The sequence below is a fragment of the Sphingomonas sp. BRN-1R genome, from assembly GCF_057748035.1.
This window is the reverse complement of the sequence record NZ_CM173236.1, coordinates 1797095-1853594: the sequence shown is the minus strand read 5'-3', so window position 1 is coordinate 1853594 and position 56500 is coordinate 1797095. Positions and strand designations below refer to the sequence as shown.

Below are 56500 nucleotides of genomic sequence, written 5' to 3'. Positions count from 1 at the left end.
TTCGTCGCCAACGCCACGCAGCGCAAGCAGATCCGCCGCAACGCCGATCTCGACGTCTCCGCCTGCCGGCCGTGGGCGACCGACGAGCAGTTCCAGCTGCTGCGCCGCTATCTGGGCGCGCGCCACCCCGGCGGCGGCATGGCCGAGATGGACGAGCAGGACTATGCCGACATGGTCGAGCATTCGCCGGTCAATAGCTTCGTCATCGAATATCGCGAGCCGGCGGTGAACGGCGCGCGCGGCAAGCTGATCGGCGCCTGCCTGACCGACCAGCAGGCCGACGGCCTGTCGATGATCTACAGCTTCTTCGACGCCGACGAGGGCGCGCGCCCCGGCTTCGGCAACATGATCATCATGGACCACATCATGCGGGCGCGGTCGATTGGGCTGCCCTATGTGTACCTCGGCTATTGGGTGAAGGGCTCGGCGCGCATGGCGTACAAGACGCGCTACCGCCCGATTGAGGTGCTCGGGCCCAAGGGCTGGACGCTGCTGACCGACGAGGATGCGACGTACCGGCCGCCGGCGCAGCATTATTCGATACTGGCGGATGAGATCGCCTGAGAGCGTGCTGCGGCAGAGCGTCAGGGTTTGGGGACGGCGGGCGGGGAGCCATCGATGTGGCCCAGCCAGAAGATACCGTCATAATCCGTATCCGCTTCGACCCCGGGGACCGGTTCCAAAGAGATGAAGGCCGGACGCTGTAGCGCGACCGTGCTGGGGCGGGGGTGGGTTCCGCACGTTACGGCGTCCGTGCTTATCGGCTTACCCTTCTCAGGCGTGAAACCCGGTTTGAGAATACAGTTCCAGGCGCTTCCATCGCCGGCGCGCATCAACAGCGAGACGATCTCGGACGACGAGGCAAGCTGCATCGCCATCGGTTTGAACACCACGCCCCCACGCTCCACCACGTTTTTACGCGCATGAAGGCTCCCGGTCAGCACGAGGACATTATCGTACCGATGCGCCGCCGCGGCATCGCGGATATTCTCCGCCTGCGCGGCCTCGTGCGGGCCCTGCCCCGGTAGCGCCTTGAAGCGATCGCGTTGCGCATCATCCCGCGCGCCATTGAAGGCGACGATGTTTATGACGCGCCCAGCCTCCTTCAACGCGTGAAGCTCGATCAGCAACCGCAGCATGGCTTCGCTGGCCACACCGTCCTCGCGGCCCGCCCAGCCCACTTTCACCAACGCGCCTTCGAACTGCGGTTGCTTCAGCAACCAGGCAGACTGGAACGCGGCATCGTTTACGGACGAATGCTCCACCGCGACGAGGATGCGCTGCCCCTTTGCAGCAAGCGCGCACGCTACCCTTCCCACGAACTCGGGGGCCTGCTTCGTTCCATGTTCCTCGCCGAAGATGACGAAGCGCGGTCGCCGTTCGACGACCTGCGACCAACCGTCCGGTAGCGAGCAAGCGCCCGGACGTCCCTCGTCCGACGCCACGCTTGAGCCAGTCGAGCCGGCTTTGCCTTGCGCTTGCACCGGTGAAGCGAACGTGACGACCAGCAGCGCCAGACAATGCGCGACGGACAGCATCTTGTTGCAGTGTGCCACGATCTTCCCTCCCCGGATAGATTGCATTGAACGGCAAACGGCAGAGCGCAGATGCCCCTCACCCGAACTTGAACTGTCCCGCGATCGCGAAGTGCAGTTCATCGTTCTCCGCCAGAAACCGTTCGAGATACTGGTGCAGCCCGCTGGCGATCACGTCCTTCGATCGCGTTTTGAGCATGTGGGCGTGCCGGTCGCGCGCCATCTGGTCGGCTTCGCCATGCATGCCGGTGCGTTTGGCCAGCAAAGTCAGGATCTCGACCGCTTCCTCCACCGACGCGGCGAGGCTGCGCGGCAGTTCGGCGCGTGAGATCAACAGGTCTATTACGTTCGCCGGCAACAGCCCGTCCGAGTAGAGCCAGCGATACGCCGTCACCGCCGACACGGTTTGCAGGATCGTCGTCCACTGGTCGCGGTCGACCACGCCGCCGACCGGCTCGCCTGCGGGCAGCAGGATGTGGTATTTCACGTCGAGCAGCCGCGCGGTGTTGTCGGCCCGCTCGACCGCCTGCCCGAGCCGGATGAACCAGGTCGTCTGGTTGCGCAGCATGCGGTGGATCGCGCCCTCGAACCCGCGCGTCGCCGCCTTGACCGATTCCGCCAGCGCCAGAGTCGCGGCGGCACCGCCGGGCGCGGCGCGGTTCTGGAACAGCAGCCACGCCTGGTTGATCCCGGTCCACGCCTCACGCGTGAGCGCGGTGCGCACCGCCCGCGCGTTGTTGCGCGCGAGATCGAGCGAGCGCACCAGCGATCCCGGATGGGTGGCGTCGAGCGTCAGGAAGCGCGCGACCGAGTCCTGCCCGATCTCCTCGCCGGTCCTGGAGAACGCGTCGACCGTGTCGGTGACGGCGAGCGCAGTCTCCCACGCGACCCGGCCCGCCGGGCGTGGCGACAGCGCGTCGAGCCGGATCGTCGCCTCGACCAGACGCGCGATGAAATCGGCACGCTCGACGTAGCGGCCGAGCCAGTAGAGCGACGAAGCGGTGCGCGACAGCATCAGTTGCCGCCCATCGTCTGCGACATCCTGCCCATCGACTGGCTCATCGCACCCGGTCCCTGCGCCTGTACCATCGCGCCGTCGTCCATCAGCACGAAACTGTCCTTGGTGCCCCCGCCCTGCGACGAGTTTACGACCAGCGACCCTTCCTTGAGCGCGACACGGGTAAGCCCCCCGGGCACGACCTGAACCCCGCACGATCCGGTCAGCACGAAGGGGCGGAAATCCACATGGCGTGGGGCGAGCCCGGCCTCGCTCAGGGTCGGCACCGTCGACAACGCGAGCGTCGGCTGCGCGATGTAGCGGTGCGGCTCTGCGATCAGCGCGGCGCGGAACGTCTCGATCTCCGCCTTGGACGCGGTTGGCCCGACCAGCATGCCGTAGCCGCCGGATCCGTCGACCAGCTTGACTACGACGTGTTCGAGATTGTCGAGCACGTAACGCAAGGCATCGGGCTCGCGGCAGCGCCACGTCTCGACATTGGGCAGCCGCGCCTCGCCGCCCGAATAATATTTCACGATCTCGGGCATGTAGCTGTAGATCGCCTTGTCATCGGCGATGCCGTTACCGGGTGCATTAATGAGCGCGACGTTGCCGGCCGCATAGGCACGGATCAGCCCCGGCACGCCGAGCATCGAATCGGGGCGGAACACTTCGGGGTCGAGGAAATCGTCGTCGATGCGGCGGTAGATCACGTCGATCTTTACCAGCCCGCCGATCGTGCGCATCCAGACGATATCGTCCTGCACGCACAGGTCAGCCGCCTCGACCAGTTCGATCCCCATCGAATCGGCGAGGAAACTGTGTTCGTAATAGGCCGAGTTATAATGGCCGGGTGTCAGCACCACGCACACCGGCGCGGCAACCGCGTGCGGCGCGACCGAGCGCATCGTTTCGAGCAGCCGATCGGGATAGCTGTCCACCGCCGCGACACGGAAATGGCCGAACAGTTCGGGGCACAGCCGCAGCATCGCCTCGCGGTTCTCGAGCATGTAACTGACGCCCGAGGGTGTGCGGGCATTGTCCTCCAGCACATAAAACTTATCCGGCCCGGTGCGGACGAGGTCGATCCCGCAGATATGCGCCCAAATGCCGTGCGGCGGACGCATGCCCGCGATCTCTCGGCGGAACTGCGGATTGCCGAGCACGAGATCGGCGGGCAGCACCCCGTCTTTCAGGATCTTCTGCGCGCCGTAAATGTCGTCGAGGAAGGCGTTGATCGCCTCGACCCGCTGCACCAGCCCTTCGGACAGCCGTGCCCATTCGCTGGCGAGAAAGATGCGCGGCACGATGTCGAACGGAATGATGCGCTCGCTCGCGTCGCTGTCGCCATAGACCGCGAAGGTGATGCCGAGCTGGCGGAAGGTAGCCTCGGCCGATTGCTGGCGACGGCGCAGTTCAGCGGCGGGCGTGCCGTCGATCCATGTCCCGAGCGCGGCGAGTTCGGTGCGGGGTGTCGTCGACCCGGCCTGACCCATGATCTCGTCGAACGCCTGTGGTATTCCCATCGAACCGGTAACGTCCCTCTTGATCCAGAGGTGCATGCTGCGACGGATTGTTGCGCCGCACAAGGCGGTTTCTTGAAGGGAAAATCGGCGTCGGGCTATTTGCCGAAGTCGCCCCGCGCCGCGCTGACGATCCGAGGAAGCTGCGTGCGGTCGATGAAGGCATTGGCATCACCCGCCTGCGCGCGTGCCTCGCGGCCGAGCACGTCGGCGAGTTCGGGGTGCATCGGCAGCACGATATCGGCGGGCATCGCCCCCATCCGCGCGAAGCTCCTCCGGTAATCGGCGACGATGCCGGGATATGCGCGATTGCCCTTCAGCACGTTGCCCGCGACCGTCAGGCTGCACGGGAACACCACGCGCAACATCCGCCCGCGCTCGGTGATTGGCATCGACCAGGTGGTGCAGCCCGGCGTATGCCCCGGCGTGAGCGTCGCGGTGATGACGATGCCGCCGAGACGCACCGCCTCGCCGTCACGCACGACGCGATCGACCGGTACGGCGGGGAAGCGGGTGTGGCCGTTTTCGTTATCCGCCTCGTGCCGCCCCGCGCGCAGCGCGGGCGCGTCGGCGGCGGAGGAGACGAGCTTCGCGCCCGTGTCGCGGCGGAGCTGTGCGAAGGCGGCGGCATGGTCGAAATGCGCGTGCGAGTTGAGCATCCACTTGAGCTGCCCCGGCCCCACGCCGATCGTGCGCAGGTTGCGTTCGATCTGCGACGCATCGGCGGCAAGCCCGCTGCTGACGAGGATCGTGCCCGCCTCGCCCTTGATCGCATAGACGCCGAGCCCCTTTGTCCCGACGTACCAGATCGGCCCGGCGATGTGGAACGGCCGCTGCGGTTGCGACCAGCTTGCCGGGCCGTCGGCGGCGGCTGGTGCGGCGATCAGCGCGGCGAGCGCAAGGAGCAGGCGTTTCATCATAGCGCGGCGAGTATCCCCGGAGTCAGCACCTGCGGCAAGACCTGCGGCTCGGCCGCGCCGGGTGCGTAATAGAGGTACAGCGGAACGCCAGCGCGATTATGCGCCTCGATGAAGCGGCCGAGCGCGGCATCGCCGTTGGTCCAGTCGCCGACCAGCACGGCGACGTTCTTCTTCGCGAAGGCGGCACGCGTTGCGTCGGTCTCGATCGCAGCCTTTTCGTTGACCTTGCAGGTTAGGCACCAATCTGCCGTGAAATAGGCGAACACCGGGCGGTTGGCGGCGCGCAACTGCGCGAGCTTGTCTTCGCTGAACGGCTCTTCGTCGGCCGAGGAGGCTACGGCGGCGGTCGGCTTGGGCAGGCGCGCGATCGAGCCACCCGCGAACGCCGCCACCGCAACGATGCCGACCAGCGCGACCACACCGAACGGCTTGCCGCGATGCTGGCGAAGGCCGCCCCACCACAGCAGCAGCGCGACCGCCAAAGCGGCCACCAGCGCGCCCGCGAGGCCATCAGTGCCGACCTGCCGCCCCAACACCCACGCCAAGGCGATCGCGGTCAACCACATCGGGATCGACAGGATGCGGCGGAACGTCTCCATCCAGCCTCCGGGTTTGGGGAGCAGTTTCCGCAAGGCGGGTACGAAGCCGAGCGCGAGGAACGGCAGCGCCAGCCCCAGCCCCAGCCCGGCGAACACCGCCAGCGCCGCATACCACGGCAACACCAGCGCCGCGCCGAGCGCCGCCCCCATGAACGGTCCGGTGCACGGCGTCGCGATGAACGCGGCGAGCGCACCGGTCGCGAACGCGCCGCCCGCGCCACCTGCACGGTTGACGAACTGTGGGGTCGGGATCTCGAACAGACCGCCGAGGTTGAGCGACAGCGCCACCGTCAACAGCAGCAACACGACGATCGCGCGTGGATCCTGCAACTGGAACGCCCAGCCGACCGCGCTGCCGCCCGCGCGTAAGCCGAGGATGATCGCGCCCAGCGCCACGCACACCGCGACCACGCCTGCGGTATAGGCGAGCGCCTCGTGACGCGCCGACCGCTCGTCGAGGTGCCCGCGCGCGAGGCTCAGCGCCTTGAGGCTGAGGATCGGGAACACGCACGGCATCACGTTGAGGATCAGCCCGCCCAGCATCGCCCCTGCGAGCGCGATCAGCGTCGCGGTGAGCGCGCCGTTCGCGGGTGCGCCGTTCGCCGCATCGTCGGGCGCGTCACCCGCCGCCGCGACCGCGCCCGGCTTCGCCTGCACGATGAGCCCCTTGCCGCCGCCGATCGCCAGCACGCCGCTGAGCGCGCCCGTGCCGCCCGCGCCTGGCTTGGTGGCGATCACCACGCGGTCGCCGTCGCGCGTGATGGTCTGCTTGGCGGCATAATCGACGATGCCGGTCGAAATCGGATAGAAATAGGCGTCAGTCAGCGGCGCGCTCGCTGGATAGGGTACGCCGATCCGCAACGCGCCGTTCGCCACCTCGAACGCTGCCGGACTGCCGAGCGGCTTGGGAATGGCCTGCCGCCACGCGTCGAAGCGAGCGCGATTCCCCGCCGTCACCGCGCCGTCGCCGATGGTCAGGTCGATGGTGAGATCGGCCGATTCGGGCACGCACACGCTCGTCGTGCAGACCAGATAGTCGGCGTGAAGCTTGACTGGCAGTTTGGTGCCCGTCGCAAGTCCCACCGGCACATGTAACGTCACCAGCGGCGCATAGGGCTTTTCGAACACATAGTTCATCAGCCCGGCAACCAGCAGCCGCTCGGGCACCGGATAGACCGGCGCATCGGCGCTCGCACCCTTGGGCAAGGTCCAGTCGAGTTTCTCGGGGAAGCCGGCGTCGCCCGGGTTCTGCCAGTAGCCGTGCCAGCCGGGTTCGGGCCGCGTATCGAGCGCGAGCGTGACCGTGCCGCCCGCCTGCGGCGTCATGCTCTCCGCCGCCAGCCGGATCGCGAGATGCGGGCCGTCGCCGAGCGCGCCGGGCGCATCCGCCCACGCAGCGCCGGCGGCAAACATCGCGAGGATCGTCACGAACAGGTAATGAAGCGCACGCATCGGCAATCCTTGTCGGCAAACCACGTCTCGGCCATAGCCGCGCGCGGGAGTGCTTCGTAACGCCGCGAAAGGAAAGTCATGAATCGTTTAACCTCCCTGCTCGCCCTTTCGCTGGCGCTGGTCGCCGCGCCGATCGGCGCGCAGACCGCGGCTCCCGCGCCGGCAGCGGCGTCGCCCGAGACACCGCCCAAGCTGCTCGTCGCGATCTCGGTCGATCAGTTCTCGGCCGATCTGTTCGCGGAATATCGCAACCACTTCACCGGGGGCTTCAAGCGGCTGCTGACCGGCGACGTCTTCCCCTCCGGCTACCAGAGCCACGCCGCGACCGAGACGTGCCCGGGCCACTCCACCATTCTCACCGGGTTCCGCCCGGCGAAGACCGGGATCATCGCCAACACCTGGTACAACCTCAAGTCGCCGCTCGCCGACAAGCAGATCTACTGCGCGGAGGACGAGAGCGTCGCCGGCAGCACGCACGAGGCGTACACCGTCACCGACACGCACCTGCTCGTCCCCACGCTGGGGGAGCGGATGAAGCGGGCGAACCCGCAAGTCCGCAACGTGTCGGTGTCGGGCAAGGATCGCTCGGCGGTGATGATGGGCGGCCACAAGGCCACGCTGGACGAGATCTGGTGGTGGGACGGCAAGGCGTTCGTCAGCCACGCCGGTCGCAAGACGCCCGAGATCGTCACGCGCGCCAACGCCGCGGTCGCCACGCGCATCGCCGAGGCGCAGCCGGGGTTCGAGGTGCCGGACTTCTGCCAGAGCCGCGATCGCGCCATCCCGCTCGGCGGGGGCAAGACGGTCGGCGCCGGCCATTTCGAGCGTGACGCGGGCAACCGCACCAAGTTCCGCGCCTCGCCCGAGTTCGACAACGCGATCCTCGCGCTCGCCGCCGGCATGGTACGCGACATGAAGCTCGGTCAGGGCAGCACCACCGACATCATCGACATCGGCGCGTCCGCCACCGATTACGTCGGCCACGCTTATGGCACCGAGGGTGCCGAGATGTGCATCAACCTCGCCAATCTCGACCACTCGCTCGGCGAGCTGTTCGACCAGCTCGACGCGACAGGCGTCGACTATCTCGTCGTCCTCACCGCCGACCATGGCGGGCACGACATCCCCGAACGCAACCGCGAACACGCCGCACCCATGGCGGTGCGCACCGACGCCACTTTCTCGACCAAGGCGATCAGCGACGCCGTGGCGGCGCGGCTCAGCCTCTCCGGCCAACTGCTGTTCGGGGATTCGACATCCGGCGATATCTGGATCGATCCGAAGCTCACGCCCGGACAGCATGCTGCCGTGCTGGCGGAGGCGCTCAAGGCCTATCGCGCCAACCCGTTCGTCGCCGCCGCCTTTTCCGGCGCGGAGATCGCCGCATCGCCGGCCCCGAGCGGTCCGCCCGAGACATGGCCGCTCATCATGCGCGCCAAGGCGTCGTACAATCCCAAGGTTTCGGGCGATATCGTCGTCGCGCTGAAACCGCGCGTCATGCCGATCCCCGATCCGACCAAGGGCTATGTCGCGACGCACGGCAGCTTCTGGGACTATGATCGCCGCGTGCCGATCCTGTTCTGGCGCAAGGGCATGACCGGGTTCGAACAGCCGCTGTCGGTCGAGACGGTCGATATCATGCCGACGCTCGCCGCCGCGATCCATCTGCCGATGACGGCGCCGCTGCCCGACGGCCGTTGCCTCGACCTCGACGCGGGCGCGGGCTCGACCTGCCCGTAAGGCATGCAGGGCGGGAGGCCGGACGCCACCCGCCCGCAGCCCGACTATGTACGCGACGGCGGTATAAACTCGTACAAAACCGCGGCAAACGGCCTTATTGCGCGCCACTATTGCTATTGCATCGCAAGAAGCGATAATGCGGCATTTCGCGATATCGCAACCCTTTGCGCATCGCGCGTACGGTTGCTAAGGCCACCCCCGACTCACGCTTTCGCCCTAGCCGGGGCGCGCTCGTGCGGCGCTTCGTCCGCCGCTTCCCGCCGCGCTTTTCGTCATGGGGCTTCATTTGGGAAGGACCCGCATGACCGCCATCGGCCAGGATACGCTCGGCACCCGCGCCACGCTCGACGTGAACGGCGTCGCTTACGACTATTACTCGCTGGCGGCAGCGGCGGAAAAGCTCGGCGATATCAGCCGCCTGCCCTTCTCGATGAAGGTGCTGCTCGAGAATCTGCTCCGCTTCGAGGACGGGGTGACCGTTACCGAAACCGATATCCAGGCGATCATCGACTGGCAGCAGAACCCCAACGCACCCGACCGCGAGATCCAGTATCGCCCCGCGCGCGTGCTGATGCAGGATTTCACCGGCGTGCCCTGCGTGGTCGATCTCGCCGCGATGCGCGACGCGATCACCAAGCTTGGCGGCGATGCGGCCAAGATCAACCCGCTCGTCCCCGTCCACCTCGTCATCGATCACTCGGTGATGGTCGACGAATTCGGCACGCCCAAGGCGTTCGAGGATAACGTCGAGCTGGAATACCAGCGCAACAACGAGCGTTACGAGTTCCTGAAGTGGGGTTCGAAGGCGCTCGACAACTTCAAGGTCGTGCCCCCCGGCACCGGCATCTGCCACCAGGTCAATCTCGAGAACATCGCGCAGGCGGTGTGGTCCTCGGTCGCGCCCGACGGCAAGAAGATCGCCTATCCCGACACCTGCGTCGGCACCGACAGCCACACCACGATGGTCAACGGCCTGTCCGTGCTCGGCTGGGGCGTGGGCGGCATCGAGGCGGAAGCGGCGATGCTCGGCCAGCCGGTGTCGATGCTGATCCCTGAAGTGGTCGGCTTCAAGCTGACCGGCACGCTGGCCGAGGGCATCACCGCCACCGACCTCGTGCTCACCGTCACGCAGATGCTGCGCGCCAAGGGCGTGGTCGGCCGCTTCGTGGAGTTCTACGGTCCCGGCCTCGACGTGCTGACCCTCGCCGACCGCGCCACCATCGCCAACATGGCGCCGGAATATGGCGCGACTTGCGGCTTCTTCCCGGTCGACGATGCTACGCTCGACTATATGCGCCTGACCGGCCGCGACGAGGACCAGATCGCGCTGACCGAAGCCTATGCCAAGGCGCAAGGGTTCTGGCGCGTGGCGGACGCAGCCGATCCGGTGTTCACCGACACGCTGTCGCTTGACATGTCGACCGTGGTGCCGTCGCTCGCCGGCCCCAAGCGCCCGCAGGACAAGGTGATCCTCACCGAGGTCGACGATATCTTCAACGCCGATCTCGCCAAGATCTATCACCACGGCAGCGCCAAGCGCGTGGCCGTCGATGATCGCGACCATGATATCGGCGACGGCGACGTTGTGATCGCCGCGATCACGAGTTGCACCAACACCTCGAACCCGTCGGTGCTGGTCGCCGCCGGTCTCGTCGCGCGCAAGGCGAACGCGCTCGGCCTGAAGCCCAAGCCCTGGGTCAAGACCTCGCTCGCACCAGGCTCGCAGGTGGTCACCGATTACCTCAACAAGTCGGGCCTGTCGGCGGACCTCGACGCGGTCGGCTTCAACCTGGTCGGCTATGGCTGCACCACCTGCATCGGCAACTCGGGTCCGCTCGCCGAGCCGATCTCCAAGGCGATCAACGGTAACGACATCGTCGCCGCCTCGGTGCTTTCGGGCAACCGCAACTTCGAGGGCCGAGTTTCGCCGGACGTGCGCGCCAACTTCCTCGCCTCGCCGCCGCTGGTCGTCGCCTATGCGCTGAAGGGCACCGTGGTGGAGGATTTCACCACGACGCCGATCGGCCAGTCGACCGATGGCACCGACGTATACCTCAAGGATATCTGGCCCTCGAACGCCGAAGTCCGCGAGCTGATGGACGCCAACATCGACCGCGCGATGTTCCAGTCGCGCTATGCGAGCGTGTTCTCGGGCGACGCGCGCTGGCAGGCGATCGACGTTACGGGCTCGGACACCTACACGTGGCGCGCCGGCTCGACCTACGTCGCCAACCCGCCCTATTTCGACGGCATGACGATGACGCCGGTGCCGACCGAGGACATCGTCGAGGCGCGCCCGCTCGCGATCTTCGCCGACTCGATCACTACCGACCACATCTCGCCGGCCGGTTCGATCAAGGCGGACAGCCCGGCGGGCAAGTTCCTGCTCGACCATCAGGTGACCAAGGCGGACTTCAACAGCTACGGCGCGCGTCGCGGCAACCATGAAGTGATGATGCGCGGCACCTTCGCCAACATCCGCATCAAGAACGAAATGACGCCCGGCATCGAAGGCGGCGTGACCAAGTACGTGCCGACCGGCGAAGTGATGCCGATCTACGACGCGGCGATGCGCTACAAGGCGGATCACACCCCGCTCGTGGTCATCGCGGGCAAGGAATATGGCACCGGCTCGTCGCGCGACTGGGCGGCGAAGGGCACCAACCTGCTCGGCGTGCGCGCGGTCATCACCGAGAGCTTCGAGCGTATCCATCGCTCGAACCTGGTCGGCATGGGCGTTCTGCCGCTCCAGTTCGCGGACGGCGTGACCCGCCAGACGCTCAAGCTCGACGGCACCGAGACCTTCACGATCCTGAAGGTCGCCGAAATCCGCCCGCGTCAGGACGTCGACGTGACGCTCACCCGCGCCGACGGCACGGTCGAGACGTTCAAGACGCGCTGCCGGATCGATACCGTCAACGAGCTGGAATATTTCCTCAACGGCGGCATCCTCCAGTACGTGCTGCGCAAGCTGGCGGCCTGATCCACATAGCCCGCGCTCCCGACGGGGGCGCGGGTCCGGTGATCGCGTGCAAGACCCGTTCGCGGCAAGCGAGCGGGTTTTGTGCGCCTGGGTACGATGGCGCCACGTTCGATGCGCCACTACCACGATGACGAAAGGATTGCCCGATGGAAGCCGAACGCCCACCGCTCCCGCCCTTCACCACGCCCGATAACGCCGCGCGGAAAGTGCGCATGGCCGAGGATGCATGGAACACGCGCGATCCCGAACGTGTCGCGCTCGCCTACACGCCCGACAGCCACTGGCGGAACCGCACCGAGTTCCTGCAAGGCCGCGAGGCGATCGTCGGCTTCCTCACGCGCAAATGGTCGCGCGAGCTGGATTATCGGCTCATCAAGGAGCTTTGGGACTTTCGCGACGACCGCATCGCGGTGCGCTTCGCCTACGAATGGCACGACACCGGCGGGAACTGGTTCCGCTCCTATGGCAACGAGCTATGGGAATTCGACGCGCGCGGGCTGATGCGCCGCCGCGTCGCCAGTATCAACGACGCGCCGATCGCGGAGCGCGAGCGGCTCTACCATTGGCCGCTCGGCCGCCGGCCAGACGATCACCCCGGTCTCAGCGCGCTCGGGCTCTAGCCCAGACCGGCGCGACGACGCGCCCGTTGCGGATCGCCACAGCGATCAGCGCCACGCCGAAGCCGGTACACACCACCACCGCCGGCACCGACGCTTCCGCCCCGAACGCGCCGCCAGTCAGCCAGTCCGGCCCTGAGATCCGCGCGCGCAGCAGCCCGGATTGCGCGAAGCCGGACACGCTGAAGCCATAGATGCCGCCTTGCGTGAAGTTCCACGCCGCGTGCAACCCGATCGCCGCCCACAGCCGCCGCGTCACCATGTACAAAGCGGCGAGCATCACCCCCGCCTCCAGCATGATCGCGGTGGCGGCGCGCAGAGACGCAGCGGGATTGCCGAGATGCAGCGCCCCGAACAGTGCCGCCGACAGCACCAGCGCGGTCCAGCTACCCAGCCAGCGCTCCACAATGCGGAAGAACAGCCCGCGCAGCGCGATCTCCTCGCTTACCGCCGCGACGATCGACAGCGCCGCCGCCGGATACAGCACGGCCGCGTCGTTGACGCCGACCACACGGTAGCCGCCGGCGAGCGCGATCACGCCGAGCACGATCGAGAACAGCAAGACGCCGCCGAGCAGCCCCACGCCCAATTCGCGCAACGCGCCGCGCCTTCCGAGTTCTGCGAGCGGCCGCCGCTCGATCCATCGGACGAACGCGGCATAGCCCGCCACGAACATCGCCACTACGATCAACGCCAGAGCCAGTTCGGCGGGTATCGAACGTACCTTGGGGAACGTCAGGCTCACCCACGTCGCGGCAGCGCCGGCGGCAAGATAGAAGACGATGCCGATCGCCAGCGTTACCGGCGGGAAGTGGATGATGCGCCAAGCGCGACTGTCTGGCGGCGTGTCGGGCTCGATCGGCGGCACGAAGATTCCTTGCATCTGGACGTGTCGCCGTATCCGCAAATCCCGGCGCGGTCGATCGTGGCGACCCGCCGCACGAAGTGCCATTGCGCTTGAGCGCCGTCCTCCCTTCCGCCGCGGCGCCGTTCCCGCTACCGACCCGCCATGCTCCCGCCCCCGCCCCCACCAGCGCCGATTGCGGCTGCCGCCCCTTGGCCCGACACACCCACAGCCCGGCTCGAGGCACTCGCGATGCTGCAATCGCTCCAGCTCGCGCTGGTGACGCAGGACAGCGCGACATTGGTACTCGAGGCGTGGTGCGCACGCCATCACCTCGCTCCGCCGGGCACGCAGATCGTCGCCGATCGCCAGCCCGGCGCCGATCACCCCGCCCCGGCCGAGGTGCGCGCGGGTCTGCGCGTCGCCGCCGACACGCCGCTGCGCTACCGGCTCGTCCACCTGCGCTGTGGCGATCGCGTGCTGTCGGTGGCGGAGAACTGGTACGTACCCGCGCGCCTCACGCCTGAAATGAATCAGGCGCTCGACACCACCGACGGATCGTTCGGGCGAATCGTCAAGCCGCTCGGTTTCCACCGCACCACGCTCTCCGCGCACATCCTGTGGTCGCCGCTGCCCGCCGATTGGGACACTATAAATGATGGGACCGCTAACAGAACCGCACGGCCGCAAAACCTCGCGATCCCGGCGCGGGTGATCGAGAACCGTGCGGTGCTGGTCCTGCCCGACGGCACGCCGTTCGCGTATGTAATCGAGAACTACACCGCCGCGGTGCTCGCCGCGCCTCCACCCACGCACGCGCGCTGAATTCATGGTCGGCGCCGCGCAGAAGCCTCGGCGACGTCCCCGTAACTATCGAGGACTTGACCGCCCCACGTGGCTTGCGCATTGCGGAACCCGATGCTAACCGCCCGCCATCCCATCGGAAGGCGCGCCCAAGCAGCCGTGTTTTGCATGGGGCCATCTTCTGTTCGCCCTTACCTGAGGAACCTGATCGCGTGGAGACATCCGGCGGTATTCAAGCCAGCTTAAGCGGACGTTATGCCACCGCTTTGTTCGAGCTGGCGCGTGAGACCAAGTCGATCGACGCCGTCGAGGCGAGCCTCGCCACCGTGCGCGCCACGCTCGACCAGTCCGACGATTTCCGCCGCCTGACGCAGAGCCCGCTGGTGTCGCGCAAGGATGCCGCCGGGGCCGTTGCCGCCGCTGCCGACGCGATGGGCCTCGATGCGACGACCCGCAATTTCCTCGGCGTACTCGCCGACAATCGCCGCCTCTCGCAATTGCCCGCGACGATCCGCGCGTTCCGCGCGCTCGCGGCCGATTTCCGCGGCGAGACCACGGCCGAAGTCACCTCGGCGCACCCGCTCTCGGCCGATCAGGTCGATGCGCTCAAGCAGCAGTTGCGCACCCGCATCGGCCGCGAGGTCGCCGTCGACCTCACGGTCGATCCCTCGCTCCTCGGCGGGCTGGTCGTTAGGATCGGCAGCCAGATGATCGATTCGTCGATCAAGACCCGACTGAACTCCCTCGCGCACGCGATGAAAGGCTGAACATGGATATCCGCGCCGCAGAAATCTCGAAGGTCATTAAAGACCAGATCGCCAGCTTCGGCACCGAGGCGGAAGTCTCGGAAACCGGCCAGGTGCTGTCGGTCGGCGACGGCATCGCGCGCATCTTCGGGCTCGACAACGTCCAGGCGGGCGAGATGGTCGAATTCGCCAACGGCGTGCAGGGCATGGCGCTCAACCTCGAGGCCGATAACGTCGGCGTCGTGATCTTCGGCTCGGACGCCGAGATCAAGGAAGGCGACGTCGTCAAGCGGACCGGCACGATCGTCGACGTCCCCGTCGGCAAGGGGCTGCTCGGCCGCGTGGTCGATGGTCTCGGCAATCCGATCGACGGCAAGGGCCCGATCGTGTCCGACCAGCGCAGCCGCGTCGAGGTCAAGGCGCCCGGCATCATCCCGCGCACGTCGGTCCACGAACCGGTGCAGACCGGCCTCAAGGCGATCGACGCGCTCGTGCCGGTCGGCCGTGGCCAGCGCGAACTCATCATCGGCGATCGCCAGACCGGCAAGTCCGCCGTTGCGATCGACACGTTCATCAACCAGAAGACCGCCAACGCTGGCGATGACGAGAGCAAGAAGCTCTACTGCATCTACGTCGCGATCGGCCAGAAGCGTTCGACCGTCGCGCAGCTCGTCCGCACGCTGACCGAAAACGGCGCGATGGATTACTCTATCGTCATCGCCGCGACCGCGTCGGACCCCGCCCCGCTCCAGTTCCTCGCGCCCTACACCGGCACCGCGATGGGCGAGTATTTCCGCGACAACGGCATGCACGCGCTGATCGTGTTCGACGATCTGTCCAAGCAGGCGGTCGCCTATCGCCAGATGTCGCTGCTGCTGCGCCGCCCGCCGGGCCGCGAAGCGTACCCCGGCGACGTGTTCTATCTCCACTCGCGCCTGCTCGAGCGCGCCGCGAAGATGAACAAGGACAACGGCTCGGGCTCGCTCACCGCGCTGCCGATCATCGAGACGCAGGCGGGCGACGTGTCGGCCTACATCCCGACCAACGTGATCTCGATCACCGACGGCCAGATCTTCCTCGAAACCGACCTGTTCTTCGCCGGCATCCGCCCGGCGATCAACGTCGGCCTGTCGGTCAGCCGCGTCGGCTCGGCCGCGCAGACCAAGGCGATGAAGAAGGTGTCGGGCTCGATCAAGCTCGAGCTGGCGCAGTACCGCGAGATGGCGGCGTTCGCGCAGTTCGGCTCGGACCTCGACGCCTCGACGCAGAAGCTGCTCAACCGCGGCGCACGCCTGACCGAGCTGCTCAAGCAGCCGCAGTTCTCGCCGCTGCCGTTCGAGGAGCAGACCGCGTCGATCTTCGCCGGTACGCAGGGCTATCTCGACACGGTGCCGGTCGGCGACGTGGTGCGCTACGAAGCGGCAATGCTCGCCGATCTTCGTGCGAACCACGCCGGCGTGCTCGGCAAGATCCGCGACACCAAGGATCTCGGCGACGAAGCCAAGGCCGGCCTCAAGACCGCGCTCGACGCGTTCGCGAAGACCTTTGCGTAATTGATATGTGCCCCCGCCTGCGCGGGGGTACAAAGGGAACCAGATGGCGAGCTTAAAGGCCCTCAAGATCCGCATCGGCTCGGTGAAGTCGACGCAGAAGATCACCAAGGCGATGAAGATGGTCGCCGCTGCCAAGCTGCGCCGTGCGCAGGAAGCGGCGGTCGCCGCGCGTCCATACGCCAGCCGCTTGGAGCGCGTGATGGCGAGCCTCGCCTCGAAGGTGACGGTGAGCGAGAGTTCACCCAAGCTGCTCGCCGGCACCGGTCGCGATCAGGTCCATCTGCTGATCGTCGCGACCTCCGAGCGTGGTTTGGCGGGCGCGTTCAATTCGAACATCGTCCGCGCCGCGCGCCGCAAGGCCGAGGAGCTGGAAAAGGCCGGCAAGACGGTCAAGATCTATGTCGCAGGCAAGAAGGGCCGCGTCATCAAGCGGTTCTACCCGACGCAGGTCGTGGTCGATCACGAGATGGGTCACATCAAGACCGTCGCCTTCGCCGATGCCAAGGCGATCACCGACGACGTGATCGCGCGCTACGAAGCGGGCGAGTTCGACGTCGCGCACCTGTTCTACGCCCGCTTTCAGTCGGCGCTGGTGCAGGAGCCGATCGGCCGCCAGATCATCCCCGTCGCGCTGCCCGCGAACGACGACGCACCGGTCAACGACGGCGGCGCGGCGGTCGAGTATGAGCCCGACGAGGAGTCGATCCTCGCCGATCTGCTGCCGCGCAACATCGCGATCCAGATCTTCGGCGCGCTGCTGGAGAATGCCGCGTCCGAACAGGGCAGCCGCATGACCGCAATGGACAATGCGACGCGCAACGCCGGCGACATGATCAAGCGTCTCAGCATCCAGTACAACCGAGCCCGCCAGGCCGCGATCACGACCGAACTGGTGGAAATCATCTCCGGCGCCGAAGCGCTGTAAGAATCGCAAGAAGGTAGGACGAGCAATGGCAACCGCCCCCGACACGATCGCTCCCGCAGCGACCACCAACAACGTAGGCCGCATCAGCCAGGTGATCGGCGCGGTCGTCGACGTCGCGTTCGATGAGGGCAATCTGCCCGCGATCCTGAGCGCGCTCGAAACGAGCAACAATGGCAGCCGGCTGGTTCTGGAGGTCGCGCAGCATCTCGGCGAGAACACCGTCCGCACGATCGCGATGGACTCGACCGAGGGTCTCACGCGCGGCCAGACCGTCACCGATACGGGCAACCAGATCCAGGTGCCGGTCGGCCCTGCCACGCTTGGCCGCATCCTCAACGTCGTCGGCGAGCCGATCGACGAGCGCGGCCCGGTGCAGACCGAACTGCGCTCGCCGATCCACGCCAAGGCCCCTGAGTTCGTCGATCAGTCGACCGAGAACGCGATCCTCGTCACCGGCATCAAGGTGATCGATCTGCTCGCCCCTTACGCGAAGGGCGGCAAGATCGGCCTGTTTGGCGGCGCGGGTGTCGGCAAGACCGTGCTCATCCAGGAACTCATCAACAACATCGCCAAGGGCCACGGCGGCACCTCGGTGTTCGCCGGCGTCGGCGAGCGTACGCGTGAGGGCAACGATCTCTATCACGAGTTCCTCGACGCCAACGTCATCGCCAAGGATGCCGACGGCAACGCGATCTCGGAAGGCTCGAAGGTCGCGCTGGTATATGGCCAGATGAACGAGCCGCCCGGCGCGCGTGCGCGCGTCGCGCTCTCGGGTCTGACGATCGCCGAATATTTCCGCGACGTCGAAGGCCAGGACGTGCTGTTCTTCGTCGACAACATCTTCCGCTTCACGCAGGCGGGCGCTGAGGTGTCGGCGCTGCTCGGCCGCATCCCGTCGGCGGTGGGCTATCAGCCGACGCTATCGACCGACATGGGTGCGCTTCAGGAGCGGATCACCTCGACCAACAAGGGCTCGATAACCTCGGTTCAGGCCGTGTACGTTCCCGCCGACGATCTCACCGATCCGGCGCCGGCGACGTCGTTCGCCCACTTGGACGCGACGACCGTGCTCAACCGCGCGATTTCGGAGCTGGGCATCTATCCGGCGGTCGACCCACTCGACTCGACCAGCCGCGTGCTCGAACCGCGCGTCGTCGGCCAGGAGCATTACGAGACCGCGCGTGCGGTACAGTCGACGCTCCAGAAGTACAAATCGCTTCAGGACATCATCGCCATCCTTGGTATGGACGAGCTGTCGGAAGAGGATAAGCTGACGGTCAGCCGTGCGCGGAAGATCCAGCGTTTCCTGTCGCAGCCGTTCCACGTCGCCGAAGTCTTCACCGGCATCTCGGGCAAGTTCGTCCAGATCGAAGACACGGTGAAGTCGTTCAAGGCGGTGGTCGAAGGCGAATACGATCACCTGCCCGAAGCGGCGTTCTACATGGTCGGCGGCATCGACGACGTGATCGCCAAGGCCGAGAAGATGGCGCAGGACGCGTAAAGCGATCCGGGGAGAGGGCCCCACCCTCTCCCACCCCGCTCGTTTCCCACCCTCGCCTGACAGGAGAGGGAGAAGGACTTTGAAATGCTGCACTTCGAACTCGTCACGCCTGAGAAACTTGTCCGCTCGGAGGAGGTCCATATGGTCGTCGTCCCCGGCGCCGAGGGCGATTTCGGCGTGCTCGAAGGACATGCTCCGGTGATGTCGACGATCCGCGACGGCGCGCTCCAGATCTATCGCACCGACAAGGGCGAGCCCGAGCTGCTCCCGATCCTCGGCGGTTTCGCCGAGGTCAATGCGAGCGGGCTGATCGTGCTGGCCGAACAGGTCGGCTGAACTGCCGGATGGAGCACGGACGTACAGGCCTGCCCCACTGCGAATCATCGGCGACACGCCATGATGACGATCACATCGCCGCCGAATGTTCGGCATGAATAACCTGGCGTGGCGCGCGGCGTTCGATCACGCGTCGGGATCCCATCGGTAATCCACAGCACCGCCGCTTCAGGCATGCGCTGCTCCGCCATCGCGATCGTTCCGGCAGGATTGTCGCGCGAGCCTGCTCGCACCACGGTCACAGCGGCCGGCTGCCCCAAACGCCGCAGGAAAAAGCCGCCCACTTCGCCGAGCCGGTCCGCGCGGGTGGCGGCGGCGATCGCGCCGTCCCAAAACAGGATCAGTCTGGTTGGATGCCTCTCCACAAGCCAGGCCGAAGCGGTTTCGATGTTCGCAGCATGGCGTGGATCGGTGTCGGGCCCGGTGAGCGTGGAATGCAGCAGGGCGGCCGCCGCCGTCATGGTTACGGCAATCACGACTGCCACTGGCTTCCAGTCGCGAGCGCTCTGCCAATGTGCCCAGCAGGCAACGCCGAACAGGATCGCAGGCATGGTCGACATCAGGTAGCGCGGCGCGAAGTTAGGACGCACGAACCCGAGCGCAAAGATCACCGCGAACGCGATTGCCCCGCTGAGGAACACCACGCCATCGACGTTCACGCAACGCATGCGACTGCCTCTAAGCGCCAGCGTCGTCGCGATCGCGCTTATCGTTACCAATCCGACCAGCGGCGTACCGAACAGTAGCGCGGGCACAGTGACGATGCTCGACAGCGGCAGCGTCGCATACGCCGCATCATGCTTGGCGGCATAGGCGAGCACGAACGGGAGATGTACCGCCATCCAGCCCGCCGCCGCCGTGAATGGCAGCAGCGCGGGCCACAGCGTCGCCAGCGCTGCGCGGCGGTGATGCGCGAGATAAAGCACGCTCTGCACGCCCCCGATCACCAATGCGCTGTAATGAGTCAACACCGCCGCCGCCGTAAGCGTGCCCCATGTGAGCGTGATACGCCGGCCAGGCGCCGCGATCATCCGGCGAAAGAGGATGGTCTGCGCGGTGGCCAAAAGAAACAGCTGCGGATAGGGCCGCGCCTCCGACGCGACGAGCACCGCCGGCCCCCATAGCAGCACGGTCACCGCCCAGAACAAACGCACGTCGCGATTGGGATGGCCACGCCACCAGATCAACGCTGGCGCGCCGAACGAGAGGGCGAGGCTCGGCAGGCGCAGCGCAGTGTCGCCATCTCCGGCAATACGTGCCCACAGCCATAGCGGCATGTAGAACAGCGGGCCGCTCAGTTCGGTGAGGCACCAGCCGAGCAGGCGGCTGAAATCGGGTTGGGACGCGATCACCCCGCTGAATGTTTCATCAAGCCACAGCGGTGTTCCCCAGCCATAGCTCAGCCGCAGCGCCAGTCCGAGCGTAAGCGCGAGCGCAAGCATCGCCACGCGGCCGATACGTCCGGCAGCCGGACGGGAAATCGCGATCTTGGCCGTGCCGCTGGGAGATGCCGGGTCCATCTTGGCGACATCTAGTCGCAGGCCATCATCAAATCGTTACGCTGGAAGCGTTTCCCGATCATTAGGCAAATCTAAAAACTTCCCGGCTACGCAGTCTCGTCGCCATGAAGGACTGCGAAGAATGAGTGCATTTGGCCGTCGCCCCGGTGCCCCCGGGCCAGGCAATCGCCCCGCTTTCGGTGTCGCGCGCCCGATGCAGGGCGGTGCGCGTCCGGCGTCGGAAGCCGATGTCGCCGCCGAGCAGTTCCCGCCGCTGATCGATCTGCCGATGCCCGGCGAGATCGAGGGCGCAATGGGCACCATGCCCGGCACGCAGCAGGATGCGATGGCCCGCCTCGCCGAGCGGCAGGCCGCATCGGGTGAGGCCGGCAACAGCCGCGTCGAGGGCTTCGAGGCGTCGATCCACAAGATCAAGGAACAGGTGCTGCCGCGCCTGCTCGAACGCGTCGATCCCGAAGCCGCCGCGACGCTCAACAAAGATGAGCTGGCCGAGGAGTTCCGCCCGATCATCGGCGAGGTGCTCGCCGAGCTGAAGCTGACGCTCAACCGCCGCGAACAGTTCGCGCTCGAAAAGGTGCTGGTCGACGAGTTGCTCGGGCTCGGGCCGCTCGAAGAACTGCTGTCCGACCCCAACGTGTCGGACATCATGGTCAACGGCCCCAACCAGACCTTCGTCGAGCGTAAGGGCCGGCTCGAACTCGCGCAGATCCAGTTCCGCGACGAGGAGCATCTGTTTCAGATCGCGCAGCGTATCTGCAACTCGGTCGGCCGCCGCGTCGACCAGACCACGCCGCTCGCCGACGCGCGCCTGAAGGACGGTTCCCGCGTCAACGTGATCGTGCCGCCGCTGTCGCTGCGCGGCACCGCCATCTCGATTCGTAAGTTCTCCGACAAGCCGATCACGCTCGACATGATGGCGGGCTTCGGCTCGATGAGCGTGAAGATGGCGACCGCGCTCAAGATCGCGGGCGCATGCCGGTTCAACATCGTCATCTCGGGCGGTACGGGCTCGGGCAAGACGACGATGCTCAACGCCCTCTCCAAGATGATCGACCCCGGCGAGCGCGTGCTGACGATCGAGGACGCGGCCGAACTTCGCCTGCAACAGCCGCACTGGCTGCCGCTCGAAACGCGGCCCGCGAACCTCGAGGGTCAGGGTGAAATCTCGATCCGCGATCTCGTCAAGAACTCGCTGCGTATGCGCCCAGATCGCATCATCCTCGGCGAAATTCGCGGGTCCGAGTGTTTCGATCTGCTCGCCGCGATGAACACCGGCCACGACGGTTCGATGTGTACCCTCCACTCCAACTCCCCGCGCGAGTGTCTCGGGCGTATGGAGAACATGGTGATGATGGGCGACATCAAGATGCCCAAGGAAGCGATCAGCCGCCAGATCGCCGATTCGGTCGACATGATCGTACAGGTGAAGCGTCTGCGCGACGGCTCGCGCCGTGTCACCAACATCACCGAGGTGATCGGCATGGAAGGCCCGGTGATCGTCACGCAGGAACTGTTCAAGTTCGAATATCTCGACGAGAGCGCCGAGGGCAAAATCATCGGCGAATATCGCTCGATGGGTCTGCGGCCGTACACGCTGGAAAAGGCGCGGCAGTTCGGATTCGATCAGGCGTATCTGGAGGCGTGCCTGTAAGGACAGGCTCCAGACTCTTCACCACTCTTCCCGCCCCCTGCTCCGGTCATCCCGAGCGAAGTCGAGGGAGGGTAACGGCGCGCAGGTGGCTCGACTTCGGCCCGCAGGGCCAAAGTTTACCCTGAGCGGCTGGCTTGCCAGCCAGCCGAGGGGCTCGACATGAACGGTTGGGGATCGCGATCCCGCTATCGCGCAATCGACCGTTCGTGCTGAGCTTGTCGAAGCACATGCCCAACAGCGCGACGTCTGCGGCACGTGCTTCGACTTCGCTCAGCACGAACGGGTTAGGGGATGCGTATCACCCGCCGGATGTCAGCTCGCGAACTGCGGCAGCGGCACCTTGCCCTGGCGGTTCTGGCGATCGAACAACTGCGGCATGAGCTGCAACGAGAACAGGTGTGCATGGAGCAGCGGCAGCATGCCGTTCTTCTGGATTTTGCGAAGCTGATCGCCGCGCAGTTCGTTCAGCTTTTCCTCGCTCACCATCTGGAAGCCGCGGTAGATGAACGGCTGCGGCGCGCCTTCGGGCTGGATCGAGATTTCACCCTCCATCAGCAGCCCCATTTCGCGCAGCTCACGCATGAAGTTCTGGGTGCGTGCGCCGGCTTCCTCGAACATCTCGTTGAACTGCAGGATGTTCTGGACGATCGGCGTCGGCGTGCCGTCCTCGAACAGCGCCTCGCCCTCGTCGAAAGCGCCGATCACCTCGGCGGTGGGATCGAAGCACAGCGACAGTTCCTGCGCATCCGGCGTCAGCTTGGCGAGCATGAACGGATAGCGGCGGACATAGGCGGGCACGTACACCGCCGGATCGTCCAGCTTGCCCTCGCCGTCGATGAAGACGTTGACGCCCTCGTTCAGCCCCATCAGCGCGATCGGCACCGCATCGTCGCCCGCGGTGAAGACGATCGGCATGCTGCGCTGGACGTGGATGAATTCGTCCACCGTGACGGGGATCGCATGCTGATTGACAAGGAACGGCGCGCGATCCGCCTGGCGCAGCTTGAAGGCGGCGTGCGCTCCGCTCGAAAGCGGCTCCAGCGCGTTGTAGAACAGGGGAAGCGAGGCTTGTTGCGGCGCGCTGGCCATAGATCATCTCCAAAAGGGTACGAGCGGGCCTGTACGGACGCGCCGATTGGCGCACGGCTCTATGGTGCGCGTCCGTCCGGCGCAAGCGGGACGAGCTTGCCGGGGTTCATAATCCCGGACGGATCGAGCGCCACCTTGATCGCGCGCTGTGCCGCGAGCCGCGCCGGTGGCGACAGTCGTTCGAGTTCGCGCAGCTTCATCTGGCCGATGCCATGCTCCGCCGAGATCGAACCACCCGCCGCGACGACGAGATCGTGCACGAAGCGCGTCACCACCGGCGCATCCTCGGCATACCAGCGCGCAGGATCGACGCCGCCGGGCGCGCGGACGTGGAAATGGACGTTGCCGTCGCCGAGATGCCCGAACGCGGTGGCGTGGCTGCCGGGAAAGCGCGCCTCGGCAGCGGCGGCGGCGTCGATCATGAAGCGCGGCATGCCCGCGACTGGCACCGAAATGTCGTGCTGCACGGCGGGGCCGCCCGCCCGCTCGGCCTCCGACAGCGAATCGCGGATCCGCCAGAAGGCGTCGGCCTGCGCCTCGCTCGCGGCGATCACCGCGTCGGCGACCTGCCCCTCCGCCAATGGCGCGGCGAGCAGGCGCTCAAGCAGCGCGGCGGGCGCCTCCTCGCCGGCGTCCGCGGCGGTCGCCTCGATCAGCACATGCCATGGATGGGTGCCAGCGAGCGGCGCGCGCGTGTTCGGAATATGCTCGATCACCCGCGCGAGCGAATCGCCCGAGATGATCTCGAACCCCTCGATCGCGTGGGTCTGCGCCTCGAGGCGGCGCAGCACGGCAAGCGCGGTCTCCGGATCGGCCACCGCGATCCACGCCACCGCGCGGTCCGCCGCCGCCGGCACCAGCCGCAGCGTGACGGCGGTGATCACGCCGAGCGTACCCTCCGCTCCGATCAGCAACTGGTCGAGATCGTAGCCGCGATTGTCCTTCTTCAGCGCCGCCAGCCCTTCGTGCAGCGTGCCGTCGGGCAGCACCGCCTCGACACCCGCGATCAGCCCGCGCATCGTGCCAAAGCGCAGCACCTGCGTGCCGCCCGCGTTGGTGGAGGCCAGCCCGCCGATCGTGGCGCTGCCACGCGCGCCGAGCGTCAGCGGGAAGCGCCGCCCTGCCCGCGCCGCCGCATCGTGCAGATCGGCGAGGATCACGCCGGCTTCCGCGATCGCCAGATTGTCCTCGGCCGAGATCGTGCGAATCCGGTTCATCCGCCGCAGCGACAGGATCAGCGCCGATCCATCGGCAGGCGGGGTCGCGCCGCCGACCATCGAAGTGTTGCCGCCTTGCGGCACCAGCGGCACGCCGTGTGCGCTCGCCACGCGCATCACCAGCGCGACGCCCGCCGTGTCGTCCGGCGCGAGGATCGCCGGCGCGTGGCCATGCCAGCGGCCGCGCCAGTCGGTCTCCCACGGGGCAATGTCGTGGCGATCGGTGATGACGGCCTTGTCGCCGAGGGCGGCGCGAACCGCCTCGACCAGCGCGGATTGTGCTGTATTCATGGGAGCATACCTATCACGCGCGCGTTCTGCCCGGCAAATGCCGATCCGTTCGCGAGTTCATCATCCATTCAAGCGCGGCGATTAACCCAAGCCCGATCCATGTCGTATCCGCTGCTGTCCCTGCTCGCCTTGCTCGCGCTCGCACCCGTCGCGGCGGCCGACCAACCGCGTGCCGAGCCTGGGATCGAGCGGGTCGAGATGGCGCAGCTCACCTTCCATTCGCGCATCGTCATCCGCATCCCGCGCATGATGCCGCACCGCGAACGCGACGATCGGCCGGTGCGGCTGGAGGAGAAGAAGGGGCCGAAATGCGTGCCCCTGACCACGCTCGATCGCGCGATCATCACCGGGCGCAACAGCATCGACCTGCTGCTGGAGACGGGCGAGCGCATCCGCGCGCGGTTCGACGACGATTGCCCGGCGCTCGACTTCTACCCGGACCTGTATCTGCGCCTGCCCGACGATGGCATGATGTGCGCCGGTCGCGACGCGATTCGCTCGCGTTCCGGCGGTGTCTGCCCGGTCGAGACGTTCCGGCGCATCGTCGAGAAGCGCTAGCCGCTCCCTTTTCCTTGACATTCGCGTACTGATCGGCAAGCGCTAGGGTTGCGCGTGAGCGCCCCTGTGGGCGCTCTTTCCGTATGGCGCGCAGGAATCCGGAACCTTCATGACCTTTGCCGATCTCGGCCTTTCCGACGACCTTCTCAAAGCCGTGACCGAGTCCGGCTATACCGAGCCGACTCCGATCCAGGCGAGCGCGATCCCGAGCGTGTTGATGGGCAAGGATCTCGTCGCGATCGCGCAGACCGGCACCGGCAAGACCGCCGCGTTCGTGCTGCCGATGATCGACATTCTCGGCGAAGGCCGCAGCCGTGCGCGCATGCCGCGCTCGCTGATCCTCGAGCCGACGCGTGAACTCGCCGCGCAGGTGGCGGAGAATTTCGAGAAGTACGGCAAGTATCACAAGCTCTCGATGGCGCTGCTGATCGGCGGCGTGTCGATGGGCGACCAGCTCGCCGCGCTCGAAAAGGGCGTGGACGTGCTGATCGCAACGCCGGGCCGGCTGATGGACCTGTTCGGGCGCGGCAAGATCCTGCTCACCGGCTGTTCGCTGCTGGTGATCGACGAGGCCGACCGGATGCTCGACATGGGGTTCATCCCCGATATCGAGGAAATTTGCACCAAGCTGCCACCCGCGCGCCAGACCTTGCTGTTCTCCGCGACGATGCCGCCGATCATCAAGAAGCTGGCGGACAAGTTCCTCAGCAGCCCCAAGACGATCGAAGTCGCGCGTCCCGCCACCGCCAACGTCAACATCCAGCAATGGCTGGTGCCGGTGAGCGGTTCGAAGAAGCGCGAGAAGCTGGTGGAGCTGCTCGAATCGCAGGATGTCGGCACCGCGATCGTGTTCTCGAACCGCAAGACGACGGTGCGCGAACTCAACAAGGCGTTGCAGCGCGCGGGCTTCCGCTCCTCCGAAATCCACGGCGACATGGAACAGCCGCAGCGGCTCGCCGAGCTGGAGCGGTTTAAGAAGGGCGAGGTCAACATCCTCGTCGCCTCCGACGTCGCCGCGCGCGGGCTCGACATCAAGGGCGTCAGCCACGTCTTCAACTTCGACGCGCCGTGGCACCCGGACGATTACGTCCACCGCATCGGCCGCACCGGGCGCGGCGGCGCGACCGGTGTCGCCTTCACCTTCGCAACCGCCGAGGATGCGGAGAATATCGAGAATATCGAGAAGCTCACCGGCCTGAAGATCGAGCGGTTCGAAGGCGCGGCGGACGAGGCGCGTGCCGAGGGCGACGCCCCGCGCAAGCGCACGCGCGGCAAGCCTGCCAAGAAGACCGAGACCAAGGCACCAAAGGCCGAGGCCGAAGTGGCTCCGCAAGAAGCGCGCGAGGAACGTCAGCCGCGCGAGGCTCGTCCGCCGCGTGGCGAACGCCCGGCGCGCGAGGAGCGCCCGGCTCGTGAGGAACGCGCGCCCCGCGATACGCGCCCGCCGCGCGACGACCGCGCGCCACGCCGCGAGCGCCGCGAGCAGGACGACGGCCCGGACGATGGCTGGAACGGACCTTTCCCCGACTTCCTCAACGCGCGCATCGCCCTGTCGGCCGAGGGCTGATCCGCCGGCGGCAAGGCTGACGTATGGCTGATCTCGCCGGAATCGTCGCCGACATCGCCGCCGAAATGGCCGACGCGCCCGATCGCGGCGTGGTGGCCGACTATATCGCTCCGCTCGGATCGGTCGACCCGGCGCGGTTCGGCATCGCCGTCACCACCGCCGACGGCATCTGCCACCTCGCGGGCGACGCCGAGAACGCTTTTTCGGTGCAGAGCGTCGCCAAGGTGTTCGGCCTGACGCTCGCGCTCGGCGCGGCGGGGGATGCGGTGTGGCGGCGGGTCGGGCGCGAACCGTCCGGATCGGCGTTCAACTCGATCGTCCAGCTCGAAACGGAGCATGGCATCCCACGCAACCCGTTCATCAACGCGGGCGCGATCGTCGTTTCCGACATCCTGCTCGCGCGCCACCACCCGGCCGAGGCGATTGCAGAGATTCTGCGCTTCGTGCGCGCGCTCGCCGGTGAGGACGGCATCTTCATCGACGAAGCCGTCGCCGCCGCGGAGAACGCCACCGGCTACCGCAACAAGGCGCTCGCCAATTACATGCGCGCGTTCGGCAATATGCACCACGATGTCGATCGGGTGCTCGGCGTCTATTTCCACCAGTGCGCGCTGGCGATGAGCTGCCGCCAACTCGCGCTCGCCGGACGCTATCTGATGAACGGCGGGCGCAATCCTTCGACCGGCCATTCGATCGTCTCGCCCAACCGCGCGCGTCGCATAAACGCGCTGATGATGACGTGCGGCCATTATGACGGATCGGGCGAGTTCGCCTTCCGCGTCGGCTTGCCGGCGAAGTCCGGGGTCGGCGGCGGCATCCTCGCGATCGCGCCGGGCAGAGCGAGCATCGCGGTATGGTCGCCCGGGCTCAACGCGCGCGGCAATTCGCAGCTCGGCACGCTCGCGCTGGAGCGGCTGGTGCAGCGCACCGGCTGGTCGGTGTTCGACGCTGGCTGATCGCGAGAAGACGAACGCCGCAACAGCATAGGGCCTTGCTTCGCAAGACCCGGCGGTGCCAAGTCGCGCGGCAGGCGAGACGTCGTAAAACGGCGCTCGGGTCGTCGCCTTTACGGTCATTTCGGGAGAGGAATGCATGTCCTATTATCTGGTGGTTCGACGGTATGCTCCGTTCGCGACGTTCGGCGGCGGATTCGAGGGGGATGTTCGGACCAAGGGCTCGGTCGATCCCAACGCGACCGCGCGGACGATCAGCGTCGTCGTGTTCGATGCACTCAGCGTACAGGCGTTCAGCGGCTTCTCCTCCGGCTCGACGTTCGAAGGTGCCGGGCAATGGGTGTCGAAGGTTATCGGCCGCCACTTCTCGCAGGTCCGCACCAAGGTGACGAACGAACAGCAGAAGCCCGGCCAGATCAGCTTCACCGTGGAGACGGCGGGCGCGAACCCGCTCGTGCCCGTGGTCGCGCCCGATATCGACACGTTCGTCGATATCGAGGTGACCTTCGGCCCCGGCCGTCTCGCCGTGTCGGGCAAGGTGCGCGGCGACGGCTTCCCCAATGCCGAGGTGGTGCTGCTCGACGACAAGCTCCAGGGCGACCTGTTGTTCGATTTCCACACCGACGGCGGGCGCACGACCGGCCCGGCCTCCCTGTTCGGTGCCAATGCCGACAAGGTGCTCGGCTATTTCCGCAGCGATATCGCGCTGAACGGCAGCCTGTTCGCCGCGCCAAATCCCTCCTGCCCCGCCACCCGGCCCGGCGGCGGGTTCGGCGGGTTCGGTGGCGGAAGCTCCGGTGGCGGCGGCGCGGGCGGCAGTTGGTGACGGCTGATCGCCGCAAGCGATCACCTTGACTGATCGATGTTGATGGTGTGCATCGGCGCGGCTCGTTAGAGCGGGCCGATGCGTCTCGATCTGCCCAGCACCGCCACCGCGCCCTTCTGCCCGTCCGAGGTGCGCGGTTCGGTCGCGATCGCCGACGGGTTGCCGTTCTGGCGCAGGCTGTTGCGCGCGACCGGGCCGGGGCTGCTGGTCGCGGTCGGCTATATGGACCCGGGCAACTGGGCGACCGACATCGCGGCGGGGTCACGCTTCGGCTACGATCTGCTGTTCGTCATCCTGCTGTCCAGCGTCGCCGCGATCCTGCTGCAATCGCTGGCGATGCGGCTCGGGCTCGTCGCCGGGCGCGATCTCGCGCAGATCGCGCGGGACAGGTATAGCCGCAGCGCCACCATCGGATTGTGGCTGCTCGCCGAACTGGCGATCATCGCCACCGATATCGCCGAAGTGCTCGGCAGCGCGCTCGCCTTCAACCTGCTGCTCGGGGTGCCGCTGTGGGCGGGCGTGCTGTTGACGGGGCTTGATACGGTGATCGTGCTGGGGCTGAAAGGCGGCGGCTTCCGCCAGATCGAGGCGATCGTGCTCGGCCTGGTGCTGACGATCGCGGGCTGCTTCGTGGCACAGCTCGTGATCGCGGGGCCGAGCCTCAGCGGCATCCTGCACGGCGCGATCCCCAAATTGTCGATCTTCGCCGACGGCCAGGCGATCTATCTTGCGGTCGGCATCCTCGGCGCGACGGTGATGCCGCACAATCTCTATCTCCACTCCTCGATCGTGCAGACCCGCGTCACGCGCGACGACAAGGCTACCGGCGGCGGCGTGGCGCTCAGGGAATCGCTGCGTTTCGCCACCATCGACATCGTGGTGGCGCTGCTGCTCGCCACGCTGGTCAACGGCGCGATCCTGACGCTGGCGGCAGCGACCTTCCACGCCGGTGGCCATGCCGACGTCGCCGAGATCGAGGATGCGTACCGCCTGCTCGCGCCGATCACCGGCGCGGCGGCGGCGGCGGTGCTGTTCGGCATCGCGCTGTTCGCATCCGGGCAGAGCGCGACCTTTACTGGTACGATCGCGGGGCAGGTCATCCTGGAGGGGTTCCTCGATCTCAAGATTCCGTGCTGGCAACGGCGCATCATCACGCGCGGTCTGGCGCTGGCCCCGGCGCTGATCGGTGTGCTGTGGCTCGGCGATCATGCGGTCGGCAAGCTGCTGGTGATGACGCAGGTGGTGCTGTCGCTACAATTGCCGTTTGCGGTCTATCCGCTGATCCGTTTCACCGCTGATCGGCGGGTGATGGGGGATCATGCCAGCGGCATCGTCGTGCGACTGTTCGCGTGGGCGGTGTTCGCCGGCATCGTCTCCGCCAATCTCTGGCTGATCGCACAGATGCTGGCCCGCTGAGCGACGGCGGAACTTCGCCGGGGTGCGGCGCATTTCTCCGGTATCACATGCCGGGAGCGACTTCGTGCCAGATCAGACCAAACCAAATCAGACCGGCAAGATCGCCATCGTTATCGCCGTGATCGTGCTGGCGATCGCCGCGATCACCTTCATCGGTATGAACCTGTCGCACCATCAGGCGGCGCAGCGTGAGGAACAGGGCCAGCGTTCGCAGGATGCCAACATGACCGACGCCAAACCACAGGGCCCGCACGACCTCGGGCCGGAGCCCCAGCCCCAGACCCAACCGAAAAAATAATCGCTCCGTTCAGCGCGCCCGCACGGTCACCGCTTCGTGGAAGTCGATGCGCGAGACGACCGTGCCGGCGTCGTCCGCAATGTCGAGGTGCCCGCGCAGATCGAGGTGCCCTTCCATCAACTCGGCGCTCAGGAACGAGCGGATGCCTTGGATCGCCATGATGCGCGCGGCGGCAAGATCGGTGAAGTCCGCGCCTTCTTCGTCCAGAACCTGACCGAGCCGGTTGTGCACATGGAGATGGTAGTGGGGCATCCCGTCAAAATGCGCAGCCGTCGGTGCAGTTTCCCGGCCTTGATGCGGATCAGGACGATTTCACCGCTCGTCGCGATCGAGTTGAAGGTAGGCCGGATCGAACTCGCCGACGCGCTCGAGCCGTTGCCGATCGAGGATGCGAACCGCAGCCGGATCCTTGATCGCTATGCCGTCGTCTGCCAGCCGTTTCAGCACACGATTGAGGTGGACGGGGGTAAGCCCGACCGCGTCGGCAAGGTCGACCTGGGTGATCGGGAAAGGAAAGCCGGCCTCCGTCCCGCGCCCGATCGCGCGGTAGCGCGTCCCCATTTCCGCGAGCAAGTGGGCGACGCAACCAAGCGCATCCTTGCGGCCGACGTTGACGGTCCATTGCGCAAGGATGTTGGCGTCCACCACGCAATCGCGCCAGAACGCCTGCGCGAGCCTGGGGAACCGGTCCGCCACGTCGCGAAAGGCTTCGTGGGGAATGCGCAGGATGCGCGTGGGGGTAAGCGCATGCAGCGCCCAGGTGACGTGCGGTGCGACCACCGATTGCAGATCGGCCATGTCGCCCGGAATATGGAGCGCGACGAAGCTGCGATTGCCGTTGCGGATTTGTGCGAAGCGCGCGACCAGCCCGTCGATGACGAGACAGGCGTGATGCACATGATCGCCGATCTGGAGGAAATCGCGCTCCACTTCCGCCACCGTGCTTCTGGTTTGCAGATTGAGCAGTGCCGCGCGTTCGTCCACATCGAGCGGCGAACGAACCGAGAGGCGCGCAAGGTACAGCGCCATCGCTGCTTCGGTGTCGGGTTGCGTCACGGGACCTGCCTTGCTCTGCGGAACGGATGCGTTCCGATCTCCAATGCCCGCTGATCGACATGGTTCCTGCGCGTGCGCATCCTGCCGCGATATGCGTGATGCCGGTGCCGATTTCAGCGTGAGCCAGCACCGGCGTGCCTTGACCGGCACGGGCCGCTGTTCGATGGCGTTCGATGCTTTTTTCGACTCACGAGCCAAGGGACGTACACATGGCAGCAGACAAGATGGACATCGACATGGCGAGCGCTCTCGACAACGTCGACGAGCGGCTGGTCGAGTTCACCGCCGAGGTGGACGGCGACGAATATCAGTTCGCCGTCCAATACAGCGTACTGGAAGCACTGAGCGGCGACGTTCCCGACGATGATGCGGTGGAGATGTTCACCCGGTTCAGCGACACGATCGCCGAAGCCGGCCTGGTCGCACTGCGCCGTAACGACGAGCCCGATCTGATTGTCATCAGCGAGAACGATCTGGAATAGTCGCAGCACACCGTCGGCTTGCTTTCGATCAGTATGAAAATGCGGAACATCGGTACGGACCGGGCGTAGTCCGCGTCATGAACAGTGCCACTTCGCCGATGTTCCCGTGGCGACACCACGCTCAGGCCGAACTCGAAACCCTCCTCCAGGATCACGTGCGCGCAGCGGACTTCCCCTGCGTTGGCGCCAAATCGGCGCTGGCGCACGGCACGCTGGAGGTTCTGGCGTGCAACGCGATCGATAGCGCGTGGGACGACCTCCGTATCCACGACGGGCTCCTCACCTGGGCGGGCCGGTATCGTGAGGATCCGGGGCTGTTCCGCAGCTTCGCGGTGATCTTCGAAGGGCCGACCGACCTCACCGAAACCGAGTTCGAGGCTGCGCTCTGGGCGCGGATCCAGTCGCTGTCGGACAAGGATTTGTGGCGCGGCCAGAAGTATGACGTTCGCGTCAGTGCCGACCCGGGCGATCCGCACTTCTCGCTCAGTTATGGTGGCGAGGGCTATTTCGTCGTCGGCCTACACCCGGAGGCGAGCCGCCCGGCGCGCCGTTTCTCGCGCCCGGCGATGATCTTCAACCTACACGACCAGTTCGAGGCGCTCCGCGCGATGGGCAAGTACGAGGGGATGCGCGAGAAGATCATGGCGCGCGACGAGGCGCTCGCGGGATCGCGCAACCCGATGCTCGCGCGCCACGGCGATGCGAGCGAGGCGCGGCAATATTCGGGTCGTGTGGTCGATTCGGAGTGGCGCTGCCCGTTCCAGTACAAGGGCGCACAGTGAGCGTATCCGTCGTCACCATCGCCGAGCGTAGCGGCACCGCCTTCCCACTCGCGCGCGGCGCGACGCTGACCGTGATCGACCCGCGCGGCGAACAGGTCGCCGATCTGCTTGCCTTCAACGCGGACGATCTCGACGAGGTGATCTCCTCGGGCCGGACGCTCGATTATGCCGAGACGATCCGGCTGACGACCGGCGACAAGCTCTATTCGAACCGTAGCCGCGTGATGCTGGAGATCATCGCCGATACCGTCGGCGTCCACGATTTCCTGCTGACGCCATGTTCGATCGACACGTTTCTGCACTTCTACCCGACGCTGCCGCCGCATCGTGGCTGCTTCGGAAATCTCGCCGCCGCTCTGGAGCCCTATGGCATCCCGCCCGACCGTATCCCGATCGCGTTCAACTGCTTCATGAACGTGCCGATCGACAGCGCCACCGGCAAGCTCAAGGTGTTGCCGCCGCTGAGCAAGGCAGGCGACCACATCAGCTTTCGCGCCGAGATGGATCTGGTGATCGGCCTCACCGCGTGCTCGGCGCCGGATTCGAACGGCGGCACGTTCAAACCGATCCACTACCGCTTCGACTGATGCCGGCCCGCCGCTCGGGCGGGCCGGCGACCGGTCATTTCGCGTCGGTGCCCATGTAGCGGCCGAACTCTTCCTTGTAGCGCTCGGCGATCAGCGCCTGCTCCTTGGGCGAGGCTTCGTCCTTCAGCTTGAGGAACCAGGTGCCCTCTTCCGAATACATATGATGCTCGACCGCGCCACGGATATGGCCGAGCTTGTCGTTGTAATCCTCGCTGGTCGGATCGAGCCGTTCGAGCAGCCCCATCTCCATCTTAGCGGCGGACTGTTCCTGATAGGCGAGTTCGGCATGGCCGACCTGATGGTCCGCAGCGAGCGCCGGGTATAGTGCAGCCTCCTCGGCAATCGAGTGGCCTGTGAGGATGACGCCGAGCGCCTTTTGCGCGGCGACGCGTTCGGCAGGGTTGGCGGCGGTCTCTACCACGTCGAACGCCGCCTCGATCTGGCGATGATGGTCGAGGATCTGCGACAGCCAGTCGCCCGGCGTGGCGGCCGCCTGCGCCTTGGCGCGCGCCTCCGCGCGTGCCTCCTCGCTCTCGGGCGGGGTGATGGCGGCAATGGCTTTATCGATAACGGACATGATGCTGCTCCACTGTACCCGACCCGCAAAAGGGTCGCGTGGAGAATGCGCGGGATGCTGGCGACGTTCCCTTGTCGCGCCGCCAAATGGCCGAAAATGGCCTAGATGCGCGTCGGGCTTGATCGAGGATAAGCGGCAGCGGTTTCAGACACATCGAGTTGGAAGCCCGCCTTATCGGCAGCGCGCCGCGCGGCGACGTAGCTGCTCGCGGACACCACCGCCGAAAGCGCGCCGACCAGCAGCGAATCCACGATCAGCGCCGGCCACAGCAACGGCTTCGGTCCCAGGATGGCGAGCGCGCCGAGCGCATAGTGCGGGATCATCAGCGGCAGCATCGCCGCGAAGGAGAACACGAACGTCCACGGCACCTGCCGCGCCATGATCGCGATCGATCGACGCGGCCCGATCGCGCCATTGCCGATCGCAGCCGCGACGCCCCAGGCGCTCAGCAGGATGCCGGCCACGGTCCCGATCACGAACGCGGCGATCTGCACGCCCGCGCTTGGCGGCAAGGCGAACAACTGCACCGCTGCGAGCAGGATCTGGACCGCAGCGAAGCCGGCGAACAGACGCACCGCCCGCGGTTCGAACCGCCCGCCCCACGCTGGCCCACGCGACGCGAGGAAGCGCGCGACCCAATAGCCCGGCAGGATCAGCGCCACGACCTTGACCATCCCAAAGCCCATTCGCATCGGGTCATGTTCGAGCGCCTTGGCCGCCGCCACGCTGGCGTACATACCGATGCGCACCTCCACGACATGCTGGATCACCTCGAACACCACCGGGAACACCGCGAGCAGCGGGCATGCCAGCAGGAAAGCGCCGCTCCCGCGATACGTCGCCTTGAGGGCTTGCCATAAGGTCATGCGTCATCCTCCCTTGTGGCGACGAGCAGGTCGCCGGGTTGACAGTCGAGCGCGCGGCAGATCGCCTCCAGCGTCGAGAAACGGATCGCCTTCGCCTTGCCGGTCTTGAGGATCGAGAGATTGGCGAGCGTGATATCGACCGCCTCGGAAAGCTCGGTCAGCGACATGCGGCGATCGTGCAGCAGATCGTCGAGCCGGACACGGATCGCCACGTCAGACCGTGCCCGCGAGATCGTCGCGCATCGCCGCACCATGCGCGAACACCCGTGCGAGCACGAACGCGACCAGAACGGAGAGCCAGCCGCCGATCGAAGGCGACCACATCGCCACATCGACATGGAGGGCCGACAGCCAGAAGAAGATGCCGCCGAGCCCGAGATCGAGCAGTTGCAGCGCCAGCAGCGCCCAGGCGATCGTACGGACACGCGCGGCATTATCGGGCAGGAACGGATCGCCCGCGCGCAGCGTGACCACGATTGCGGTAAGCGCCTCGAACAGCCGATAGACCGGCGCGGCTGCGACGAGCCCCAGCGCCATCAGCAGCCGGATACCGAACAGCGCCCCGCCCGCGACCGACGGATCATGATATTTCGAGATCAGCCGCGCGATGAGGATCGCGCCGGCCGGCCAGCTCGCCGCCAATGTGATCGCGAAGCCCACCGCCGCAACCATGTTGAGGACCGACAGCACCCGCAACACCGCCAGCGTTCCCGACATGATCGAATCGCGCATCGCCGCTCGCCCTCCACGTTGGTGAAGGCATGCATCCAACATCGATAAACGGCAACAAATTTATCGTAATTCGATATCAGATCGTTCGGCTGACGGTGAACGGCAGCCGGCGCACGCGATCGTGCATGCGCGGTGGCCCATCGAGGCGGAATGGGCCGAGCTTGGTGTCAGGACCGCGATCGAGACCGACGACGAACGATGCCGCGGTCTGCCCGGTGCCGGTGGCCCAGCCGTAGCAAAGGTTGACCGTCATCACCGGCACGAACAGCGCTCTGCCCTCACCCGCATCGCGCAGCGCCAGCGGCGGCATCGCGCTGCGCGGCAGCATCGCGGTGCCTTCGAGTGCGGCGGTAGCCCCGGCGCCAAGATCGAACCGCGCGACCACCGATTGGCCGGGCAACGCGGCGAACAGCGCTTCGAGAGCAGGCTCCAGCCCGGCCTCGACCCCGAACAGCCGCAGGTCGAGCGCGATGCCGTGCGCATCCGCCTCCCCCGCGTTGCGCAGGATGATGCGGTATTCGACCGCGGCGCTCAGCAGGTTGGTGCCCGCGCGCTTGACCTCCAGGTCAATCTCGACCCGCGCGCGCGGCATGGACGCCGGTTCGGGCGCGATCGGCGCAACGCGTCGCGGCTCCGGTTCAACTGGCGGGACAGGAGGCGCGACGTCCGCAACCGCCTCCACGTCCGTCTCCGCATCCGGGCGGCGACGCTGGCGGCGGTAGAACACTACCCCTGCCAGCAGCGCCAAGACGCCAACCCCCGCCGCAAGATACGCTAACGGCTTGGACTCCGCGGCGGCCGGTATTGGCGCCGGTGCGGCTTCCGTCGTCGGGGTCGGCTGAGACGTAGGTGCCGGCGCCGGCGCGGGTAAGGGTACGGGCGCAACTGCCGGGGTTGAGGCACTTGGCGTAGCGACAGGCGTCGGCCGCGCGAGCGGCGTGACCGTTGGTGTCGGTGCAGGCGTCGGTCGGGCCGTTGGGCGTACCGGCGGCGGCGTAACCGGCCTTGGTGTCGGCAGCGACGCGGGCGTAGCTGCGGGCGTCGGCGTAGCACTCGGCGTGGGGCGCGGTAGCGGCGCGATCTTCGGTTCAGGCGTTTTGAGAGGTGTCGGGCGTTCCGGCTGGGCTGGCAGACTATAGGTGTCGAGCCCCGGCACGGTCGCGGGCGCCTGCCCGTTCTGCGCGCGGACACCCTGCACGCCCAGCAACACGGTCGGCGCGAGCATCGCAACACACAGGCGGCGGGCCACGGATGGAGAAACAGTCACGAAAATCGCCCCTGTGCGTCGTTCGACCCTACGCAATACGGCCGCATCCGCATAAGACAAGCGCCAGCCCGATCTCGACCGCCGATATCGCGAAGCGGTTTGACACGATCCAACAGCACTCCTATATGCCGATCTCCACCACAGCTTTCGGGAAATGACGTGCCGTCGCGCAGCATGTCGATCGGATAGATGGCTGATGGTTCACGATGACGCCGAGAAGCTGCTGTTTTCCGTAACGAACCGGAGGGCAAGCGGCTTTTTGCGTCTTTCGGCGTGCCCGCCCGGGCGATCCGGGCACGAAATTTTGACGTGAGGGCTACAGACACATGGCAACCAGAGCGATCGAAGGCGGCACCGCGAAGCGCCGCATCCGCAAGGTGTTCGGCAACATCCACGAAGTGGTGCAGATGCCGAACCTGATCGAGGTGCAGCGCGAGAGCTACGAACAGTTCCTCCGCAGCGATCCCTCGATCGGTTATGTGTCGGGCCTCGAAAAGACGCTGCGGTCGGTGTTCCCGATCCGCGATTTCGCCGGCACCGCCGAGCTCGACTTCGTCAACTACGAGCTCGAACCGCCGAAGTTCGACACCGACGAATGCCGCCAGCGCGGCATCACCTATGCGGCGCCGATGCGCGTCACGCTGCGCCTGATCGTGTTCGAGGTGGACGCCGATACCGAAGCCCGCTCGGTGCTCGATATCAAGGAGCAGGACGTGTACATGGGCGACATGCCGCTCATGACGCAGAACGGCACGTTCATCATCAACGGCACCGAGCGCGTGATCGTCTCGCAGATGCACCGCTCGCCGGGCGTACTGTTCGATCATGATCGCGGCAAGACCCACGCCTCGGGCAAGTATCTCTTCGCCGCGCGCGTGATCCCGTATCGCGGTTCGTGGCTCGATTTCGAGTTCGACGCCAAGGACATCGTCAACGTCCGTATCGACCGCAAGCGCAAGCTGCCGGTCACGGCGCTGCTGTATGCGCTCGGCCTCAACTCCGAGGAAATCCTCAACTATTTCTACAACCGCGTGACGTTCGTGCGCGGTCAGGGCGGCTGGATCGTCCCCTATCAGGCCGAGAACTGGCGCGGCCAGAAGCCGATGTTCGACATCGTCGACGCGAAGACCGGCGAAGTCGTGTTCGCGAGCGGCCAGAAGATCAGCCCCCGCGCCGCCAACAAGGCCGGCAAGGATGGCCTGACCGACCTGCTGATCCCGACCGAGGAAATTTTCGGCCGCTATTCCGCCTATGATCTCATCAACGAGACCACCGGCCAGATCTATATCGAGGCGGGCGACGAAGTGTCGGCCGAGAATCTCGAACTGCTCGACAAGGCCGGCATCGACCGGATCGAGTTGCTCGATATCGACCACGTCACCACCGGTCCGTGGATCCGCAACACGCTCAAGGCCGACAAGGCCGAGGAGCGCGAGCAGGCGCTGAGCGACATCTACCGCGTCATGCGCCCCGGCGAGCCGCCCACGCTCGAGACGGCGGAGTCGCTGTTCTCCGGCCTGTTCTTCGATCCGGATCGTTACGATCTGTCGGCGGTCGGTCGCGTCAAGCTCAACATGCGCCTCGACCTCGACGTCGAGGATACCGTCACCACGCTGCGCACCGAGGACATCCTCGAGGTCGTCAAGACTTTGGTCGGTCTGAAGGACGGCAAGGGCGAGATCGACGATATCGACAACCTCGGCAACCGCCGCGTGCGTTCAGTGGGCGAGCTGCTCGAGAACCAGTATCGCGTCGGCCTGCTCCGCATGGAGCGCGCCGTGAAGGAGCGTATGTCGTCGGTCGACGTGTCGACCGTCATGCCGAACGACCTCATCAACGCCAAGCCCGCCGTGGCGGCGGTGCGTGAGTTCTTCGGCTCGTCGCAGCTGTCGCAGTTCATGGATCAGACCAACCCGCTTTCCGAAGTGACGCACAAGCGTCGCGTCTCGGCGCTCGGGCCGGGCGGTCTGACGCGTGAGCGCGCTGGCTTCGAAGTCCGCGACGTTCACCCGACCCACTATGGCCGCATCTGCCCGATCGAAACGCCGGAAGGCCCGAACATCGGTCTGATCAACAGCCTCGCGTCGTTCAGCCGCGTCAACAAATACGGCTTCATCGAGACGCCGTACCGCAAGGTGATCGACAACCGTGTCACCGATGAGGTCGTGTACCTGTCGGCGATGGAGGAGGCCAAGCACACGATCGCGCAGGCCAACGCCGAGCTCGACAGCGATGGCCGCTTCACCGAGGAACTGGTCTCGTCGCGTCAGGCGGGTGAGTTCCTGATGGCGATCCCGACCAACATCACCTTGATGGACGTCAGCCCCAAGCAGCTCGTCTCGGTCGCCGCATCGCTCATTCCGTTCCTGGAAAACGATGACGCCAACCGCGCGCTGATGGGTTCGAACATGCAGCGTCAGGCCGTGCCGCTGGTGAAGGCGGAAGCGCCGTTCGTCGGCACCGGCATGGAAGAGACCGTCGCGCGCGATTCGGGTGCGGCGATCGCCGCCAAGCGTTCGGGCATCGTCGATCAGGTCGATGCGACGCGTATCGTCATCCGCGCGACCGGCGAGGTCGAGGCCGGCCAGTCGGGCGTCGACATCTACACGCTGATGAAGTTCCAGCGTTCGAACCAGAACACCTGCATCAACCAGCGTCCGCTGGTGAAGGTGGGCGACGTGGTCAACATCGGCGACGTGATCGCCGACGGCCCGTCGACCGAGTTCGGCGAGCTGGCGCTGGGTCGCAACGCGCTCGTCGCGTTCATGCCCTGGAATGGCTACAATTATGAGGATTCGATCCTCATCTCCGAGCGTATCGTGAAGGATGACGTCTTCACCTCGATCCACATCGAGGAGTTCGAGGTCATGGCGCGCGACACCAAGCTCGGGCCGGAAGACATCACGCGCGACATCCCCAACGTCGGCGAGGAAGCGCTCCGCAACCTCGACGAGGCTGGCATCGTGTACATCGGCGCCGAGGTCGAGCCGGGCGATATTCTCGCCGGCAAGATCACGCCGAAGGGCGAAAGCCCGATGACGCCGGAAGAGAAGCTGCTCCGCGCGATCTTCGGTGAGAAGGCGTCGGACGTGCGCGACACGTCGCTGCGTCTGCCGCCGGGCGTTGCCGGTACGGTCGTCGAGGTGCGCGTGTTCAACCGCCACGGCATCGACAAGGACGAGCGCGCGATGGCGATCGAGCGCGAGGAAATCGAGCGCCTGAAGAAGGACTCGGACGACGAGCGCAGCATCCTCAACCGCGCGACATGGTCGCGGCTGCGCGAGATGCTGATCGGTCAGACCGCCACGGCGGTCCCGAAGGGGCTGAAGAAGGGCGCCGAGATCGATCAGGACCTGCTCGATTCGGTCGATCGTCACGAATGGTGGAAGTTTGCGGTTGCGGACGACGCGGTTCAGGCGAACCTCGAAGCGGTGAAGGGCCAGTATGACGAGGCCGCCAAGCTGATCCGCGAGAAGTTCGAGGATCGCCGCGAGAAGCTGGAGCGTGGCGACGAGCTGCCGCCGGGCGTGCTCAAGATGGTCAAGGTGTTCGTCGCGGTGAAGCGCAAGCTGCAACCGGGCGACAAGATGGCCGGCCGTCACGGCAACAAGGGCGTCATCTCGCGCATCCTGCCGGCGGAGGACATGCCGTTCCTTGCCGACGGCACGCCGGTCGATCTCGTGCTCAACCCGCTGGGCGTGCCGAGCCGCATGAACGTCGGGCAGATCTTCGAGACGCATCTTGGCTGGGCGGCGCGCAATCTGGGCCAGCAGGTCCACCGCGCACTGGAGGATTGGCGTGAGGCCAATCCGGACGAGACCGGCGGCGAAATGCCCGATGCGGTGAAGACCCGTCTGCTCGAAGTGTATGGCGAACATTATGTCGCCGACATCCAGGGCCGCACGCCCGACCAGATCATCGAGCTGGCCGAGAACCTGAAGACCGGCGTGCCGATGGGCACCCCCGTGTTCGACGGTGCGCGCGAGAAGGACGTGTCCGAAATGCTGACGCTGGCGGGTCTCGACACGTCGGGCCAGTCGGACCTGTTCGACGGTCGCACGGGTGACAAGTTCGATCGCAAGGTGACGGTGGGCATCATCTACATGCTCAAGCTGCATCACCTTGTGGACGACAAGATCCACGCCCGGTCGATCGGGCCGTACAGCCTCGTCACCCAGCAGCCGCTGGGCGGTAAGGCGCAGTTCGGCGGCCAGCGCTTCGGCGAAATGGAGGTCTGGGCGCTCCAGGCTTACGGCGCGGCGTACACCTTGCAGGAAATGCTGACGGTGAAGTCGGACGATGTGGTCGGCCGCACCAAGGTCTATGAGGCGATCGTCAAGGGTGACGACACGTTCGAGGCCGGCATCCCGGAGAGCTTCAACGTGCTCGTCAAGGAAATGCGCTCGCTGGGTCTGAACGTCGAGCTGAAATCGATCGAGGAATTCGACACCGACGGCGTCGCGATCGCGGCAGAGTAAGGGATAGAGCGCTGCCATCCGAAGGCAGCGCTCGCCCTCTCGCCCACGAATTTTCCCTCCAAGTGAGGACTTGAGAATGAACGAACTGACCAACTTCGCCAATCCGGTTGCCAAGCCGGAGACCTTCGACCAGATCCAGATCGGCATCGCCTCGCCGGATCGCATTCGCTCGTGGTCGTTCGGCGAGATCAAGAAGCCCGAGACGATCAACTATCGCACGTTCAAGCCCGAGCGTGACGGCCTGTTCTGCGCGCGCATCTTCGGTCCGATCAAGGATTACGAGTGCCTGTGCGGCAAGTACAAGCGCATGAAGTACAAGGGCATCGTCTGCGAGAAGTGCGGCGTCGAGGTTACCGTCTCGAAGGTCCGCCGCGAGCGCATGGGCCATATCGAGCTGGCCGCGCCGGTCGCGCACATCTGGTTCCTGAAGTCGCTGCCGTCGCGCATCGGCCTGCTGCTCGACATGCAGCTCAAGCAACTCGAGCGCGTGCTGTATTTCGAAGCGTATATCGTGATCGAGCCGGGCCTGACTCCGCTCGAAAAGTATCAGCTCCTCACCGAGGACGAGCTGCTCGACGCGCAGGATGAATATGGCGAGGACGCTTTCTCGGCCGGCATCGGCGCGGAAGCGGTGCGCATCATGCTCGAAAGCCTCGATCTCGAGGGCGAGCGCAAGGATCTGCTCGAAGAGCTCGCGGTCACCAAGTCCGAGCTGAAGCCCAAGAAGATCATCAAGCGCTTGAAGGTCGTCGAGAGCTTCATCGATTCGGGCAATCGCCCTGAGTGGATGATTCTCGAAGTCGTGCCGGTGATCCCGCCCGAGTTGCGTCCGCTGGTGCCGCTCGACGGTGGCCGTTTCGCGACGTCGGATCTGAACGATCTGTATCGCCGCGTCATCAACCGCAACAACCGCCTCAAGCGGCTGATGGAACTGCGCGCGCCGGACATCATCGTCCGCAACGAAAAGCGCATGTTGCAGGAAGCGGTCGACGCGCTGTTCGACAACGGCCGTCGCGGCCGCACTATCACCGGTGCCAACAAGCGTCCGCTCAAGTCGCTGTCCGACATGCTCAAGGGCAAGCAGGGCCGCTTCCGCCAGAACCTGCTCGGCAAGCGCGTCGACTATTCGGGTCGTTCGGTGATCGTGACCGGTCCGGAACTCAAGCTGCACCAGTGCGGCCTGCCCAAGAAGATGGCGCTCGAACTGTTCAAGCCGTTCATCTACGCACGCCTCGACGCCAAGGGCCTGAGCATGACGCTCAAGCAGGCGAAGAAGTGGGTCGAGAAGGAGCGCAAGGAAGTCTGGGACATCCTGGACGAGGTGATCCGGGAGCATCCCGTGATGCTGAACCGCGCACCGACGCTCCACCGTCTCGGCATCCAGGCGTTCGAGCCGGTGCTGATCGAGGGCAAGGCAATCCAGCTTCACCCGCTGGTCTGCTCCGCGTTCAACGCCGACTTCGACGGCGACCAGATGGCTGTGCACGTCCCGCTGTCGCTTGAGGCGCAGTTGGAAGCGCGCGTGCTGATGATGTCGACCAACAACATCCTCAGCCCCGCCAACGGCAAGCCGATCATCGTGCCGTCGCAGGACATGGTGCTGGGCCTGTACTATCTATCGATGATGAAGGAAGGCGAGCCCGGCGAGGGCATGCTGATCTCCGACATGCAGGAGGTCCATCAGGCGATCGAGGCCGGGGCGGTGACGCTCCACACCAAGATCATCAGCCGCGTGCCCCAGACCGACGAGAATGGCGAGCCCTACCTCAAGCGCTATGAGACCACGCCCGGTCGCATGCTGCTCGGCGAGTGCCTGCCCAAGTCGTCCAAGGTGCCGTTCGACACCGTCAACCGCCTCCTCACCAAGAAGGACGTGGGCGACGTGATCGACGAGGTGTATCGTCACACCGGCCAGAAGGAGACCGTGCTGTTCGCTGACGCGATCATGAGCCTCGGCTTCCGTCACGCGTTCAAGGCGGGCATTTCGTTCGGCAAGGACGACATGATCATCGCGCCGGACAAGGACAAGCTGGTCGACGAGACGCGCGAGCAGGTGAAGGACTTCGAGCAGCAGTATCAGGACGGCCTGATCACGCAGCAGGAGAAGTACAACAAGGTGATCGACGCGTGGTCGCGCTGCGGTGACCAGGTCGCCAACTCGATGATGAACGAGATCAAGGCAGTCAAGAAGTACGAGGACGGCCCGAACAAGGGTCGCGAGAAGCCGATCAACTCGATCTACATGATGGCGCACTCCGGTGCCCGTGGCTCGCAGGCGCAGATCAAGCAGCTTGCCGGTATGCGCGGGCTGATGGCCAAGCCGTCGGGCGAGATCATCGAGACGCCGATCATCTCGAACTTCAAGGAGGGCCTGACCGTCCTCGAATACTTCAACTCCACCCACGGCGCCCGTAAGGGTCTCGCGGATACGGCGTTGAAGACCGCGAACTCGGGCTACCTCACCCGCCGCCTCGTCGACGTGTCGCAGGATTGCGTCATCATCGAAGAGGATTGCGGCACCGAGCGGGCGCTGGAAATGCGCGCGATCGTGCAGGGCGGTTCGACCATCGCGTCGCTCGGAGAGCGTATCCTGGGCCGCACCACGGCCGAGGACATCATCGACAGCAAGACGGGCGAGGTGGTGATCCCGCTCGGCACGCTGCTCGACGAGCCGATGGTGGCGCGGATCGAGGCGATCGGCACGCAATCGTGCAAGATCCGTTCGCCGCTGGTCTGCGAGACTAAGATCGGCGTGTGCGGCAAGTGCTACGGGCGCGATCTCGCCCGCGGTACGCCGGTGAACATCGGCGAGGCGGTCGGCGTGATCGCGGCGCAGTCGATCGGTGAGCCGGGCACGCAGCTGACGATGCGGACCTTCCACATCGGCGGCGCGGCGCAGCTCAACGAGCAGTCGAACCTCGAAGCCGTCACCGACGGTACGCTCGAATATCGCGACCTGCGCATCATCACCGACCAGCGCGGCCGTCGCGTCGTGCTGTCGCGTTCGGGTGAAGTCGCGATCGTCGACATGGATGGTCGTGAGCGTTCGGTCGATCGCATCCCGTACGGCGCCTATGTGCTGCACGAGGACGGCGCGATCGTATCGAAGGGCGATCGTCTGGCCGAGTGGGATCCGTTCACCATGCCGGTGATCACGGAAAACCCGGGTGTCGTGAAGTATGTCGACCTGATCGAGGGCAAGACGCTCACCGAGCAGGCCGACGAAGCGACCGGCATCTCGCAGCGCGTCGTCATCGAATATCGCGCGACCAGCAAGGCGAAGGAGGATCTCCGCCCTCGCCTCACCCTCACCGGCGAAAGCGCGGAAGAAGCTGGCCGTTACATGCTGGTGCCGGGCGCGACGCTCTCGGTCGAGGATGGTGCGACGGTTTCGGGTGGTGACGTTCTGGCGCGTGTGTCGCGTGAGAGTGCCAAGACCCGCGACATCACGGGCGGTCTGCCGCGCGTGGCCGAGCTATTCGAGGCGCGCAAGCCGAAGGAAAATGCCATCATCGCCAAGGTCTCCGGCCGCGTGGTGTTCGGTAAGGACTATAAGGCGAAGCGCAAGATCGGCATTCAGCCCGAGGATGGCGGCGAGGTCGTCGAGTATCTGGTGCCCAAGTCGAAGGTGATTGACGTTCAGGAAGGCGACTACGTCAAGCGTGGCGACAACCTGATCGGGGGCAGCCCCGACCCGCACGACATTCTCGAAGTGCTCGGCATCGAGCCGCTGGCGGAATATCTCGTCTCGGAAATCCAGGAGGTCTATCGTCTTCAGGGCGTGAAGATCAACGACAAGCATATCGAGACGATCGTCCGCCAGATGCTTCAGAAGGTCGAGATCACCGACGGCGGCGACACCACGCTGCTCGCTGGCGAGCAGGTCGATCGCGACGAGATGGACGCGATCAACGGCAAGCTCGAGACGAACCAGACGCGTGCGCAGGGCAAACCTGTCCTGCTCGGCATCACCAAGGCGTCGCTGCAAACCCGCAGCTTCATCTCGGCGGCGTCGTTCCAGGAGACCACCCGCGTCCTCACCGAGGCGGCGGTCCAGGGCAAGCAGGACACGCTGATCGGCCTCAAGGAGAACGTCATCGTCGGCCGGCTCATCCCGGCAGGCACGGGTGCCGGCATGAACCGCTTGCGGGTCGCGGCTTCGTCGCGCGATGCGGCGCAGCGGGTGTCGATGCGGCGCATGGCGGAAGTCGCCATCGTCGCGCCGAACTCGGCCGCCGAGGAGCATGCCGCCGAACTGGCACGCAGCCCGCGTGACGCCGGCGGCACGCGCGATGCGCTCGCCGACGTCGAGATCTCGGGCACCGGCACGGACGCTGATGCGGGTGATTACCTGCAGAGCTGATCGGCTCGTCCGACTGAAACGCGAGAGCCGCCGTCCGGGGATCCCCGGGCGGCGGTTTTCGTTTTTGGATTGTAATGCGGGTTGTGTTCCGGAGAGCGGTGCCGATGGCCCCGAAGCGGCGCGCCACCACCCTGCCCGTTCCGATGTCCCGGCGACGATGCGCTACGCGTTCAGCTTCGTGTTTCCATTGGTTCGCTGCTGGCGATGACGCTTGCGGGTGTCCCGCTGGCGGAGGCGTTCCCGTTGCACCTCATTCAGGGCGCTGTTGCGGGTCTATACGGCTCACACCTCAGTCTTGGCGGCCCGTCGCAGGTCCGAGCGGCACAGACCGCAATCCGCCGACTGAGGCTTACTCGTCCACCAGTTTCATCAGCCGGCGCTCGACCGGGGCCAGCACTGGCCCAAGCTCGTGACCGCGCTTCAACACGGCCCCCTGTTCGCCGATGAGTGCCCACATGCCCTGCCGGTTGCGCAGTGCGGGGCGCTTCTCGATACGGAACTCGGGCCGTTCGGCAGTACGGCGGAAGCAGGAGAACACCGCGGCTTCGTTGCCAAGATCAATCGCGTAATCGCGCCAGTGGCCAGCCGCCACCATTCGTCCATACAGATCGAGAATGCGGGTGAGTTCGAGCCGATCGAACCCGATCTGCGTCGGTGCGCTGCGACCGCCGCCCGGCGGCAGCGGAAAAGGCGTGACGGTGCCCATCAGGCGCGGTTGCGCACGTCCTCATGCTCGGCGAGGAGCGTATCAAGCCGCTTGCGCATCGTCTCGATCTCGCACCGCAGCAGTTCAACCTTCTGCGTCTGCGGATCGAACACGTCGCTGCACGGCGTGCCATAAGCGAGGAAAGCAGGCTTGGCCTGCCCACCTTCGATCATCGTCGGGCGCGCCGGAATGCCGACCATCACCGCCCCCTCAGGCACGTCGCGCGTCACCACCGCATTGGCGCCGATCCGCGCACCCTTGCCGACCGTGATCGGTCCAAGCACCTGCGCACCCGATCCGATGATCGCATTGTCGCACAAGGTCGGGTGGCGCTTGCCCGCCACGCCGTTATCGGGCGCGGTGCCGCCAAGCGTAACGCATTGATAGATGGTCACGTTGTCGCCGATCTCGGCGGTTTCACCAATTACGGTGAAGCCGTGATCGATGAAGAAGTGCCTGCCGATCTTGGCACCGGGGTGAATGTCGATCGCCGTCGTCATCCGCGACAGGTGGTTCACCAAACGCGCGAGGAAAAACAGCCGGGCGGTGAACAACCGATGCGCGACGCGGTGCCACGCCAGCGCCCATACTCCCGGATAGGTCAAGATCTCCAGCCGCGAGCGTGGCGCCGGATCGCGCGCTTTGATCGAATCGAGATAGGCGACCAAGCGCTGCAACATCACTCGCGTTCCCGTATCATTCGGCCTCATCTAGGCGCTCGAGGCGGCGAATAAAAGAACCTGTTGCGGCGCGAAGTGCCTGAACTTAAAACCCATCTTCATCATAGGAATTGGAAAGCAAGCCATTTCGGTGCGTTCTCCGCTCGCAAGGGAGCACCGATGCTGGATCACGTCGCGATTGATCTTACCCAGATCCTGCCGTTCATCGCGATCGGCTTCGCCGCGCAGGTGATCGACGGCGCGCTCGGCATGGCGTTCGGCCTCATCAATTCGACGTTGCTGGTCAGCGTGCTCGGCATGCCGCCCGCACTCGCCTCGGCCAGCGTGCATGCGGTCGAGACCTTCACCACCGCCGCCTCGGGGGCGAGCCATATCTACAACCGCAACGTCGACCGGCGGCTGTTCCGGCGGCTGGTGATCCCCGGCGTGTTGGGCGGAGTCCTCGGCGCATATGTGTTGAGCAACGTGGACGCTGGCCTCGCCAAGCCGTTCGTGATGGCGTATCTCGCCGCGATCGGCCCCTATCTGCTGTATCGCGCATGGCGCGGGCCGCTCGCGCTCAAGTCACTCCGGATCGTCGCGCCGCTCGGGCTCGCCGGCGGGTTTCTCGATGCGGCGGGCGGTGGAGGCTGGGGGCCGGTCGTCACGTCGAACCTGCTGGTTCAGGGTGCCGCGCCGCGCACGACGATCGGCACGGTCAACACGTCCGAGTTCTTCCTGACCGCCACCGTCTCCGCGACGTTCATCACGCAGATGGGGCTCGCGGCGTTCACGCTGGCGACGCTCGGGCTGCTGATCGGCGGATTGGTCGCAGCCCCGCTCGGCGGCGTACTGGCGAAACGCGTGCCGGCGCACCCGCTCATGGTGATGGTCGGCACGCTGCTGACGCTCACCAGCGCCGGGTCGATCTGGCAGGCGCTCGCAACGTAGCGTCGCCCCCGGTTTGTTCCGGCGCGCTCTAGGCGGAGCGCTCCGGGTGCGCTATCTCGTGCAGCATGTCCGATGAAGATCTTTTCGCCGCCGCGCCCAAGGCCGGCGGTCACGAATATAACGCTTCCTCGATCGAGGTGCTCGAAGGACTGGAGCCGGTGCGCCGTCGCCCCGGCATGTACATCGGCGGCACCGATGAACGTGCGTTGCATCACCTCGCCGCCGAGGTGCTCGACAATGCGATGGACGAGGCGGTCGCGGGCTACGCGACGCGGATCGAGGTCGTGCTCGAACCCGGCAACCGGCTGACCATCGTCGACAACGGGCGCGGCATCCCGGTCGATCCGCACCCCAAGTTCCCCGGCAAATCGGCGCTGGAGGTGATCCTGTCCACCCTGCATTCGGGCGGCAAGTTCGAGGGCAAGGCGTATCAGACCGCGGGTGGGCTGCACGGCGTCGGCATCAGCGTGGTCAATGCGCTGTCGTCGGACACCGTGATCGAGGTGGCGCTCAACAAGACGCTGTACCGCCAGAAGTTCTCGCGCGGGATCACGCTCGGGCCGATCGAGGCGCTGGGGCCGGTGCAGAACCGGCGCGGCACCTCGGTCGCGTTCACGCCCGACACCGACATCTTCGGGCCGGAGATGCTGTTCAAGCCCGCACGGCTCTACAAGCTGATCCGCTCCAAGGCGTATCTGTTCGCCGGGGTCGAGGTGCGCTGGCATTGCGCGCCGGAGTTGCTGACCGATGACACGCCGGCAGAGGCGGTGTTCCAGTTCCCCGGCGGCCTCGCCGATCATTTGCGCGAACAGATCGGCGGGCGCGAGTGCGCGACGGCGGATTTCTTCGTCGGACGGCAGGATTTCCCCAGCGAGCAGGGCCGCGTCGAATGGGCGGTGGCTTGGCCGCTGTGGAGCGACGGCAGCTATAGCTGGTATTGCAACACCATCCCCACCCCCGATGGTGGCACGCATGAACAGGGTCTGCGCGCGGCGCTGGTGAAGGGCGTGCGCGCGTTCGGCGAACTGGTCGGGCAGAAGAAGGCCAAGGACATCGCGCCAGAGGACGTGATGGTCGGCAGCGAGCTGATGCTGTCGGTGTTCATCCGCGATCCGCAGTTCCAGAGCCAGACCAAGGACCGGCTCACCAGCCCCGAGGCGGCGACCTTGGTCGAGCGGGCGGTGCGCGACCATGTCGACCATTTCCTCAGCGACAATATGGAACGCGGCAAGGCGCTGCTCGGCTACATCCTCGAACGGATGGACGACCGGTTGCGGCGCAAGGCCGAACGGGAGGTCAAGCGCAAGACCGCGACCAGCGCGCGCAAGCTGCGCCTGCCGGGCAAGCTGACCGACTGCGCCGCCGACAGCCCCGAGGGCACCGAATTGTTCATCGTCGAGGGCGATTCGGCAGGCGGTTCGGCCAAGCAGGCGCGCGATCGCAAGACGCAGGCGATCCTGCCGATCCGCGGCAAGATCCTCAATGTCGCCTCGGCCACATCGGCCAAGATCCTCGCCAATCAGGAGATCGCCGATCTCATCCAGGCGCTCGGCTGTGGTACGCGCAAGGACTGCAACCCGGAGAATTTGCGCTACGAACGCATCGTCATCATGACCGACGCGGACGTGGACGGCGCGCATATCGCAACGCTGCTGATGACCTTCTTCTTTCAGGAGATGCCCGATCTGGTGCGGCGCGGACATCTGTTCCTAGCGCAGCCGCCGCTGTACCGGATCACGGCGGGCACCAAGAGCCTGTATGCGATGGACGACGCGGACCGCGCGCGCATCGAAAAGGGCCCGTTCAGGAACAAGAAGGTCGAAGTCGCGCGCTTCAAGGGATTGGGCGAGATGAACCCGATGCAACTGCGCGAGACGACGATGGACCCGGCCACGCGCCAGATGCTCCGCATCACGCTGCCGCAGGAATATGAGGAGCGCGCGGGCGTCAAGGATCTAGTCGACCGGTTGATGGGCACCAATCCGGCGCACCGCTTCGCCTTCATCCAGGAGAACGCCGCGCGCATGGACGTGGCCGAACTGGATGCTTGAAGGATCATCCTATTAGACGAAAGTCTAATAAGTGTAACGCGTTAAGCGGCATACCCGGTCAGGGAATACCCTTACAGGCTATGGCCCTAGGGTATTCCTACAATCTTTATACGACTCGTTAACTACGTCTAAACCTCGGTCAACAGCCGGGGGAATGAACATGGGTCGACTGTTCGTAGGGAGTGCGATCTGCGAGATCGGAAGCGGCGGCATCGTCACGCTGCCCGAGCCGTTCTTCGGCACCGTCGCGGCGCGCGGTGCCCGCGAGGATCTGCACGTCGGTCTTCACGACCATCTGAATTGCCTGATCGTCTTCGACTCGGTCGTGCTCAACGAGCGGATCGAACGGTTCGCCTGCGATCAGGTCGTCGGCAGCTTGCCCGACGCGCCCGATCCGCTCGATCGCCTGCGCCGCCATTTCGGTTTCTCGGCGCCGGCCCGTCTCGACGGCAAGGCCCGCCTCACCATCGCGCCGTGGCTCGATGAGCGGCGCGGCGAGGCGCATCACCTTCTCCTCGTCGGCATGGGCCACAGCTTCGAGGTCTGGGATCTCGATTACGTTCTCAACCACGGCCAACGCGATCTCCAGCAGCTCGCCAACCTTCATCTCGATCTTCTCAACGCACAACATACACAGGGAGCCAGCCATGAAGTTTCTTTGCAATTTGTCGGGTCACGTCGCGGCGCCCGTGTCGGTCAGCAATCAGGGCTTCCAGTTCAGCCGTTGCGCGCGTTGCAACCACGACATGATCCGATCGACCGCGTCGACGAACGCTAAGTGGAAGCCGGTGCCCGAAGGGTTCCGGGTCGATTGGGGCGCGACCGACATGGCTGCGTTCAAGAAGAAGACATGGGTGGTGGCGAAGGCGCTCGCGGTGGGCAACGCGGTGGCGATGGTCGCGAGCGCGATCCGCATCGGCGTCTCGGTGCTGCTGTGGCGCATGGTCGACGCACTGAGCGGCGCGGACCGGCACGCCCGCAACGCGCGCGATGCGGCCGGCCGCGTGATCCGCGTGTCGCAGCCCAAGCCGAACTGGAACGTCAGCGTGCAGATCAACGTCGGTCGCGGCCGCAAGACTGACGCGGCGTACCGCCCCGAAGCGCTCGCGGCGTAGTCTTCAGGCGGAGACGCCGAGCCGTGCGAGCCAAGCCTGCGCCTGCTTGGGTTCGCCGACCGCGTTCGACGCGACCCGCCCGCGCGAGGCGAGGAATTCGTGATGCAGCGCGAACGGTTCGATGCCGAGCTGCTCGCGCTTGGCGTCGATCTCTTCGCCGGTCTCAGTGAGCGCATCGACGGTAGGCGCCAGCTTGGCGCGGGCGCGGCGATCCTGCTGATGGTCGAACAGGCCCCACGTGCCGTTTGCGGTGGTGCGCAGCGCCGCGATCAGCATGTCGCGATACTCGGTTTCCAGCTCGGCCCGCCGCAGATCGAGCCGTTCGAGACGATCGGCCTTAGCCATCGCCCTTCATCCGCCGCTGGTGGTATTTTCCGCGCACCGCGATCGCGGCGAGCATATGCAGCGCACCGAGCGCGACGAGCACCAGCGGCAGGACGGTGGGGATCGCGGGCCAGCGCGTGCGCTGAAGTGCGGCCAGCAACGCGCCGATCACCAGCAACGCCACGCCCATGATCCGCACCGGCGCGGCGACCGCGCGCACCTCGCGGCGATATGCGGCAAGCTGCGCCGGGTCACGAAGGTCGGGCGGGGTCATCGCTTCGTCCATTCCTCGGCGAGCAGCCCCCACAGGTTGGAGTCGCGCACGCCGATATGCGTCTCCCACTCGGCACGCAGCACGCCTTCCAGCGTGAAGCCCAGCGCCTCGAGCAGCCGGTTGGAGCCGTGGTTTTCAGGATCGGTGTCCGCGAACACGCGCCGTGCGCCTTCCTCACGGAACAGCAGGTCGAGCAGCCGCGACACCGCCTCACGCGCAAAGCCCTGCCCCCAGGATGCGCGCACCAACAGATAGCCGATCTCAACCACCCCCGGCCGCCGCGTGCCCGCCGCTAACGTGCCGATCGCCGTATCGTCGCCCTTAAGCGTCACCGCCCAGCCGCGCCATGACCCCGTATCGGCGCGCGCGGTGAGGTAATCGTGCGTTTCGGTGACGTTGGCGTGGGGCCCGCTCGACCAGTATCGCATCAGGTCCGCATCGCGGTACGCGGCGTGGAGCGCGGGCGCATCGCTCGCGCGCTGCGGGCGCATCGCCAGACGCGTGCTGGCGAACAGATCGCTCACGCGATCAGCGCCTCGACCAGCGCGCGCACCTTCTTCTGCCGCCACTGAGGTAGCGGTGCGATCAGCCAATAGCCCTTGGCGAACGGCTTCGGCCCGCTCGTCACGACGACGCGCCCGGCGGCGATGTCCGCACCGGCGAGCAGTTCGGGCACGGTCGCGCGCCCCAGCCCCGCCGCCGCCGCGTCGATCGCCAGCCCGGCATCGCCGACGCGCACCAGCGAGACGGCATCGTCGTTGACGCAACCCGGCCATGAGATGCGTGTGTCGGCACCACCGCCCGGCCGCTCGACCGTGACCATGCCCTCCGATTCGAGCGCCTCGCCCTCGTGCTCGCCCGGGCCATCGCCCCATCGGATCGCGAGATCGAGATTGGCTTCGGTGAAGTCGATCGTCTCATCGGCGGAAACGAGGGCGAAGCGCAGCTCGCCGTCGGCGCGCGCGATCCCGGCGAGGCGCGGCATCAGCCACTTCTCGGTCAGGTCGCGTGGTGCCGCGATGGTGAGCGACTTACTGGTCTGCCCCGCCTGCATCGCCCGCACCGCTTCCTCGAACTGGAGAAAGCCGGTGCGCAGCGCCTCGAGCCCGGCCTCACCCTCGGGCGTCAGTTCCAGCCCGCGCGTGGTGCGACGGAACAGCACCACGCCGAGCGTATCCTCTAGCGCGCGGATCTGCTGGCCGACCGCCGCCGGCGTCACCGCCAGTTCGTCGGCGGCGCGGGTGAACGACAGGTGCCGCGCGGCGGCATCGAGCACGCGCAGGCCGTTGAGCGGAAGATGCGTGCGCTTCATACCAGCCGGATCACGCACCCACCGCCGGGGCAAGCAACGCGAACTTGGGAATCTCCACGTCGAACGCGGTCCCGTCCGCGCCGACCATGTGGTACGTGCCCTGCATCGATCCAGTCGGTGTCGAGAGCGGACAACCGGACACATAGTCGAAGCTGCCGCCCGGTGCGATCAGCGGCTGCTCGCCGATCACGCCTTCACCCTCGACCGAGTGGCGCGCGCCACGCCCGTCGGTGATGACCCAGTGGCGAGTCAGCAACTGGATCTCCTGCGCACCCTCGTTCTCGATGCGGATGTGATAGGCCCAGAACCAGCGCCCGCGCGCCGGTTCGGACTGTTCGGGCAGATAGCTGACCGAGACGCGCACCACGACACCGCGCGTCTCCGCGACGTGTGGGAACAGCGACTTCATCGCATCGCCGATCACAGCCCGACCTTTGTCAGCGCCTGGTCGAGATCGTCGATCACGTCCTGCGGATCTTCCAGGCCGACGTTGAGGCGCAGCAGATTGTCGGTCACGCCCATCTCGATGCGCTTGTCCTCCGCGACGCCGTAATGCGTGGTCGAGGCGGGGTGCGTCATCAGCGAACGCGAATCGCCGATGTTGTTCGAGATATCTACGAGTTCGAGCGCATCGAGCAGGCCATGCGCCTGTTTGCGACCGCCATCGACCTCGAACGCGAAGATCGGCCCGCACGCCTCCATTTGCGCCATCGCGAGATTGTGCTGCGGATGGCTGGCAAGGCCGGGGTGGAGGATGCGCGGCACGCGGTTTTCCAGGAACGCGCCGACCTTGAGGCTGTTCTCGCTCTGTCGGCGGATGCGCAGGTCGAGCGTCTCGAGACCTTTCAGCACCACCCACGCGTTGAACGCGCTAAGCGTCGGCCCGGTATTGCGCGTGAAAGGCAGCAGAACGTCGTTGATGAACGCCGAGGTGCCGCACACTGCGCCAGCAAGCACGCGCCCCTGCCCGTCCATCATCTTGGTGGCGGAATAAGCGGTCACGTCCGCGCCCCATTCCATCGGCCGCTGCAACGCGGGCGTGGCGAAGGCATTGTCGACCACCGTGGTGATGCCGCGCGCGCGTGCGATGTCGCACACCGCTTTCAGATCGACCACGTCCATCGTCGGATTGGCGGGCGTTTCGAAGAAGAACACCTTGGTATTGGGGCGGATCGCATCGGCCCAGGCCTGCGGATCGCGCGCATCGACCACGGTCGTCTCGATACCGAATTTCGGGAGCAACGTGTCGGTCAGCCAGCGGCACGATCCGAACGCGGCGCGCCCGCCGACCATATGGTCGCCCATCTGCAACTGGCACAGCAGCACCGCGGTCATCGCCGCCATGCCCGTCGTCATCGTGCGGCACGCCTCCGCACCCTCCAGCAACGCGATGCGGTTCTCCAGCATCTCCACCGTTGGGTTCTGGAGCCGCGAGTAGGTCATGCCGACCTGCTCGCCCGCGAAGCGCGCGGCGGCGTCGCCCGCGCAATCATAGCTGTAGCCCGAAGTGAGGAAGATCGCCTCCGAGGTCTCGCCGAACTCGCTGCGCGCGGTGCCGCCCCGCACGGCCTGGGTTGCGGGCCGCCATTGGCGGGTGATGCTCTGGTCTTGTCCGGTGCGCCGTTTCATGCGGCCTGCTTTGCCGCTCGCGGTCCCTCCCCGTCAATGCCTCGCTTGAAAGGCCGCGTGGAAGCGGGGATAGCGGCACCATGCCGGTAGCTTTGCAACGCCCAATCCGTTCCCCCGCGAAGGTGGGGGTCCAGCAGGTATGAAAACGCGCACCGTCTTCGGCCACCCCGGCCGAGTCGCCGCGTTGATCGGCGTGGGCGCGCAGGCGCTGTTCAGCTATCGGCTCACCACCCCGCACAAGGTGATGTTCGATGAGGTGCATTACGTGCCCGCCGCGCGCAAGCTGCTCGCGCTGGCAATGCCGGCCAATACCGAGCATCCGCTGGTCGGCAAGGAGATCATCGCCGCGGGCATCGCGCTGTTCGGCGACGACCCGCTCGGGTGGCGCGCCTTTTCGACGATTGCCGGCACCGCCACCGTGCTGGGCGTGTTCTGGATCCTGTGGCTCGCGTTCGGCCGCACGCGCACCGCGGCGCTGGGCGCGGGCTTCGCGCTGCTGAACTTCACGGTTTTCATCCAGGCGCGGATCGCGATGCTCGACGGGTTCATGGCCGCGTTCGTCGTGCTGGCGACCGCCGTGCTGCTATGGGCGATGCGCGCGAAGACCGGGCGTGGGGCGTGGCCGCGCTGGCTGCTCGGCGCGGTGCTGCTCGGGCTTGCGGTCGGCGCGAAATGGACGGCGGTGCCGTTCGTCGCCTACGCCGCGATCGCCTTCGTCGCGGTGCGGCTTGCCGAAGCACGCCGGGCCGGACGTTCGGTGTGGTGGGCGCTCAACGCGGGCGGGCACGCATACTGGCCGGGTCTCGCGGCGGTGCCGGCGTTGTTGCTGCTCGGCATCGTCTCGATCGGCGCGTATTTCGCGACGTTCGCGCCCGCGCTCTATTACCATGACATGCCGCTGCGTTTCGATGAGCTGCTGTGGTTCCAGCGCGCCATGTACGCGCAGCAGACGCAGGTGCTGCCGAGCCATCCGTATCAGTCGCAGTGGTGGAGTTGGCCGCTGATGATCCGCCCGATCTGGTATCTGTACGAGGAGGTCGACGGCGCGACGCGCGGCGTGCTGATGGTCGGCAATCCGGCCGTGCTGTGGGGCGGGCTCGTCGCGATCGGCGCGTGTCTCCATGCGGGCTGGCGCGACCGTTCGATCAAGCTGCCCGCCATCGCCGCGCTTTGGGCTGGCGCTTACCTGCCGTGGATCGTCATCCCCAAATCGCTCGGCTTCTTTTATTATTATTATCTGCCGAGCATCTTGCTGCCGGTCGCGATCGCGGCAGCGCTTCAGCGCTTCTGCAAAGGGCGGTTCGCGCGTTGGGACGAATATGCGCTGCTCGTGGCGCTGGGGCTGTTCGCATTCTTCTACCCGATCCTTTCGGCCGCACCGTTGGCGGGGCCGCAAAGCTTCCACCGCTGGATGTGGTTGCCGACCTGGCCGTAACACTCTCGTGATGGCGTCCTGAACCGTAATCTCGAATCGCGAGCGAAACGAGGGAGCCTTGCGCGCAGATGTGCGTTCAACGGGCGTGCAGCAGAAACAGCTGCCCGTTTTTTTGCCCGTTTTTTGCAGGAGTGAATCGATGAAGCTGATGATGCTCGCCGCGCTGGCGATTGCCGCCCCCGTCGCCGCTTTCGCCCAGACGACGCCGGCCCCCGATCCCGCGATGTCGCAGCCCGCTCCAGGTGCCGATGCCGCCACCGCAGCACCCGCAACTGCGGCTCCGGCAGCCGATCCCGCCGCGACCGCAGCCCCTGCGCCGCAGATGGGCACCCCCGCCGCCAATCCGGCACCGGCCGCGCAGGACAGCTATCCGGTCTGTTCGGCGACCGTGAA

52 protein-coding genes (2 of these 52 cut by a window edge) are annotated in these 56500 nt (G+C 66.2%); 28 read left to right on the top strand and 24 right to left on the bottom strand.

Going from position 1 to position 56500, the window contains the following annotated elements; all coding sequences use genetic code 11:
- Nucleotides 1-564, top strand: partial view of an arginyltransferase gene (locus AC3ANX_RS08515; protein WP_488336564.1) — the 3' portion only. It extends 231 nt beyond the left edge of the window; only the last 564 of its 795 coding nucleotides appear in the window; its start codon lies off the left edge, out of view; the stop codon is at nucleotides 562-564.
- Nucleotides 565-584: 20 nt separating this feature from the next.
- Here the strand turns inward: AC3ANX_RS08515 and AC3ANX_RS08510 are convergent, their stop codons facing one another.
- From AC3ANX_RS08510 to AC3ANX_RS08490, 5 genes are all read right to left on the bottom strand, one after another.
- A complete protein-coding gene (locus AC3ANX_RS08510; RefSeq protein ID WP_488336563.1) occupies nucleotides 585-1556 on the bottom strand; it encodes a hypothetical protein in 972 nt (323 codons plus the stop codon).
- 58 nt (nucleotides 1557-1614) lie between these two features.
- The gene (locus tag AC3ANX_RS08505) at nucleotides 1615-2550 is read right to left on the bottom strand and encodes an alpha-E domain-containing protein (protein WP_488336562.1); all 936 of its coding nucleotides are present in this window, start codon (nucleotides 2548-2550) and stop codon (nucleotides 1615-1617) included.
- Entirely contained in the window at nucleotides 2550-4058 is a 1509-nt protein-coding gene (locus AC3ANX_RS08500) for a circularly permuted type 2 ATP-grasp protein (protein ID WP_488336561.1), read from the bottom strand. Before AC3ANX_RS08500 ends, AC3ANX_RS08505 begins: the two co-directional genes overlap by 1 nt.
- A gap of 95 nt (nucleotides 4059-4153) precedes the next feature.
- Nucleotides 4154-4972: a subclass B3 metallo-beta-lactamase gene (gene bla / locus AC3ANX_RS08495; RefSeq protein ID WP_488336560.1), complete on the bottom strand. Its 819-nt coding sequence runs from the start codon at nucleotides 4970-4972 to the stop codon at nucleotides 4154-4156.
- A complete protein-coding gene (locus AC3ANX_RS08490) occupies nucleotides 4972-7026 on the bottom strand; it encodes a protein-disulfide reductase DsbD family protein (protein ID WP_488336559.1) in 2055 nt (684 codons plus the stop codon). The genes bla and AC3ANX_RS08490 overlap by 1 nt, the downstream gene beginning before the upstream one ends.
- Nucleotides 7027-7104: 78 nt before the next feature.
- Here AC3ANX_RS08490 and AC3ANX_RS08485 point away from each other — a divergent pair, with 78 nt between their 5' ends.
- From AC3ANX_RS08485 to AC3ANX_RS08475, 3 genes are all read left to right on the top strand, one after another.
- Nucleotides 7105-8766: an alkaline phosphatase family protein gene (locus AC3ANX_RS08485; RefSeq protein ID WP_488336558.1), complete on the top strand. Its 1662-nt coding sequence runs from the start codon at nucleotides 7105-7107 to the stop codon at nucleotides 8764-8766.
- Nucleotides 8767-9067: 301 nt separating this feature from the next.
- The gene (acnA, locus tag AC3ANX_RS08480) at nucleotides 9068-11749 is read left to right on the top strand and encodes an aconitate hydratase AcnA (RefSeq protein ID WP_488336557.1); all 2682 of its coding nucleotides are present in this window, start codon (nucleotides 9068-9070) and stop codon (nucleotides 11747-11749) included.
- Between the two features lie 146 nt (nucleotides 11750-11895).
- The gene (locus AC3ANX_RS08475) at nucleotides 11896-12369 is read left to right on the top strand and encodes a nuclear transport factor 2 family protein (protein WP_488336556.1); all 474 of its coding nucleotides are present in this window, start codon (nucleotides 11896-11898) and stop codon (nucleotides 12367-12369) included.
- Here AC3ANX_RS08475 and AC3ANX_RS08470 read toward each other — a convergent pair.
- Nucleotides 12350-13234: a CPBP family intramembrane glutamic endopeptidase gene (locus tag AC3ANX_RS08470; RefSeq protein WP_488336555.1), complete on the bottom strand. Its 885-nt coding sequence runs from the start codon at nucleotides 13232-13234 to the stop codon at nucleotides 12350-12352. The genes AC3ANX_RS08475 and AC3ANX_RS08470 overlap by 20 nt on opposite strands.
- A gap of 228 nt (nucleotides 13235-13462) precedes the next feature.
- Here AC3ANX_RS08470 and AC3ANX_RS08465 point away from each other — a divergent pair, with 228 nt between their 5' ends.
- The 6 genes from AC3ANX_RS08465 to AC3ANX_RS08440 all read left to right on the top strand — a co-directional run bounded on the left by AC3ANX_RS08465 (nucleotide 13463) and on the right by AC3ANX_RS08440 (nucleotide 19075).
- Nucleotides 13463-14035, top strand: a complete 573-nt coding sequence (locus AC3ANX_RS08465) for a hypothetical protein (RefSeq protein WP_488336554.1) — start codon at nucleotides 13463-13465, stop codon at nucleotides 14033-14035.
- 191 nt (nucleotides 14036-14226) lie between these two features.
- Complete coding sequence (locus AC3ANX_RS08460; protein ID WP_488336553.1) at nucleotides 14227-14781, top strand: F0F1 ATP synthase subunit delta; 555 nt, start codon at nucleotides 14227-14229, stop codon at nucleotides 14779-14781.
- A gap of 2 nt (nucleotides 14782-14783) precedes the next feature.
- A complete protein-coding gene (gene atpA / locus AC3ANX_RS08455; protein ID WP_488336552.1) occupies nucleotides 14784-16313 on the top strand; it encodes a F0F1 ATP synthase subunit alpha in 1530 nt (509 codons plus the stop codon).
- 43 nt (nucleotides 16314-16356) lie between these two features.
- Nucleotides 16357-17238: a F0F1 ATP synthase subunit gamma gene (locus tag AC3ANX_RS08450; RefSeq protein WP_488336551.1), complete on the top strand. Its 882-nt coding sequence runs from the start codon at nucleotides 16357-16359 to the stop codon at nucleotides 17236-17238.
- A 46-nt stretch (nucleotides 17239-17284) separates the two neighbouring features.
- Entirely contained in the window at nucleotides 17285-18739 is a 1455-nt protein-coding gene (gene atpD, locus AC3ANX_RS08445; protein ID WP_488336911.1) for a F0F1 ATP synthase subunit beta, read from the top strand.
- Nucleotides 18740-18823: 84 nt separating this feature from the next.
- The gene (locus tag AC3ANX_RS08440; RefSeq protein WP_488336550.1) at nucleotides 18824-19075 is read left to right on the top strand and encodes an ATP synthase F1 subunit epsilon; all 252 of its coding nucleotides are present in this window, start codon (nucleotides 18824-18826) and stop codon (nucleotides 19073-19075) included.
- Between the two features lie 44 nt (nucleotides 19076-19119).
- Here the strand turns inward: AC3ANX_RS08440 and AC3ANX_RS08435 are convergent, their stop codons facing one another.
- Nucleotides 19120-20517 (bottom strand): hypothetical protein, encoded by a 1398-nt coding sequence (locus tag AC3ANX_RS08435; protein ID WP_488336549.1) that lies wholly within the window; start codon nucleotides 20515-20517, stop codon nucleotides 19120-19122.
- 199 nt (nucleotides 20518-20716) lie between these two features.
- On the opposite strand from AC3ANX_RS08435, the gene AC3ANX_RS08430 reads away from it, so the two are divergent.
- The gene (locus tag AC3ANX_RS08430) at nucleotides 20717-22246 is read left to right on the top strand and encodes a TadA family conjugal transfer-associated ATPase (RefSeq protein ID WP_488336548.1); all 1530 of its coding nucleotides are present in this window, start codon (nucleotides 20717-20719) and stop codon (nucleotides 22244-22246) included.
- Nucleotides 22247-22558: 312 nt separating this feature from the next.
- On the opposite strand, the gene AC3ANX_RS08425 is transcribed toward AC3ANX_RS08430, so the two are convergent.
- Complete coding sequence (locus tag AC3ANX_RS08425; protein ID WP_488336547.1) at nucleotides 22559-23335, bottom strand: SapC family protein; 777 nt, start codon at nucleotides 23333-23335, stop codon at nucleotides 22559-22561.
- Between the two features lie 59 nt (nucleotides 23336-23394).
- Nucleotides 23395-24843 (bottom strand): FAD-binding oxidoreductase, encoded by a 1449-nt coding sequence (locus tag AC3ANX_RS08420; protein WP_488336546.1) that lies wholly within the window; start codon nucleotides 24841-24843, stop codon nucleotides 23395-23397.
- 99 nt (nucleotides 24844-24942) lie between these two features.
- On the opposite strand from AC3ANX_RS08420, the gene AC3ANX_RS08415 reads away from it, so the two are divergent.
- The 6 genes from AC3ANX_RS08415 to AC3ANX_RS08390 all read left to right on the top strand — a co-directional run bounded on the left by AC3ANX_RS08415 (nucleotide 24943) and on the right by AC3ANX_RS08390 (nucleotide 30461).
- Nucleotides 24943-25401: a hypothetical protein gene (locus AC3ANX_RS08415; RefSeq protein ID WP_488336545.1), complete on the top strand. Its 459-nt coding sequence runs from the start codon at nucleotides 24943-24945 to the stop codon at nucleotides 25399-25401.
- Between the two features lie 109 nt (nucleotides 25402-25510).
- Nucleotides 25511-26968 carry a DEAD/DEAH box helicase gene (locus tag AC3ANX_RS08410; RefSeq protein ID WP_488336544.1) on the top strand — a complete coding sequence of 486 codons (1458 nt, stop codon included), beginning with the start codon at nucleotides 25511-25513 and terminating at the stop codon, nucleotides 26966-26968.
- Nucleotides 26969-26991: 23 nt separating this feature from the next.
- Nucleotides 26992-27924: a glutaminase gene (locus AC3ANX_RS08405; protein ID WP_488336543.1), complete on the top strand. Its 933-nt coding sequence runs from the start codon at nucleotides 26992-26994 to the stop codon at nucleotides 27922-27924.
- A gap of 136 nt (nucleotides 27925-28060) precedes the next feature.
- A complete protein-coding gene (locus AC3ANX_RS08400) occupies nucleotides 28061-28747 on the top strand; it encodes a hypothetical protein (RefSeq protein ID WP_488336542.1) in 687 nt (228 codons plus the stop codon).
- 78 nt (nucleotides 28748-28825) lie between these two features.
- Nucleotides 28826-30163: an Nramp family divalent metal transporter gene (locus AC3ANX_RS08395; RefSeq protein ID WP_488336541.1), complete on the top strand. Its 1338-nt coding sequence runs from the start codon at nucleotides 28826-28828 to the stop codon at nucleotides 30161-30163.
- 64 nt (nucleotides 30164-30227) lie between these two features.
- Nucleotides 30228-30461 (top strand): hypothetical protein, encoded by a 234-nt coding sequence (locus AC3ANX_RS08390; RefSeq protein WP_488336540.1) that lies wholly within the window; start codon nucleotides 30228-30230, stop codon nucleotides 30459-30461.
- Nucleotides 30462-30470: 9 nt separating this feature from the next.
- Here AC3ANX_RS08390 and AC3ANX_RS08385 read toward each other — a convergent pair whose 3' ends face one another.
- The gene (locus AC3ANX_RS08385) at nucleotides 30471-30713 is read right to left on the bottom strand and encodes a DUF6894 family protein (RefSeq protein ID WP_488336539.1); all 243 of its coding nucleotides are present in this window, start codon (nucleotides 30711-30713) and stop codon (nucleotides 30471-30473) included.
- A 60-nt stretch (nucleotides 30714-30773) separates the two neighbouring features.
- Nucleotides 30774-31517, bottom strand: a complete 744-nt coding sequence (locus AC3ANX_RS08380) for a Crp/Fnr family transcriptional regulator (RefSeq protein ID WP_488336538.1) — start codon at nucleotides 31515-31517, stop codon at nucleotides 30774-30776.
- Nucleotides 31518-31726: 209 nt separating this feature from the next.
- Here AC3ANX_RS08380 and AC3ANX_RS08375 point away from each other — a divergent pair, with 209 nt between their 5' ends.
- The 3 genes from AC3ANX_RS08375 to AC3ANX_RS08365 all read left to right on the top strand — a co-directional run bounded on the left by AC3ANX_RS08375 (nucleotide 31727) and on the right by AC3ANX_RS08365 (nucleotide 33368).
- Nucleotides 31727-31999, top strand: coding sequence for a hypothetical protein (locus AC3ANX_RS08375; RefSeq protein WP_488336537.1), 273 nt, complete (start codon nucleotides 31727-31729; stop codon nucleotides 31997-31999).
- 77 nt (nucleotides 32000-32076) lie between these two features.
- Nucleotides 32077-32781: a guanitoxin biosynthesis heme-dependent pre-guanitoxin N-hydroxylase GntA gene (gene gntA, locus AC3ANX_RS08370; RefSeq protein WP_488336536.1), complete on the top strand. Its 705-nt coding sequence runs from the start codon at nucleotides 32077-32079 to the stop codon at nucleotides 32779-32781.
- A complete protein-coding gene (locus tag AC3ANX_RS08365) occupies nucleotides 32778-33368 on the top strand; it encodes a DUF1989 domain-containing protein (RefSeq protein WP_488336535.1) in 591 nt (196 codons plus the stop codon). The genes gntA and AC3ANX_RS08365 overlap by 4 nt, the downstream gene beginning before the upstream one ends.
- A gap of 34 nt (nucleotides 33369-33402) precedes the next feature.
- Here the strand turns inward: AC3ANX_RS08365 and AC3ANX_RS08360 are convergent, their stop codons facing one another.
- The 5 genes from AC3ANX_RS08360 to AC3ANX_RS08340 all read right to left on the bottom strand — a co-directional run bounded on the left by AC3ANX_RS08360 (nucleotide 33403) and on the right by AC3ANX_RS08340 (nucleotide 36291).
- Nucleotides 33403-33945: a hemerythrin domain-containing protein gene (locus tag AC3ANX_RS08360; RefSeq protein WP_488336534.1), complete on the bottom strand. Its 543-nt coding sequence runs from the start codon at nucleotides 33943-33945 to the stop codon at nucleotides 33403-33405.
- A 101-nt stretch (nucleotides 33946-34046) separates the two neighbouring features.
- On the bottom strand, nucleotides 34047-34811 hold the full coding sequence (locus AC3ANX_RS08355) for a hypothetical protein (RefSeq protein WP_488336533.1): 765 nt from the start codon (nucleotides 34809-34811) through the stop codon (nucleotides 34047-34049).
- Complete coding sequence (locus tag AC3ANX_RS08350) at nucleotides 34808-35065, bottom strand: helix-turn-helix domain-containing protein (protein ID WP_488336532.1); 258 nt, start codon at nucleotides 35063-35065, stop codon at nucleotides 34808-34810. The genes AC3ANX_RS08355 and AC3ANX_RS08350 overlap by 4 nt, the downstream gene beginning before the upstream one ends.
- Nucleotides 35025-35543, bottom strand: a complete 519-nt coding sequence (locus AC3ANX_RS08345; RefSeq protein WP_488336531.1) for a DUF2975 domain-containing protein — start codon at nucleotides 35541-35543, stop codon at nucleotides 35025-35027. The genes AC3ANX_RS08350 and AC3ANX_RS08345 overlap by 41 nt, the downstream gene beginning before the upstream one ends.
- Before the next feature lie 76 nt (nucleotides 35544-35619).
- A complete protein-coding gene (locus AC3ANX_RS08340; RefSeq protein WP_488336530.1) occupies nucleotides 35620-36291 on the bottom strand; it encodes a hypothetical protein in 672 nt (223 codons plus the stop codon).
- Between the two features lie 845 nt (nucleotides 36292-37136).
- Between AC3ANX_RS08340 and rpoB the strand changes: the two genes are divergently transcribed.
- Nucleotides 37137-41288 carry a DNA-directed RNA polymerase subunit beta gene (gene rpoB, locus AC3ANX_RS08335; RefSeq protein ID WP_488336529.1) on the top strand — a complete coding sequence of 1384 codons (4152 nt, stop codon included), beginning with the start codon at nucleotides 37137-37139 and terminating at the stop codon, nucleotides 41286-41288.
- 76 nt (nucleotides 41289-41364) lie between these two features.
- The gene (gene rpoC / locus AC3ANX_RS08330; protein WP_488336528.1) at nucleotides 41365-45651 is read left to right on the top strand and encodes a DNA-directed RNA polymerase subunit beta'; all 4287 of its coding nucleotides are present in this window, start codon (nucleotides 41365-41367) and stop codon (nucleotides 45649-45651) included.
- 349 nt (nucleotides 45652-46000) lie between these two features.
- Here rpoC and AC3ANX_RS08325 read toward each other — a convergent pair whose 3' ends face one another.
- The gene (locus AC3ANX_RS08325) at nucleotides 46001-46357 is read right to left on the bottom strand and encodes a DUF2794 domain-containing protein (RefSeq protein WP_488336527.1); all 357 of its coding nucleotides are present in this window, start codon (nucleotides 46355-46357) and stop codon (nucleotides 46001-46003) included.
- On the bottom strand, nucleotides 46357-47037 hold the full coding sequence (epsC, locus tag AC3ANX_RS08320; protein ID WP_488336526.1) for a serine O-acetyltransferase EpsC: 681 nt from the start codon (nucleotides 47035-47037) through the stop codon (nucleotides 46357-46359). The genes AC3ANX_RS08325 and epsC overlap by 1 nt, the downstream gene beginning before the upstream one ends.
- Nucleotides 47038-47196: 159 nt before the next feature.
- Here epsC and AC3ANX_RS08315 point away from each other — a divergent pair, with 159 nt between their 5' ends.
- From AC3ANX_RS08315 to AC3ANX_RS08300, 4 genes are all read left to right on the top strand, one after another.
- Nucleotides 47197-47967, top strand: a complete 771-nt coding sequence (locus AC3ANX_RS08315; RefSeq protein ID WP_488336525.1) for a sulfite exporter TauE/SafE family protein — start codon at nucleotides 47197-47199, stop codon at nucleotides 47965-47967.
- Nucleotides 47968-48032: 65 nt separating this feature from the next.
- The gene (gene parE / locus AC3ANX_RS08310; protein ID WP_488336524.1) at nucleotides 48033-50018 is read left to right on the top strand and encodes a DNA topoisomerase IV subunit B; all 1986 of its coding nucleotides are present in this window, start codon (nucleotides 48033-48035) and stop codon (nucleotides 50016-50018) included.
- A gap of 160 nt (nucleotides 50019-50178) precedes the next feature.
- Nucleotides 50179-50796 carry a division/cell wall cluster transcriptional repressor MraZ gene (locus tag AC3ANX_RS08305; protein WP_488336523.1) on the top strand — a complete coding sequence of 206 codons (618 nt, stop codon included), beginning with the start codon at nucleotides 50179-50181 and terminating at the stop codon, nucleotides 50794-50796.
- Entirely contained in the window at nucleotides 50765-51133 is a 369-nt protein-coding gene (locus tag AC3ANX_RS08300; RefSeq protein ID WP_488336522.1) for a hypothetical protein, read from the top strand. Before AC3ANX_RS08305 ends, AC3ANX_RS08300 begins: the two co-directional genes overlap by 32 nt.
- A gap of 3 nt (nucleotides 51134-51136) precedes the next feature.
- Here AC3ANX_RS08300 and AC3ANX_RS08295 read toward each other — a convergent pair whose 3' ends face one another.
- Genes AC3ANX_RS08295 through AC3ANX_RS08270 form a run of 6 tightly spaced genes read right to left on the bottom strand, consistent with a single transcriptional unit; the run spans nucleotide 51137 to nucleotide 54672 of the window.
- Nucleotides 51137-51478 carry a hypothetical protein gene (locus AC3ANX_RS08295; protein WP_488336521.1) on the bottom strand — a complete coding sequence of 114 codons (342 nt, stop codon included), beginning with the start codon at nucleotides 51476-51478 and terminating at the stop codon, nucleotides 51137-51139.
- The gene (locus AC3ANX_RS08290; protein WP_488336520.1) at nucleotides 51471-51731 is read right to left on the bottom strand and encodes a hypothetical protein; all 261 of its coding nucleotides are present in this window, start codon (nucleotides 51729-51731) and stop codon (nucleotides 51471-51473) included. Before AC3ANX_RS08290 ends, AC3ANX_RS08295 begins: the two co-directional genes overlap by 8 nt.
- Nucleotides 51728-52255, bottom strand: a complete 528-nt coding sequence (locus AC3ANX_RS08285; RefSeq protein ID WP_488336519.1) for a GNAT family N-acetyltransferase — start codon at nucleotides 52253-52255, stop codon at nucleotides 51728-51730. Before AC3ANX_RS08285 ends, AC3ANX_RS08290 begins: the two co-directional genes overlap by 4 nt.
- Complete coding sequence (locus AC3ANX_RS08280) at nucleotides 52252-53043, bottom strand: LysR family transcriptional regulator (protein WP_488336518.1); 792 nt, start codon at nucleotides 53041-53043, stop codon at nucleotides 52252-52254. The genes AC3ANX_RS08285 and AC3ANX_RS08280 overlap by 4 nt, the downstream gene beginning before the upstream one ends.
- A 10-nt stretch (nucleotides 53044-53053) precedes the next feature.
- Complete coding sequence (apaG, locus tag AC3ANX_RS08275) at nucleotides 53054-53452, bottom strand: Co2+/Mg2+ efflux protein ApaG (protein WP_488336517.1); 399 nt, start codon at nucleotides 53450-53452, stop codon at nucleotides 53054-53056.
- 11 nt (nucleotides 53453-53463) lie between these two features.
- Nucleotides 53464-54672 carry a trans-sulfuration enzyme family protein gene (locus AC3ANX_RS08270; protein WP_488336516.1) on the bottom strand — a complete coding sequence of 403 codons (1209 nt, stop codon included), beginning with the start codon at nucleotides 54670-54672 and terminating at the stop codon, nucleotides 53464-53466.
- Between the two features lie 139 nt (nucleotides 54673-54811).
- On the opposite strand from AC3ANX_RS08270, the gene AC3ANX_RS08265 reads away from it, so the two are divergent.
- Nucleotides 54812-56107, top strand: a complete 1296-nt coding sequence (locus AC3ANX_RS08265; protein ID WP_488336515.1) for a phospholipid carrier-dependent glycosyltransferase — start codon at nucleotides 54812-54814, stop codon at nucleotides 56105-56107.
- A 139-nt stretch (nucleotides 56108-56246) separates the two neighbouring features.
- Nucleotides 56247-56500 carry the 5' portion of a hypothetical protein gene (locus tag AC3ANX_RS08260; RefSeq protein ID WP_488336514.1) on the top strand. The gene runs 67 nt beyond the window's last position, so 254 of the gene's 321 nt are visible here — the first part of the coding sequence; the start codon lies at nucleotides 56247-56249; the stop codon falls past the right edge of the window.

What these genes read in the sequence shown, in the direction of transcription:
- AC3ANX_RS08505 (WP_488336562.1), bottom strand. Translation starts at nt 2,550, where the DNA reads ATGCTGTCGCGCACCGCTTCGTCGCTCTACTGGCTCGGCCGCTACGTC.
- AC3ANX_RS08500 (WP_488336561.1), bottom strand. Translation starts at nt 4,058, where the DNA reads ATGGGAATACCACAGGCGTTCGACGAGATCATGGGTCAGGCCGGGTCG.
- bla (WP_488336560.1), bottom strand. Translation starts at nt 4,972, where the DNA reads ATGAAACGCCTGCTCCTTGCGCTCGCCGCGCTGATCGCCGCACCAGCC.
- AC3ANX_RS08490 (WP_488336559.1), bottom strand. Translation starts at nt 7,026, where the DNA reads ATGCGTGCGCTTCATTACCTGTTCGTGACGATCCTCGCGATGTTTGCC.
- AC3ANX_RS08485 (WP_488336558.1), top strand. Translation starts at nt 7,105, where the DNA reads ATGAATCGTTTAACCTCCCTGCTCGCCCTTTCGCTGGCGCTGGTCGCC.
- acnA (WP_488336557.1), top strand. Translation starts at nt 9,068, where the DNA reads ATGACCGCCATCGGCCAGGATACGCTCGGCACCCGCGCCACGCTCGAC.
- AC3ANX_RS08475 (WP_488336556.1), top strand. Translation starts at nt 11,896, where the DNA reads ATGGAAGCCGAACGCCCACCGCTCCCGCCCTTCACCACGCCCGATAAC.
- AC3ANX_RS08465 (WP_488336554.1), top strand. Translation starts at nt 13,463, where the DNA reads ATGCTGCAATCGCTCCAGCTCGCGCTGGTGACGCAGGACAGCGCGACA.
- atpA (WP_488336552.1), top strand. Translation starts at nt 14,784, where the DNA reads ATGGATATCCGCGCCGCAGAAATCTCGAAGGTCATTAAAGACCAGATC.
- AC3ANX_RS08450 (WP_488336551.1), top strand. Translation starts at nt 16,357, where the DNA reads ATGGCGAGCTTAAAGGCCCTCAAGATCCGCATCGGCTCGGTGAAGTCG.
- AC3ANX_RS08440 (WP_488336550.1), top strand. Translation starts at nt 18,824, where the DNA reads ATGCTGCACTTCGAACTCGTCACGCCTGAGAAACTTGTCCGCTCGGAG.
- AC3ANX_RS08435 (WP_488336549.1), bottom strand. Translation starts at nt 20,517, where the DNA reads ATGCTTGCGCTCGCGCTTACGCTCGGACTGGCGCTGCGGCTGAGCTAT.
- AC3ANX_RS08430 (WP_488336548.1), top strand. Translation starts at nt 20,717, where the DNA reads ATGAGTGCATTTGGCCGTCGCCCCGGTGCCCCCGGGCCAGGCAATCGC.
- AC3ANX_RS08425 (WP_488336547.1), bottom strand. Translation starts at nt 23,335, where the DNA reads ATGGCCAGCGCGCCGCAACAAGCCTCGCTTCCCCTGTTCTACAACGCG.
- AC3ANX_RS08420 (WP_488336546.1), bottom strand. Translation starts at nt 24,843, where the DNA reads ATGAATACAGCACAATCCGCGCTGGTCGAGGCGGTTCGCGCCGCCCTC.
- AC3ANX_RS08415 (WP_488336545.1), top strand. Translation starts at nt 24,943, where the DNA reads ATGTCGTATCCGCTGCTGTCCCTGCTCGCCTTGCTCGCGCTCGCACCC.
- AC3ANX_RS08410 (WP_488336544.1), top strand. Translation starts at nt 25,511, where the DNA reads ATGACCTTTGCCGATCTCGGCCTTTCCGACGACCTTCTCAAAGCCGTG.
- AC3ANX_RS08405 (WP_488336543.1), top strand. Translation starts at nt 26,992, where the DNA reads ATGGCTGATCTCGCCGGAATCGTCGCCGACATCGCCGCCGAAATGGCC.
- AC3ANX_RS08400 (WP_488336542.1), top strand. Translation starts at nt 28,061, where the DNA reads ATGTCCTATTATCTGGTGGTTCGACGGTATGCTCCGTTCGCGACGTTC.
- AC3ANX_RS08395 (WP_488336541.1), top strand. Translation starts at nt 28,826, where the DNA reads ATGCGTCTCGATCTGCCCAGCACCGCCACCGCGCCCTTCTGCCCGTCC.
- AC3ANX_RS08385 (WP_488336539.1), bottom strand. Translation starts at nt 30,713, where the DNA reads ATGCCCCACTACCATCTCCATGTGCACAACCGGCTCGGTCAGGTTCTG.
- AC3ANX_RS08375 (WP_488336537.1), top strand. Translation starts at nt 31,727, where the DNA reads ATGGCAGCAGACAAGATGGACATCGACATGGCGAGCGCTCTCGACAAC.
- gntA (WP_488336536.1), top strand. Translation starts at nt 32,077, where the DNA reads ATGAACAGTGCCACTTCGCCGATGTTCCCGTGGCGACACCACGCTCAG.
- AC3ANX_RS08360 (WP_488336534.1), bottom strand. Translation starts at nt 33,945, where the DNA reads ATGTCCGTTATCGATAAAGCCATTGCCGCCATCACCCCGCCCGAGAGC.
- AC3ANX_RS08355 (WP_488336533.1), bottom strand. Translation starts at nt 34,811, where the DNA reads ATGACCTTATGGCAAGCCCTCAAGGCGACGTATCGCGGGAGCGGCGCT.
- AC3ANX_RS08350 (WP_488336532.1), bottom strand. Translation starts at nt 35,065, where the DNA reads ATGGTGCGGCGATGCGCGACGATCTCGCGGGCACGGTCTGACGTGGCG.
- AC3ANX_RS08345 (WP_488336531.1), bottom strand. Translation starts at nt 35,543, where the DNA reads ATGCGCGATTCGATCATGTCGGGAACGCTGGCGGTGTTGCGGGTGCTG.
- rpoB (WP_488336529.1), top strand. Translation starts at nt 37,137, where the DNA reads ATGGCAACCAGAGCGATCGAAGGCGGCACCGCGAAGCGCCGCATCCGC.
- rpoC (WP_488336528.1), top strand. Translation starts at nt 41,365, where the DNA reads ATGAACGAACTGACCAACTTCGCCAATCCGGTTGCCAAGCCGGAGACC.
- AC3ANX_RS08325 (WP_488336527.1), bottom strand. Translation starts at nt 46,357, where the DNA reads ATGGGCACCGTCACGCCTTTTCCGCTGCCGCCGGGCGGCGGTCGCAGC.
- epsC (WP_488336526.1), bottom strand. Translation starts at nt 47,037, where the DNA reads ATGTTGCAGCGCTTGGTCGCCTATCTCGATTCGATCAAAGCGCGCGAT.
- AC3ANX_RS08315 (WP_488336525.1), top strand. Translation starts at nt 47,197, where the DNA reads ATGCTGGATCACGTCGCGATTGATCTTACCCAGATCCTGCCGTTCATC.
- parE (WP_488336524.1), top strand. Translation starts at nt 48,033, where the DNA reads ATGTCCGATGAAGATCTTTTCGCCGCCGCGCCCAAGGCCGGCGGTCAC.
- AC3ANX_RS08305 (WP_488336523.1), top strand. Translation starts at nt 50,179, where the DNA reads ATGGGTCGACTGTTCGTAGGGAGTGCGATCTGCGAGATCGGAAGCGGC.
- AC3ANX_RS08300 (WP_488336522.1), top strand. Translation starts at nt 50,765, where the DNA reads ATGATCCGATCGACCGCGTCGACGAACGCTAAGTGGAAGCCGGTGCCC.
- AC3ANX_RS08295 (WP_488336521.1), bottom strand. Translation starts at nt 51,478, where the DNA reads ATGGCTAAGGCCGATCGTCTCGAACGGCTCGATCTGCGGCGGGCCGAG.
- AC3ANX_RS08290 (WP_488336520.1), bottom strand. Translation starts at nt 51,731, where the DNA reads ATGACCCCGCCCGACCTTCGTGACCCGGCGCAGCTTGCCGCATATCGC.
- AC3ANX_RS08280 (WP_488336518.1), bottom strand. Translation starts at nt 53,043, where the DNA reads ATGAAGCGCACGCATCTTCCGCTCAACGGCCTGCGCGTGCTCGATGCC.
- apaG (WP_488336517.1), bottom strand. Translation starts at nt 53,452, where the DNA reads ATGAAGTCGCTGTTCCCACACGTCGCGGAGACGCGCGGTGTCGTGGTG.
- AC3ANX_RS08270 (WP_488336516.1), bottom strand. Translation starts at nt 54,672, where the DNA reads ATGAAACGGCGCACCGGACAAGACCAGAGCATCACCCGCCAATGGCGG.
- AC3ANX_RS08265 (WP_488336515.1), top strand. Translation starts at nt 54,812, where the DNA reads ATGAAAACGCGCACCGTCTTCGGCCACCCCGGCCGAGTCGCCGCGTTG.